Annotated in this window: 38 protein-coding genes and 1 tRNA gene (1 of these 39 running past the window's edge); 19 read left to right on the top strand and 20 right to left on the bottom strand. The window is 45.9% G+C overall.

Features of this window, described 5'->3' with window-relative positions; translation table 11 throughout:
* The 7 genes from ACU52_RS07085 to ACU52_RS07055 form a co-directional block, all read left to right on the top strand.
* Window positions 1–1,576, top strand: the 3' portion of a protein-coding gene (locus tag ACU52_RS07085) for a tetratricopeptide repeat protein (RefSeq protein WP_147630807.1). It extends 41 nt beyond the left edge of the window; 1,576 of the gene's 1,617 nt are visible here — the last part of the coding sequence; its start codon lies beyond the left edge, outside the window; it ends in the stop codon at window positions 1,574–1,576.
* Window positions 1,577–1,708: 132 nt separating this feature from the next.
* On the top strand, window positions 1,709–2,650 hold the full coding sequence (locus ACU52_RS07080; RefSeq protein WP_053398279.1) for a GLPGLI family protein: 942 nt from the start codon (window positions 1,709–1,711) through the stop codon (window positions 2,648–2,650).
* Window positions 2,651–2,685: 35 nt separating this feature from the next.
* On the top strand, window positions 2,686–5,322 hold the full coding sequence (locus ACU52_RS07075; RefSeq protein ID WP_147630806.1) for a carboxypeptidase-like regulatory domain-containing protein: 2,637 nt from the start codon (window positions 2,686–2,688) through the stop codon (window positions 5,320–5,322).
* Between the two features lie 498 nt (window positions 5,323–5,820).
* Window positions 5,821–9,096 carry a TonB-dependent receptor gene (locus tag ACU52_RS07070; RefSeq protein WP_053398277.1) on the top strand — a complete coding sequence of 1,092 codons (3,276 nt, stop codon included), beginning with the start codon at window positions 5,821–5,823 and terminating at the stop codon, window positions 9,094–9,096.
* Window positions 9,097–9,118: 22 nt separating this feature from the next.
* Window positions 9,119–10,615, top strand: coding sequence for a BACON domain-containing protein (locus ACU52_RS07065; protein WP_053398276.1), 1,497 nt, complete (start codon window positions 9,119–9,121; stop codon window positions 10,613–10,615).
* Between the two features lie 273 nt (window positions 10,616–10,888).
* Window positions 10,889–11,797 carry a LysR substrate-binding domain-containing protein gene (locus tag ACU52_RS07060; RefSeq protein ID WP_021854682.1) on the top strand — a complete coding sequence of 303 codons (909 nt, stop codon included), beginning with the start codon at window positions 10,889–10,891 and terminating at the stop codon, window positions 11,795–11,797.
* 143 nt (window positions 11,798–11,940) lie between these two features.
* On the top strand, window positions 11,941–13,017 hold the full coding sequence (locus ACU52_RS07055; RefSeq protein ID WP_053398275.1) for a YeiH family protein: 1,077 nt from the start codon (window positions 11,941–11,943) through the stop codon (window positions 13,015–13,017).
* A 186-nt stretch (window positions 13,018–13,203) separates the two neighbouring features.
* On the opposite strand, the gene ACU52_RS07050 is transcribed toward ACU52_RS07055, so the two are convergent.
* On the bottom strand, window positions 13,204–14,652 hold the full coding sequence (locus ACU52_RS07050) for a carbon starvation CstA family protein (RefSeq protein WP_021854680.1): 1,449 nt from the start codon (window positions 14,650–14,652) through the stop codon (window positions 13,204–13,206).
* Window positions 14,653–15,302: 650 nt separating this feature from the next.
* Window positions 15,303–16,697, bottom strand: a complete 1,395-nt coding sequence (locus tag ACU52_RS07045) for an AraC family transcriptional regulator (protein ID WP_162207754.1) — start codon at window positions 16,695–16,697, stop codon at window positions 15,303–15,305.
* A gap of 334 nt (window positions 16,698–17,031) precedes the next feature.
* On the opposite strand from ACU52_RS07045, the gene ACU52_RS07040 reads away from it, so the two are divergent.
* From ACU52_RS07040 to ACU52_RS07030, 3 genes are all read left to right on the top strand, one after another.
* Window positions 17,032–18,837, top strand: coding sequence for a M6 family metalloprotease domain-containing protein (locus ACU52_RS07040; protein ID WP_053398273.1), 1,806 nt, complete (start codon window positions 17,032–17,034; stop codon window positions 18,835–18,837).
* A gap of 25 nt (window positions 18,838–18,862) precedes the next feature.
* Window positions 18,863–20,983, top strand: a complete 2,121-nt coding sequence (locus ACU52_RS07035) for a choice-of-anchor J domain-containing protein (RefSeq protein WP_147630805.1) — start codon at window positions 18,863–18,865, stop codon at window positions 20,981–20,983.
* A 128-nt stretch (window positions 20,984–21,111) separates the two neighbouring features.
* Entirely contained in the window at window positions 21,112–23,679 is a 2,568-nt protein-coding gene (locus ACU52_RS07030) for a T9SS type A sorting domain-containing protein (protein ID WP_147630804.1), read from the top strand.
* 529 nt (window positions 23,680–24,208) lie between these two features.
* Here the strand turns inward: ACU52_RS07030 and ACU52_RS07025 are convergent.
* Window positions 24,209–26,323 (bottom strand): VapE domain-containing protein, encoded by a 2,115-nt coding sequence (locus tag ACU52_RS07025; RefSeq protein WP_082335197.1) that lies wholly within the window; start codon window positions 26,321–26,323, stop codon window positions 24,209–24,211.
* A gap of 373 nt (window positions 26,324–26,696) precedes the next feature.
* Between ACU52_RS07025 and ACU52_RS07020 the strand changes: the two genes are divergently transcribed.
* Both ACU52_RS07020 and ACU52_RS07015 read left to right on the top strand, forming a co-directional pair.
* Window positions 26,697–27,056 carry a CidA/LrgA family protein gene (locus ACU52_RS07020; protein ID WP_021854674.1) on the top strand — a complete coding sequence of 120 codons (360 nt, stop codon included), beginning with the start codon at window positions 26,697–26,699 and terminating at the stop codon, window positions 27,054–27,056.
* On the top strand, window positions 27,053–27,745 hold the full coding sequence (locus ACU52_RS07015) for an LrgB family protein (protein ID WP_021854673.1): 693 nt from the start codon (window positions 27,053–27,055) through the stop codon (window positions 27,743–27,745). The genes ACU52_RS07020 and ACU52_RS07015 overlap by 4 nt, the downstream gene beginning before the upstream one ends.
* Window positions 27,746–27,928: 183 nt before the next feature.
* Here the strand turns inward: ACU52_RS07015 and glmM are convergent, their stop codons facing one another.
* From glmM to ACU52_RS06970, 10 genes are all read right to left on the bottom strand, one after another.
* Window positions 27,929–29,314 (bottom strand): phosphoglucosamine mutase, encoded by a 1,386-nt coding sequence (glmM, locus tag ACU52_RS07010; RefSeq protein ID WP_053398269.1) that lies wholly within the window; start codon window positions 29,312–29,314, stop codon window positions 27,929–27,931.
* 3 nt (window positions 29,315–29,317) lie between these two features.
* A complete protein-coding gene (locus ACU52_RS07005; RefSeq protein ID WP_021854671.1) occupies window positions 29,318–29,956 on the bottom strand; it encodes a BamK family beta-barrel-assembly machinery protein in 639 nt (212 codons plus the stop codon).
* Window positions 29,957–30,104: 148 nt separating this feature from the next.
* Window positions 30,105–31,130: a DHH family phosphoesterase gene (locus tag ACU52_RS07000; RefSeq protein WP_021854670.1), complete on the bottom strand. Its 1,026-nt coding sequence runs from the start codon at window positions 31,128–31,130 to the stop codon at window positions 30,105–30,107.
* 109 nt (window positions 31,131–31,239) lie between these two features.
* On the bottom strand, window positions 31,240–32,151 hold the full coding sequence (locus tag ACU52_RS06995) for a sugar phosphate nucleotidyltransferase (protein ID WP_021854669.1): 912 nt from the start codon (window positions 32,149–32,151) through the stop codon (window positions 31,240–31,242).
* Window positions 32,152–32,977: 826 nt separating this feature from the next.
* On the bottom strand, window positions 32,978–35,338 hold the full coding sequence (gene tamL / locus ACU52_RS06990) for a translocation and assembly module lipoprotein TamL (protein WP_082335196.1): 2,361 nt from the start codon (window positions 35,336–35,338) through the stop codon (window positions 32,978–32,980).
* The gene (locus tag ACU52_RS06985; protein WP_316936650.1) at window positions 35,335–38,487 is read right to left on the bottom strand and encodes a translocation/assembly module TamB domain-containing protein; all 3,153 of its coding nucleotides are present in this window, start codon (window positions 38,485–38,487) and stop codon (window positions 35,335–35,337) included. Before ACU52_RS06985 ends, tamL begins: the two co-directional genes overlap by 4 nt.
* Complete coding sequence (locus tag ACU52_RS15825) at window positions 38,397–39,938, bottom strand: AsmA family protein (protein WP_316936649.1); 1,542 nt, start codon at window positions 39,936–39,938, stop codon at window positions 38,397–38,399. The genes ACU52_RS06985 and ACU52_RS15825 overlap by 91 nt, the downstream gene beginning before the upstream one ends.
* A gap of 110 nt (window positions 39,939–40,048) precedes the next feature.
* Window positions 40,049–40,720 (bottom strand): RluA family pseudouridine synthase, encoded by a 672-nt coding sequence (locus ACU52_RS06980; RefSeq protein ID WP_021854665.1) that lies wholly within the window; start codon window positions 40,718–40,720, stop codon window positions 40,049–40,051.
* A 111-nt stretch (window positions 40,721–40,831) separates the two neighbouring features.
* Window positions 40,832–41,578, bottom strand: coding sequence for a 3-oxoacyl-[acyl-carrier-protein] reductase (fabG, locus tag ACU52_RS06975; protein WP_021854664.1), 747 nt, complete (start codon window positions 41,576–41,578; stop codon window positions 40,832–40,834).
* Between the two features lie 67 nt (window positions 41,579–41,645).
* Window positions 41,646–42,239, bottom strand: a complete 594-nt coding sequence (locus tag ACU52_RS06970) for a TetR/AcrR family transcriptional regulator (RefSeq protein WP_021854663.1) — start codon at window positions 42,237–42,239, stop codon at window positions 41,646–41,648.
* Between the two features lie 960 nt (window positions 42,240–43,199).
* On the opposite strand from ACU52_RS06970, the gene ACU52_RS06965 reads away from it, so the two are divergent.
* A tRNA-Met gene (locus ACU52_RS06965) sits at window positions 43,200–43,272 on the top strand.
* A gap of 477 nt (window positions 43,273–43,749) precedes the next feature.
* Here the strand turns inward: ACU52_RS06965 and ACU52_RS06955 are convergent.
* Genes ACU52_RS06955 through ACU52_RS06935 form a run of 5 tightly spaced genes read right to left on the bottom strand, consistent with a single transcriptional unit; the run spans window position 43,750 to window position 49,461 of the window.
* Window positions 43,750–44,871: a porin gene (locus ACU52_RS06955; protein ID WP_053398267.1), complete on the bottom strand. Its 1,122-nt coding sequence runs from the start codon at window positions 44,869–44,871 to the stop codon at window positions 43,750–43,752.
* Window positions 44,868–46,061 (bottom strand): electron transfer flavoprotein subunit alpha, encoded by a 1,194-nt coding sequence (locus tag ACU52_RS06950; RefSeq protein WP_053398266.1) that lies wholly within the window; start codon window positions 46,059–46,061, stop codon window positions 44,868–44,870. The genes ACU52_RS06955 and ACU52_RS06950 overlap by 4 nt, the downstream gene beginning before the upstream one ends.
* Window positions 46,062–46,076: 15 nt before the next feature.
* The gene (locus tag ACU52_RS06945; protein ID WP_053398265.1) at window positions 46,077–46,859 is read right to left on the bottom strand and encodes an electron transfer flavoprotein subunit beta/FixA family protein; all 783 of its coding nucleotides are present in this window, start codon (window positions 46,857–46,859) and stop codon (window positions 46,077–46,079) included.
* Window positions 46,860–46,916: 57 nt separating this feature from the next.
* A complete protein-coding gene (locus ACU52_RS06940) occupies window positions 46,917–48,137 on the bottom strand; it encodes an NAD(P)/FAD-dependent oxidoreductase (RefSeq protein WP_053398264.1) in 1,221 nt (406 codons plus the stop codon).
* A gap of 1 nt (window position 48,138) precedes the next feature.
* Entirely contained in the window at window positions 48,139–49,461 is a 1,323-nt protein-coding gene (locus tag ACU52_RS06935) for a DUF5690 family protein (RefSeq protein ID WP_053398263.1), read from the bottom strand.
* 206 nt (window positions 49,462–49,667) lie between these two features.
* On the opposite strand from ACU52_RS06935, the gene ACU52_RS06930 reads away from it, so the two are divergent.
* Window positions 49,668–50,579, top strand: coding sequence for a hypothetical protein (locus tag ACU52_RS06930; RefSeq protein WP_021854655.1), 912 nt, complete (start codon window positions 49,668–49,670; stop codon window positions 50,577–50,579).
* 112 nt (window positions 50,580–50,691) lie between these two features.
* On the opposite strand, the gene ACU52_RS06925 is transcribed toward ACU52_RS06930, so the two are convergent.
* Together ACU52_RS06925 and ACU52_RS06920 are read right to left on the bottom strand one after the other, a co-directional pair.
* A complete protein-coding gene (locus ACU52_RS06925) occupies window positions 50,692–51,264 on the bottom strand; it encodes a 7-carboxy-7-deazaguanine synthase QueE (protein ID WP_053398262.1) in 573 nt (190 codons plus the stop codon).
* A 5-nt stretch (window positions 51,265–51,269) separates the two neighbouring features.
* On the bottom strand, window positions 51,270–51,608 hold the full coding sequence (locus ACU52_RS06920; RefSeq protein WP_021854653.1) for a 6-pyruvoyl trahydropterin synthase family protein: 339 nt from the start codon (window positions 51,606–51,608) through the stop codon (window positions 51,270–51,272).
* A 1,200-nt stretch (window positions 51,609–52,808) separates the two neighbouring features.
* On the opposite strand from ACU52_RS06920, the gene ACU52_RS06915 reads away from it, so the two are divergent.
* From ACU52_RS06915 to ACU52_RS06895, 5 genes are all read left to right on the top strand, one after another.
* Window positions 52,809–53,240, top strand: coding sequence for a transglycosylase SLT domain-containing protein (locus ACU52_RS06915; RefSeq protein ID WP_021854652.1), 432 nt, complete (start codon window positions 52,809–52,811; stop codon window positions 53,238–53,240).
* Between the two features lie 222 nt (window positions 53,241–53,462).
* Window positions 53,463–54,026, top strand: coding sequence for a LemA family protein (locus tag ACU52_RS06910; protein ID WP_053398261.1), 564 nt, complete (start codon window positions 53,463–53,465; stop codon window positions 54,024–54,026).
* Window positions 54,027–54,044: 18 nt separating this feature from the next.
* Complete coding sequence (locus tag ACU52_RS06905; RefSeq protein ID WP_053398260.1) at window positions 54,045–55,058, top strand: M48 family metallopeptidase; 1,014 nt, start codon at window positions 54,045–54,047, stop codon at window positions 55,056–55,058.
* Window positions 55,059–55,553: 495 nt separating this feature from the next.
* Entirely contained in the window at window positions 55,554–56,183 is a 630-nt protein-coding gene (locus ACU52_RS06900) for a leucine-rich repeat protein (protein WP_053398259.1), read from the top strand.
* A 261-nt stretch (window positions 56,184–56,444) separates the two neighbouring features.
* Window positions 56,445–57,122, top strand: a complete 678-nt coding sequence (locus ACU52_RS06895; protein ID WP_204374658.1) for a transglutaminase domain-containing protein — start codon at window positions 56,445–56,447, stop codon at window positions 57,120–57,122.
* Window positions 57,123–57,671: the final 549 nt, after the last annotated feature.

The raw sequence follows: 57,671 nt of genomic DNA, 5'->3' as shown, positions 1-57,671 counted from the left end.
GTACTTCTGCTCATGCCAACAAAACGACATACAGATTAAGCAGCTGACAAACATTGACAGCGTTGCAGACAACGACGCCGAACGGGCACTGAACATGCTCGACAGCATCGGGCCATACATGAAAAACGCTACCAAGGCATCAAGAAACTATTATGAACTGCTGAAAATCAAGGCTCAGGACAAGGCATACATACCGCACACATCAGACTCTACGATAACAAGGCTCGTAGAATATTATGAAAATAAAGGCGACAAGAGACTTCTGCCCAAGGCATACTATTATGCAGGAAGAATATACAGGAAACTCCATGATGCCACACAAGCTGTAAAATATTTCAATATGGCTGAAGCAGCTGCTAAAAAATATTCAAAGGACACAAAGCTGTTGGCAAACATTTACGCACAAGCCGGATACACTCTGAGATATCAGGAATTTCATAAAAGGTCGCTTATAAAATTTATCAATGCATATAAAACCGACAAGATAAACAATGACACATGCAACATGGTGTTAAGCCTGCGTGACATAGCCGACACCTACCGGAATTTGGAAAATCCGTATAAGGCATTGGAATATTTCAATATTGCAAAAAGGCTGGCATCAACACTTGACGACAAAAGCTACGCTTCGTCTATAAAAGACCAAATGGCTTCCTTATATTTATATGAATTAAAAGACGCAGACAAGGCACTTAAACTTCTTAAAGAGTCAGATCCTTACAGAGATTCCATAGAGATAAGTCCGGCCCTTTCAATATATTCTGAATTATATAGAATAACCGGAAAGGAAGACTCTGCATTGATGTGCTATAAGAAACTGCTCAAATACGGAAATATTTACGGAAGACAAGGAGCATACGACGGACTGACAAGACACTGCATAAAGAGCGGCAAGAACAAAGAGGCATACAGATACTTTGAGCTGTACATGAACATATCCGACTCAATAAGAAAACTAAACGCATCTGACGCCGTGGCAAAATATCTCGCTCTTTATGACAACAGCATAAGGGATGAGCAAAACAAAGAACTTAAATTGAAAAACCAACAGGAAAAATCAAAGACAACCATCTTCGTTATTACAAGCATACTGCTGGCTACAATCCTGATATCGACAATTATGCTATACAGAAAAAGATTTGAAATAATAAATCTTAAAATCGAGAAACTGAAAATAATTAACAGCGGAATTAAGGAAAACAAGGCGAAACCGACCGATGATAAAATAAGAAAAATAAATTCGTCAGAAATATACAAAACCATACAAAAGAAAATTTCTGCATACCCGGAAAAGAACGAAAACCTGTCAGAAACGGAATGGGACGAACTTGACAATGTGGTAAACTCTGTTTACGAGAACTACACAGAGAAACTTCATAACATTTACAACAGAATGAGCAGTTTTGAATATAGAGTGTGTCTGCTTATTAAGATAAATATCTCCCCCGTAAACATATCACATCTTACCAACCACAGCAAGGAATCAATATCTTCTGTCAGAAGAAGACTCTACTACAAAGCATTTAACCGCAAGGGCAGTCCGGCTGACTGGGACGAGATAATCAGCTCACTGTAAGGCATTTACACCGCAGAATTATGCCGCATAATATAATTATGCACACAAAATGCACACTGTAATAATGATATACAAATATTGAAAAAGGCTAAATTTGCAACTGCATGTCATATCACATATAAACGCGAAATTATGAAAAACATCGTTATCATCATTAGCCTGTCACTTTTTATGTGTGCCGCATCCTGCGCACAAGACATAAAAGACAATCCGCAGTTTGCTAAAAGCGTTAAAAACAACATACGCAAAGCCAGACGTTCATCGGGCATAAGCCGTCCGTTCAGCATCAGCAAAAAAGACATTAAGAACATCGATTCATGCAGGATAAAGGTTTACTATGACGTGAAATTCGTAAAAGACACTGCCGACCGTGCATCCGTATGCAAAGACCTACAGAGGCTCGATATCGGCTACAACTACACTTACTGCTACAGCAGACTGCTGCATATTAACGACTCTCTGCGCACGATAGCATACGAAAAAGACGAGAACTATCCTTCGAAACTTGACGAAAACGACGTGCTGCCGGAAGAAATACTCACCAATACGAAAACAAAAAACCTTAACGTAAGGCGCAGGATGTATTATAACTATACAAACCTATGCTACAATGAGGCTGCTCCAAAAATTGAATGGAAACTGGAAAATGGGAGCAAAACAATAATTGGCTATCAGTGCAAAAAGGCATCGTGCACGTTCCGCGGACGTAAATACACGGCATGGTACACACCAGGCATTCCCATATATAGCGGTCCGTATAAGTTTGCCGGCCTGCCAGGACTCATCATGCAAATAAGTTCAGACGACAATGACTACATCTGGACATGCGTAGGACTGGAGAAAGGACGGCCCGGCGACATGATAACAACTTATAAAGCCCACAACATGAAAGAAAAGGTGATGACAAGAGAGAAGATTATGGCTCTGATAAAGAAGATTTATAAAGACCCGGGAGGCGCACTGGGCGTGGGCGGTCCAAAAGAACTGTTTGTCAGCGACGACAGAAAAACCGTACACATGGTTACATCAGGCGACTATCCTCCTGAGCCCTACAACCCGATTGAGCTTGAATAATGAGTCATAACAAAACGAAAAAGGGAAAATCGCTGATGAAACGTTACACCATACTGCTCTTGATATTAATGTCTGCCTATAGTGTAGCCTTCGCGCAGACCATATTCACAGGCAAGATTACCGACGGCAAAGGCACACCGCTGTCGGACATAACAGTAATGGCGCTGTCGGAAAAAGACACGACAAGCGTCATTGCATACACGTTTACGGAAAGCGACGGACGCTATAAACTGCAGTTTGACAGCAACGAGAATGAAATAAGGCTCATGGTGTACGGCTTCAACATAAAGAAAATAAGCGAAACCGTAAAGAACATATCGGCAACACATAACTATAAGACAGAAAAAGAGTCGATAGAGCTACAAGAAGTAGTGGTGAAATCGGGTAAAATCTGGCAGCTTGGCGACACGCTCAACTATTCGGTCGACGCCTTTATCGGCAAGAACGACATATCAATAGGCGATGTGCTAAGGCGTATGCCCGGCATTCAGGTTGACGACAACGGACATATTTATTATCAGGGCAAGAATATAAGCCACCTTTACATCAACGGCATAGACGCTCTTGCCGGACGTTACAGCATTGCCACCAACAATCTTGCGGCGCAAATGGTGGCAACGGTTCAGGTGATGGAGAACCATCAGGGAGTGAAAGCCCTGAAAAAACTCGTTATTCCAGACGAGGCAGCTATAAACCTGAAACTGAAACCTGAGGCAGCCGGCACGTTAAATATGGAAGCACTGCTCGGCGTCGGTGCCGACGACAATGGCATGATGTGGCACGAAGAAGCCGTAATGACTTATTTTTCAAAAAAGAGACAGCACATAGCAACATATAAGACGGCCAACGACGGCACTGACGTGTCGGCAGAACTTGCATCATGCAACAACAGTGGCGAAGCTGAACAGTTTACCGACATTGTGCGCCCTACTCCGCCTGGTATAGACAAGCACAACTATTATTTTAATCAGTCGCACGCAGCAAGCATTAATTCCGTATGGAAAAACGACGATGACCACGAAACTCGGCTTAACATTGTTTACTCCAACGACCATGAACACAGAAACAGTTATGACAAGACTACATATTTGCTTCCCGACGGGAGCAACACCGTGATATCGGAACAATTGGCCGATGCTGCTACAGAAAACAGGGCTGAAGGCGACTTTGAATATAAGATAAACAAAGAGAAACTATATCTCAGCGAAACGGCCGGTATGACAGCTCACTGGAACAGCGGCAAAGGCTATACCGACAACAGTGAAGCACCCATAAGTCAAAGTCTGTGGACACGCAACATAAGCATGCAAAACCGCCTGAGCATGATAATAAAGAAAGACGACTATAAAGGCGTGGCCGTAAACTCGCTCGTCACCTATGAAGAAAAGCCGCAGGCGCTGACGGTTATACCTTGCATGTATGACTCAATCTTCGGCAACGGAAATTATACGGGGATGAGACAAGACGTAAAGAGCCGCAGATTCATGACTGAAAACTCAGCTGAAATGTTGTCTGCAATTAAAATAGGAAACTTCAGAATATCGCCCAAAGCCACGCTCAACTATAACCACAGCGGCATGGAAAGCGTACTGAACACAACAGGAGCAGCCTCGACGAGAGTAACCGATTTTGCTAATGACACTTATCTGTCGCACCTTAAAACGGGAATAACTGCAATGCTAGACTATTACGACGGCAGTCTTAACGCAGGAATAAACGTTCCGCTGATGTACGAAATGCTGAGCCTCAACCAGAAAATACAGCAGAACAGCATCAGCCGCAACGACTTCAACGTTTCGTTCACAGCTTATGTCAGATGGAAAGCGCTGTCAAACCTGACAATAAGCGGCCACTATACAGCCGACCACAGATACCCTTCATTGTCAACTCTTTACGGAGGATATATCCTCACCAACTATCGTCAAATAGCATCTTACGAGGCTTATATGCCACGCATGACATGGCAGGCAGCAGACATTGACATCGACTTTAAAGATCCGTTCAACATGATATTCATAACGCTCAATGCCTCTTATTCGTGCAGAAGTCCAAAAGTGATATATGGTGAAACGTTCAACGGAATATTATCTCACATGTATGCCCGCACCACATCAAGCCGTGGTGAAGAATTTGCCGTAATGCTTTCGGCAGGCAAAAACATAAGTTGGAAAAACATAAGCATAAAACTGACTGCCCAATACAGCAAAGGACACATGCCCGTATTGCGCCAGGAGCAGATAACGAGATATGACTCTGAGGCGGCAGTATTCACAGCCGGAATAAAGGCAGAGCCGTTCAACTTCATGTCTGTCGATGCCGGCAGCAGTATGTTTCTGTCTAAAGGAAGCACGACAGACGGATATTCAATGCCGGCAATACGCACAATGAACAACAGCTTGCTGCTCAGCCTCAGCATGCCGATGAACATAAGCATTGACGCCGGACTTAACCACTATTACAACAACTTGGCAATGGGCAACAAATCATTTGCGTTGCTTAACTTAAAAATTAACCTGAATCATAAACGAGTGAAATATTCTCTTGAATGCAACAATCTGCTCAACACACACAAGTATGTCTATTCTTACAACATTGCCATGTCTGAATTTTATTCCGAATACAACTTGCGCGGCCGCTCCGTTATGCTGACGGCAAGGATGAATTTGTTTTAGTGGCAAGACAAAGCACGCATATTATTAATTAAAGCAGCGTTTGAATACAGCAAAACAGCCATTCCATATCTAGCAGATTGTCATCTGTTTTTTACAGACACAGGCGAACGTGCCAAAGAAAAAATTAGAGACAGTACGCCTCCCAAAAAAATAAAACATCTGCAGACACCAATATTTTTGTCGAATTAAACAACATGCTACCCTGTGAACAATTGAAATTTAACTTACCTTGCATATCACCACATGCACAGCCGACGCATTAAAGTAAACAAATTTTATTAAAATTAACGTCCAAAATAGCCAAAAAGGGCGTTTATATAAAAAAATTAAGGGTTTAAGGTCAACTTTAATCGCCTTGTAACATAATATATCTATTTTTTAATTAATTTTGCATGTGGAATAGTTGTAAGGCGCATTCTGACGTAACAGAGGCGCCTTAGAAAAGAAAAATTAAGTCAGATTATTAAAATTTTATTTTTAATCATAAACAATAACAGTATGAGAAAACGTCTAGAAATTCTATTCGTGTTGATGTTGTTCTCTGCGACCGCCATGCTGGCCCAGATGACAACGTCAGGAATCAACGGTATGGTTACGGCCGGAGGCGACAAGGCTATCGGCGCCACCGTAACAGCAGTGCACGAGCCGTCGGGAACCACCTATAACACCGTGGTGAACGAAAGCGGCCGCTACTCTATCAACGGTATGCGCGTGGGCGGCCCCTACACCGTCAAAGTGAGCTACATAGGCTACACAACGAGCGTTACAAAAGATGTGACGCTGCAGTTGGCAGAGTCATACAGCCTGAACGTAAAGCTCGCTGAAGACGCCAATGAACTGGGCGAAGTAGTGGTTTCGGCCAAGGCTACAAAATTTACTGCAGAAAGAACAGGTGCCTCTACCAACATCAACCTGAGACAGCTGGAGAACATGCCTACAGTAAGCCGCTCAATCACCGACTTCACACGTCTGTCTCCCTACGGCGGCAACGGAATGAGCTTTGCCGGTACTGACGGCCGTACAGCCAACTTCACCGTGGACGGTGCCAACTTCAACAACAACTTCGGTCTGAGCGACGGTCTGCCCGGCGGCGGCAACCCTATATCTATCGATGCCATCGAAGAAATGCAGGTTGTGATATCACCCTACGACGTACGTCAGACTAACTTCATAGGCGGTGGCGTGAACGCCATAACCAAGTCAGGTACGAACACCTTCAAGGGTACTGCCTACATATATCATCAGAACGAGAATATGCGCGGTGATGCCATTGAGCGCGAGCAGATAAGCGGTGCACGCGAGAAAGACCAGAAGACAACTTACGGTTTCACTCTCGGCGGTCCGATCATCAAGAACAAGCTGTTCTTCTTCGTCAGCGGAGAAATGAGCAAGACTCCTACAGTGGTTAACCGTTGGCGCGGTTCTGTGGACGGCGTGGCCGACGCAGACAACTACATCTCACGTACGACATTGGCCGACCTTGAGAAGGTGTCTAACTTTGTAAAAGACAAATACGGCTACGACACTGGCTCATGGACAAACTTCCCTGCCGACGAAAACAACTACAAGCTGTTGGCACGTCTCGACTGGAACATCACCAACATGCACCATCTGTCATTCCGTTACAACTATACGAAGAACCGCAACTGGAACCCCACCAACGCATCTTCAATGGACGGAGGTACGCGCTCGGCTTACGGCCGCTTCTCACAGATGTCAATGAGCTACGCCAACTCTATGTATGCTCTTGACAATCTTGTTCACTCTTTCTCTCTCGACCTTAACAGCCGCTTCACCGAGAACCTCTCTAACCAGTTCTTGGTTACTTACTCAAAGCTCGATGATGTGCGTTTCACCAATTCGGCTGACTTCCCCTTCATAGACATCATGGACGGCACAGGCACTAACACTGCCTACATTTCACTCGGTAAGGAGCTGTTCACACACAACAACGCTGTGCGTAATAACATCTGGAACATCAAGGACGATGTTACCTACTATGCCGGCAACCACAAGATTATGCTTGGAGCTAAGTTTGAACACCAAATGGCGCTCAACTCTTATATGCGTAACGGTACAGGATATTACCGCTACTACTCACTCGACGACTTCCTCAACGGAGCTGCTCCTGAGATTGTAAACCTGACCTACGGCTATGACGGCAAGAGCGATCCGGCTGCGAAAGTCAGCTTCAACACTCTCGGTATCTATCTGCAGGACGAGTGGTCTATCAATCCACGCTTCAAGCTTACTTACGGCTTGCGCTTTGACGACATGTTCTTCAGCAACGCTGACCTTATGACAAACAAGGCCATCTACGACCTCGACTACGACGGACGCCACATTGACACAGGCAAATGGCCGAGCTCTAACCTTACTGTAGCTCCGCGTGTAGGCTTCGTATGGGATATCCTCGGCGACAAGACCCTCAAGTTGCGTGGAGGTTCAGGTATATTCCAGGGCCGTCTGCCGCTGGTATTCTTCACCAACATGCCTACCAACTCAGGTATGGTGCAGTATCAGGCAATCATCAATGCCGCAAACGCTGCAAAGAAAGGATTCACAATGGAAGAATTTGCCGGAGGACTTGTTACAAACGAGAACGGCTATCCCACTATCGACGCCCTGCAGAACAAACTCTTCGAACTGGGCTATCCTAAGACAATCAGACCTGAGGACGGTACTCTGCCTTCACAGATATCAGCCGTAGACCCCGACTTCAAGATGCCTGAGGTATGGAAGACGTCTTTGGCTATTGACTATGTTGTACCAGTAGGCTTCCCTCTTACAATCACAGCCGAAGGTATCTTCAACAAGACAATATATGGCGTTACAATGCAAGACTGGTCAATTCCAGATGTAGGCGGATTTGCACGCTTCAACGGTGTTGACAACCGCCCGATATTCCCTACCGGATACAACAAAGATGTTGTGCCTGCTTATGTGCTGTCTAACACACACAAGGGCTACGGATGGAGCGCAAGCTTGTCAGCATACGCATCTCCTACAAAGAACATCGACATCATGGCTGCCTATACACACACCTGCTCTAAGGAGCTTACAGGTATGCCCGGATCTAACGCTTCTTCTACAATAGCATATCTGCCTTCAGTAGAAGGTCCTAACAACATCAAGCTGCACAACTCACAGTATGTTGAGCCAGACCGCGTGATAGCACAGATCACGGCTCACGACAACAGCCACAACCACTTCAGCCTCATCTATGAGGGATGGCGCGGCTCTTACAACTACACATACATGCTGCAGAACGATATGAACGGCGACGGACAGGCTTACGACCCGATATTCATCCCGACCGACGAGCAGGTTGAGAAGAACCAGTTCCGCTTCAAGACAGCTGACGACCGCGACCGCTTCATGGCTTATGTACACAACAACAGCTACCTGAAGAATCATCAGGGCGAATATGCAGAGGCTTACAGCGTTTACTCTCCATGGGTTCACCGCTTCGACTTCAGCTACAAGCACGACTTCGTGTTCAACACTGGCGCATGCAAACACATGCTGACCCTGAGCTTCGACATCAAGAACGTCTGCAACCTCTTCAACTCTTCATGGGGTGTGGCCAAGACTCTCAACCCGGCTATCGGCACAGAAGCAAAGATCCTGAAATATGAAGGAGCCGACGCTGACGGCTATGCTGTGTTCTCTACTCCGTCATCTATCAACGGATCAACAAAGACATGGACAGCAAACCATGCAATCGGTCAATGCTGGTATATGTCTATCGGCATCAAGTACACATTCAACTAATTTTTAAAACGGAAGTATAATTATGAAACTAAAAAATATATTTTCCCTGCTTCTGCTGAGTGTTGTGGCTTTGTTCACAAGCTGCTCAAACGACGATGACATCACTCTGCTTGACGACATTCAGGTGTCAAAATCATACATATCCATCCCCGAGGAAGGTGGTAACGACACCATCATTGTAAAAGCCAAAGGCGACTGGATACTTGAGAACAAGCCCAATTGGCTTAAATTTAACGAGCATTCTGACTCAGTAGGCAAGGCCGGTGAAACACAGCTCGTATTCTCTGCAGAACCTTACACAGGCGGCCGCAGCTCTGACGCCATGACAATAACATGCAACGGCAAGGTGCAGCATCTCAACGTCGTACAGGGTGAAGTAAGCATCACAAACGCCACTTGCGCCGAGGTTATTGCCGGACCTGACAACAAGACTTATCAGGTAACAGGTACGGTGACAGCTATCGCCAACACCACCTATGGAAACCTCTATCTGAACGACGGCACAGGTGAGATTTACATCTACGGAACTCTCGACGCGTCAGGCGCTGAGAAGAACTTCCTCAGCCTTGGCATCGAGGTAGGCGACGAAATCACAGTTCAGGGTCCGAAGCTTACTTACAACGGAACTGTAGAGCTGGTAAACGTTACTGTTGTTGACATCAACAAGAGCCTTATCAAGGTTGACTCTCTTTCTGCAGACGCCATTTCTAAAGATGGCGGCACCATTACAGCATATGTAACCACAAAAGGCTCAGGCGTGTCAGTAGACATTCCAGAGGATGCCAAGGAATGGCTGTCTATCGCTTCAATAAAGCAGAACGGCACATCTGCAGAACTGACCTTCAAGGCTGCACCCAACGAAGGAGGCATACGTTCAACAGAGCTGACACTTGCTACTGTGGCAGACGGTAAGACATACACCACACTGACTACAATCACACAGCAAGGCGGCATACAGGACGTATCTGTAGCTGACTTCAACGCTGCTGCCGACGGTGATGCACAATATCGCCTTAAGGGTGTGGCAACAGACGTTCAGGAAAACGGAAGTTTCACGCTGACCGACTGGAGCGGCTCTACCTTGGTTTACAAGAGCACCAATGCTGCAGCCAAAGGCGTTAAGAACGGCGACATCGTAACCGTTGTAGGCACACACGACACATATAAAGGCACAGTAGAACTGGTAGGCGGCGACGTTACAGAACTGAATCCTACAACCACCATCTCTATTGCCGACTTCATGGGTCTTCCTGACAGCGACACAAACTATATGATAACCGGTACAATCACAAAGATAGCCAACGACCATTACGGCAATGTCTATATCTCTGACGGTACAAACGAGGTTTATCTCTATGGTCTGTATCCCGGCTATGGTGCAACTGGCGACAACCGTTACGATTTTGTTGCCAACAGCGGCCTCAAGGTTGGAGACGAGATTACTGTTATCGGCGCTCACCTGACATACGGCGAAACAATTGAAATAAAGAACGCCATATTCGTCAGCAAGAACAACTGATAAGCAGAATAAAAAAGCTGATGCCGCTTGCGGCATATCAGATAAGAACAGAAATGGCTGTCCATAAATGAATCTTTGGACAGCCATTTCTGTTTCTATCAAAATCACCATTAGGCTGCAATAGCTTTATCTATTTTGTGCATTCATGCTTACGCCGCAAAATATAAATCTCAGAATATTTTCTTTTCCAGACAACCACTTTTATCACGCCTTGCTTTCCGTTCTCGTTTTTTAGTTGTATTTTTGTCAGGTTAAGAAACAAATAACGGTAATATGTCAGATTTCAGACTAAAAGCATTCTACAGCGTGGCCAAGAACCTCAGTTTCACACGTGCGGCTAAAGAGCTGTTCGTAAGCCAACCTGCAATAACCAAACACATCAACGAACTGGAACGGCAATACTCCGTAAGACTCTTCGACCGCACAGGCGGAAAGATAATGCTCACCGATGCCGGACGGCTCATGCTTGAACACTGCAGCCGCATACTCGACGAGTATAACCGCATGGAATACGACATGAACCTGCTCAACGAGCGCAGCAGCGGACACATAAGCATAGGCGCAAGCACCACTGTGGCGCAGTATGTGCTGCCGCAGATACTGGCAGAATTTACCGAAAGATTTCCGCAGATAGAGGTGTCGCTCACCAACGGCAACTCGCGCGACATAGAGAACGCACTGCTCAACCACGACATCGACCTTGGCATGGTGGAAGGCATCACACATTCAGCCGGCCTACAGTATGAGCCGTTTCTTGAAGACGAACTCGTGGCCATAATAAAGCAATCTGGCAACGAGTCGATGCCCGAAGAAATCACTCCGCAGGAGCTGTGCCGCCAACCGCTCGTCATACGCGAGCAAGGCTCAGGAACACTCGAGGTGATAGAGACCGAACTGGAAAAGCACGGAATAAGGCCCCAGGAACTTAACATACGCATACGCCTCGGCAGCACCGAAGCCATCAAGGCCTTTCTGCGCCACAGCCGCAGCATGGGCATAGTGTCGGTGTTCTCCGTGAGGGAAGAACTGGCCAGAGGCGTGTTCAGAGTCATCGACATTGCTGGTCTCAACTTCAGCCGCCACTTCTGCTTTGTGGCCTCTGCCGGCAAGGATTCGCCGCTTACCGAAAAGTTCAAAGACTTTACACGCCGCAGCATAATAACTTCAGGTTATAGAGTATAAAAAATTAAGATATACTACATAACAAAAAATTAATTACCTTTGCAGCAGTAAACTTAAAGGCAGCCCGACAACAAGACACGAAGGTCTGCCAGGCAAGGAGAAAAAGAGAATAAAATAAATATTATTAACAAAGGTAATCTATCATGTTTGAAAAAGGAAACAGGGCAAACACCCTTCACGGAATCTTGCTGATTGCATTATTTTCGTTTGCAGCATTCTATCTGGCAGACCTGCCCATCATGAAGCAGCTCTCGCTCAGTCCGCTCATCATCGGAATCATCCTTGGTATGCTCTATGCCAACAGCCTTCGCAACAAACTGCCCGAAACTTGGGTGCCGGGTATTAAGTTCTGCACGAAGCAACTTCTCCGCACGGGTATCGTGCTCTATGGTTTCCGCCTTACGCTGACACAGGTTGCGGCAGTAGGAGTGCCGGCAATAATCGTGGATGCCATAATCGTTACAGGAACAATATTTCTTGGTCTGTGGTTTGGCCGCATGCTCAAGCTCGACCGCGACACTACGCTAATGACCTCTACAGGAAGCGCCATATGCGGTGCAGCAGCCGTGCTCGGAGCCGAGCCCGTAGTGAAATGTGAAAGCCACAAGACAGCCATTGCCGTATCAACTGTGGTTATCTTCGGAACAATATCAATGTTCCTCTACCCCATCATGTATCGTTCCGGAATACTTTCAGGCCTGAGCGACACAGCCGTTGCAATCTACACTGGAAGCACGCTGCACGAAGTGGCACACGTAGCCGGAGCCGGCAACGCCATGGACCCGACAGACAGCCTGGGCATAGCCGGCACTGCAACTATCACAAAGATGATACGCGTAATGATGCTTGCCCCGGTGCTCGTCATAATGAGCTTCGCGCTTGCCGGACGCAAGAAGGCCACAGCCGACGGACATAAGGAAAAGAGCAAAATCACAATACCCTGGTTTGCCTTCGGCTTCATCGGCATAATCTGTGTAAACTCCCTCCTGCAGTATCTTTTCGATGCACCGACAGTTAAGGACATACCGCTGAACGGCGTCATTGAATACATCGACACCTTCCTGCTGACCATGGCAATGACTGCTCTCGGAACAGACACAAACATACAGAAGTTTAAACAGGCCGGAGCCAAGCCGTTCCTCCTTGCCGGCATGCTTTACGTATGGCTCGTAGGTGGCGGATACTTTATAACAAAATACGTTGTAGGCTTTTTCGGATAATACGTTTTATAACGACATACTCTCTTCAAAGCACAATTCAATAAACTTAAGCACAAACCGGCGGACAGATAATCGATATCAGTCCGTCGGTTTGTGCTTTTCATCATAAATAAAAAGCCATGACCTGCTCAATGAGGTCATGGCCTGTAGCCCGGACGCGGGCTTACGACATATTATCACAAAAAATTAATCGTTGTCTGTGCTTATCCGGCAATATTTCTTGTGCCAGAACGCAAACAGCACTCCCGACAGCAGCAGCACTATGACGGCAGCTATATAGCCGGCAACATTGCTGAGTGCAAACGAATTTTTAGAAACAAGAAGGAATGCCACACACACGGCCGTCATAAACATAGCCGGGATAAGCGTTATGATATACGGCTTTGACTTACGCGCAAGATACACCGTAAGCGCCCAAAGCGTAAACACGGCAAGCGTCTGATTGGCCCATCCGAACCATCCCCATATAACGTTGAAGCCGTCTTCATCGGCAATGTTAAACCACAAGAAGCCCAGCGTGACCAAGAACAGAGGTATGCATATATAAATGCGGTGGCGTATGGTGTGCTGCTCAAAGTTAAGAAACTCCGCAATAATCAGTCTGGCACTGCGCAATGCCGTGTCGCCGCTCGTTATAGGAGCAGCCACAACGCCAAGTATAGCCAATGCACCGCCAAACATGCCGAGCCATCCCGAAGACACGGTGGTTACCACCTCAGGTGCCTGAAGCGTAAGAGGAACGCCAAGCTCCTGTGCGGCTCCGCCATAAAAGAAATAAGAAGATATTGTTGCCCATATAAGCGCAACGATGCCCTCGGTTATCATCGCACCGTAAAACAGCGGACGTCCCTGTTTCTCATTCGCCATACAACGTGCCATAAGCGGACTCTGAGTGGCATGGAAGCCGCTGATGGCACCACAGGCAATGGTTATAAAAAGACATGGGAATATCGGGCCCGATTTAGGCGACAGATTGCCAAGTCCGTCGGTAAGCTCTGGCAGCTGCGGCCATTTGACAAACAGCACCACCATGAGCGCAACAGCCATAAACAGCATGGCAATGGCAAAAAGCGGATAAATCTTGCCGATAATCTTATCAACAGGAAGCATCGTGGCAAGAAAATAATATGCAAAAATTATCAGACACCATACATAAACCCATGTAACTGAGTCGCCGCATATTGTACCTAATATCAATGCCGGACTATATACAAACACGGCACCGACCATTATAAGCATAAAAACAGAGAACACCAGCATGACCTTCTTGGTTGACTTGCCGAGATAACAGCCTACAAGCTCCGGCAGACCAGCACCGCCATGACGCTGCGACAACATTCCGCTGAGATAATCGTGAACCGCACCAGCAAAGATACAGCCGAAAACTATCCACAGATAGGCCGAAGGGCCAAACTTGGCACCCATGATGGCACCGAAAATAGGTCCTGTGCCGGCAATGTTAAGAAACTGAATCATAAAGATTTTCCATCCCGGCAATACTACATAGTCTACGCCGTCGGCCATACTTACAGCCGGTGTAGGACGGTCGTCGGGAGCAAACACACGCTCTACGATGCGTCCATAAATGAAATAGCCCACCACAAGGGCAACCAAACTTAAAACAAATGTGATCATAGATTAGATTATTATTCTCTTTTGAACATACTAATTATTGGCAAAAGTAAAAATATAAATTTAAAAATGCAAAGAAAAACCTGATTTTATATATAAAATATATAAGCCGCACAACAGCTTATCCCACTGAGACATTTCATGTTGTTTTAAAGTTTTATCCTAAAAAATGCATCACTGACAAAAACAAGACTACGCTAAAATGCCATAAACGTGATATCCGGCACAACAACATCTTAATATTCAAGCTGAATATCAAATAAATTTATTTTACAACCCAGAAAAATCGAAAGCAAAACATACACTTATTATTAATAAACGTTCATATCTGACGATTACTCAACAAAAACAATAAGCAAAACAATGCGTATTAGTTTCAAATCATTAACCTATTGTTTTCATGTCGTAACTCGGCCACTTTTGAAGCGAAAACGGCCGAGTTTTTCATCAAAAACTAATTGTTTTTTTATGAGAAATAAATATGCTCCGCAACCGTAAGCCAGTCCGTAGACTATGACTTTACAAATCGCATCACCTGTTAAGCCTACATAAAATAAGCCTTGCCATACAGCCAACGCATCATTCACATGCAAGAATATCGTCAGGCCATGCACATGACATAAAAAATTTACCTTCTTGTAGCTTCCGTATATTTACTTCTCTTTAGCCGCCAGCTTTTTATACATGGCTGGAGTCATGCCGTTAATTTTCTTAAATGTGCGGTTAAAGCTTGTCGCATTGGTATATCCCACCTCCTCATAAATAGCCTGAATGGTCATATTGCCATAATGCTCATTATCCGAAAGCATTCTGCATGCCTCCATTATACGTTTCTCGTTAATGTATGTTCTGAAGTTTTTATTGTATGTCTTGTTGATGACAAACGAAACATACTTTGTGTTCGACTTTGCCATGTCGGCTATAATCTTCAGACTGAGGTCAGGATCAGAAATTATTTCGGGCGTATTTATAATCTCATTAATTTTCGCAAGAAGTGCGTCTGCCTGTTCCTGCGTCATGTCAACCCCACCGGCATTTCCGTCAAACTCGTCGTCGCCGGCCTCATCGCCTTCATTGTAAGACGGCACAATAGCCACCTTGCTTCTGTCTGATTTTATCAAGTCGTTGTTCTTGTTGATAAGCAGGCGCTGTGCATTTCTTAAATTACGGTTCTTGCGTATAACCACCACTGCCAGCACAATCGTGATTATCAACAAAATAGAAATCAAGATAACAGCCAAAGTGTAAATGTTGATTATCGAGGTCAGCGAACTTATCTCCTCCGTACTTTTACGCGACTCATACTCCTGCAGCTTTCCCCTTGCCTGGTTCATGCCCTTTGCACTAAACACCGAGTCATAAGTCTCAAGATACAACACTCTGTATTTTCTGGCAGAATCGCTATCGCCATTTCCGGCATACGCCTCGTAAAGAATCTTGTACGCATTGATTTCCATCTCGGCATTATCCATTTCAACAGACATATCCCGGCATTTAGCTCCATACTTTATGGCATTGCCGTAATCATGCTTTTTGACGAGAATATTTCCTATCTCAGACTCCTGATATAATATAAAGATGTCGTCCAGCTCATTTTTCTCTGCGTATGCGGCAGCCCTTAGATGATCCTTCACAGCTTCGTCATACTTACGTTCAGCCTGCTTTATTCGGGCAGAATTATATATTAGGAAATACTCCCATTGTGTTGCGTTCTTGCTTACCTGCATCTTCTTGGCTATATCATAATATTCCTTTGCCTTTTTAATATTCCCCAGATGACAATATGCAGGCACTATATTAGTAAGGTATTTGCCTATCAGCTCTTCGTCATTAAGCTTTTTCGACATTTTGTATCCTTTCAGCAGATAGAAGAGGTTTGCCTCATAATCGCCAAAAGCTTCATAAATATTGGCAATATTACCTATGCATGCCATGTATGTGCGCTTGTCGTCTTCCTTTTCAGCTATTTCCATACCTTTTATATAATATGTAATGGCCAAAGGATAATTGCCATCCTTATACAAGCCGTCGGCTATTATTTTTGTCATGCCTGATTTTGTGTTTGCAGGCATCGACGCATAAGAATGACATACAGGACATACAAATAGAAATATTATGAAAATAATGTGTTTAAACATATCGTATTAGGCTATTAATAAATTTTAATCGACAGGCTATTAACCGTCTTCCATTGCAAATTTAAACAAAATATAAGAGAAAAATATAGACAAAATCGTAAAATGCAAGTTTTTTTTTAATATTTCGTGAAATGTGAAGAATTTGGATGCTTTTATTTGTATAATCTGTAATAAAAAATATAATTTAGCAGACGTAAAAATTTAATAAATCTATTATTCTGATAAACTTAACACCTACAATATTATGAGAATCCTTAACGTTTTTATTACCATTGCAGCTTGCCTGATTTGTTTAAACGGCACATACGCTGCTCCTGCCTGGCCAAACAAGATATCATACACCCAGGCAGACGGAACTAAGGTAACAGTGTATTTGAATGGTGACGAATACATGCACCATTATGTAAGTGAAGACGGATTCATCCTTCTACCCGATGCAAACGGAAGTCTTAGATATGCAGAAATTGTTGACAACAAGGTGATGCCGACAGGAATGGTGGCACACAACGCAACAAGCCGCAACGCTAAAGAACTCCAGTTTATAAAAACATTAGACCAGCAGGCTATCAAGCAAAAGCTTGCCATAGCCTATAGGGACAAGCGCCAGGAGATAGCCTCTAAGGCACAAAGAGTAAAAAGTCAAAGCTCGCCAAGCGTCATAGAGCCTGTATTCCCTACAATAGGCAATATCCGCGGACTTATAATCTTAGCCCAGTTTAAGGACCAGAAGTTTTCTACTGACAACATCCATGACATATATAACAGCATGGCAAACGATGAAGACTATTCAGGCCCGTATGCTTCAGGAAGCATAAAGAGCTATTTCACCGCGCAGTCTGCCGGAAAATTTGTTCCTACATTTGACATTGTCGGCCCTGTTGACCTTCCTCACGAAATGGCATATTACGGCTATGACGAGAGAGCAGCAGAACTGATGATAGATGCATGCAGCATGGCAGACGCAAACACAGACGTCGACTTTTCTAAATACGACTACAACGGCGACGGATATGTTGATTTTATCTTCGTGGTGTATGCCGGCTACGGACAGTCGCAGGGCGGCAGCGAAGAGACCGTATGGCCACAGGCCGTAGACCTGACTTACGAAAGCTGGAACATGTACGACGGACTGTATTTAGGACAGGCAGCATGTTCATGTGAGCTGAGAGGCCATGAAGGAACAACTCTCGACGGTATCGGCACATTCTGCCATGAGTTCAGCCACATCCTCGGACTGCCTGACATATACGACGCTGCATATTCAGGAATGCAAGGCATGCTTACATGGGACGTGATGTGCAACGGACTCTATAATGACGACAGCAAGACTCCTGCCGGATACACAGCAATGGACAAATATACTGTAGGCTGGCTCGAACCTGTAGTGCTTAGCGAACCTGCCAAGGACCTGACACTAAACCCGTTGTCTGAATCAAACGAGGCATACTTCATTGTATGCGGAACAGACAACAATGAATACTTCACCTTGGAGAACCGCCAGCAGACAGGCTGGGACAAGGCTCTCGACGGTCACGGACTGATTATTTCGCAAATACATTATGTTCCTTCTCTTTGGAATACCAACCGTGTCAACACCTCATCGTCAGGCTATGAGCATGTTTCTCTTATCCCTGCAGACGGGCATGCCTCTGACGGCACCGAGGCCGGCGACCCGTTCCCCGGAACAAGCAACAACACACAGTTTACTGATACGTCAATGCCTTCTGCAAAATGGCATACTACATCTGACGCCGTAAACTGTCCGATAACAAACATAAGAGAAAACAACGGTGTGATCACTTTCGACTTCAAGAGCGATGCAACAGGCATTGAATCACACGAAGCAGGACAAGAACTGGCACGCATCAGCGCAACAGGCGGAACAATAAATATTGACAATCCGCAAAAGTCTGATGTACTCATACTCTCAGCTGACGGCCGCATTATACAGAAATCAGCCCAGAGGCATATAACATGCACTCCTGGATGTGGCATGTACATTGTAAAATGCGGTGAGTTAATTAAAAAAGTTATTTTAGCAAGACCCTAATTATTAACATTTAAAAAGTACCATTATGAAGAAAATTTTATTCTCCATGCTTGCAGTTTTGGCTATTATTTGCGCCAACACATCTGCGTATGCTGCAGACAGCGGCTCAGCATCAACCGTAAACAGGAAAATGTATGGATACTTTAACTACAACGGAGCTCTGGCAGGTGCTTACGGCTTTTGTTCATTAAACCTCAATGATCTTTCAAAAGCTGACGTAATATATCCTTATGGAAACATGAAGAGCATCTATTCGGGAGCTGCCGTAGACGACGTCTTCTATGCATACGAATATGTCTACGACTCATTTATGGGTCCTCAGAACGGCGACTTCATATCATACAATATAACGACGGGCCGTTACACCGTGCTGGGTTCGGAAGGACTTGCCGCACAAGGCACTAACTTCAAGACACAGGACATGACCTATGACTACAGTTCTAAGACAATGTACGCAATAGGTTTCTATCAGGGAGAATCGGCCCTGTATAGCGTCAACCTTAAAGACGGTATGCTTACAAAGGTTACAACGCTGCAAAAAACTCTTGGCGTAATTGCTGCCGACATGGACGGAACATTATATGGCGTAGGCGCCAATGACGGCGTGCTGTATAAGGTGAACAAAAATGACGGTTCGGTAACAAGAATATTGCAGACAGGTTTCGGAGGATTGTCACAGAATCAGACAATGGAATTCGACCATTCTACTGGTCTTCTGTATTGGGCAGCATGCTCATATGATTATGATCAGGGTATACAGACATATATGCTGTGCATCGACCTGACATCTGAAAATGTAACAATGAAGAATCTCGGACAGATTGGCATCAACTCATCATTCATGGCTCTCTACATCCCGTTTGCTGAAGGCGGAGACAACGCTCCTGCTGAACCTGCAGAATTCACAGTTACACCAGGAGAGAAAGGTGCAAGGACAGCACACATGACATGGAAAGCTCCTACAACTTCTTTCGGCGGCGAGACATTGGCTGATGCCGTTACAGGTTATGTGATAGAGCGTAACGGAGAAAAGATTGCAACTCTGGAAGCTAATGCAACGTCTTATGACGACACCAGTATTGATGCTGACGGCGACTACGCATACGTTATTTACGCTGTAAACAAGGCCGGCAACGGCGGCAAGGCCCGCGCAACGGTATTTGTAGGCAACGACATGCCTGGACAGGTATCTAACATGAAATTCGTCGTAGGCGAAGGATGTGCTTCAGCCAAGCTGTCATGGGACGCACCTACACAAGGCTTTAACGGAGGATATTTCTCTCCAGACGGACTGACATATAAGATTGTGCGCCAGCCGGACAACAAGACTGTTGTTGAAAACCTGAAAGAAACCACGTTCACAGACGACCAGATGACACGTATCGGACGCTACACATACGTCATCTATGCATGCAACGAATATGGTGAGACAGCTGCAAACATGCCCGAAGCCTATGTACTCGGCAAGGCAATGACTCTGCCGATGTCACAAGACTTTTCAAACATGACATATTTTGAAAATCAGTGGATGGCTTACGATGCCAATAAAGACGCATACAGCTGGACATATACATCTGAATGGGGTCCGCTGCAGTTTGACGATACTACACCATGCGCTGAATACATTGTTAACCCCGGTATCGAAAACTACGGAAATGACGCCGACGAATGGCTGATAAGTCCTCCGCTCGAGTTTAATGCCGCAAAGAGCTACAAGATCAGAGTGAAGATACGCTGCACAGCCGAAGAGAAACTGCAGTTCACTTTGGGCAGCAACAACGTTTACACAGAACATGCTATGTTTGATGAATTTACGTTCAAGCCGCAGTTGAATGAATCAGGCGACAACTGGATTTACTCTGAGTATGAGTTTAACGTTCCGGCAGGAACAGACGGAGCGCGCTGTATAGGTATACACCTCGTAAGCCCGTATCCTGTAAATGGTATGTCTTATTTACAGATAGCAAATGTAACTGTCGAAGAAGGTGTTGCATCAGGAATCAAGCAGACAATAAATTCTGATGAAGCAAAGAACGACAACGACATATATACCATTGACGGACGCTTAGTGCGCACCGACGGCAGCCTTAAAGGCCTCACAAAAGGCATATACATCAAGGGCGGCAAGAAATATGTAATAAGATAAAAACATTTCCAGACGCCATACATATAATATTTGCAGCATGGGATATTGCCCGGGGTGATTTATCCCATCGAAACGGCAGACAATAACCCATGCTGCAATTCTTGTTTAACACTTAAAACCTTCTGTTTATGAAAAAGCATTTATTCACAACAATATTGCTAGCTGCAATGTCAGGCTTTGCCATCGCACAAGACTCGCCCGAAACAGCGATAAACCTGCGTGTCGGTTATAACGAATATACGCCTGACACAAAAGATGAAGTGGATGTCTACTGGAAATACACAGCTGAAGAGAACAGTATACTTACGATTGAGGCAACCAGCATCCAGCAATTAACGGCATTTGAACTCGACGGCACCGAACGGGTTAACGTAAAGCCTGCTCAAGGCGAACAATTTACCATACAAAATTATCCGTTGGAGGCAGGCAGCACAATTTACTTTCAAATGCCTGTATATGGCGGCTACAAGGCAACATTCGACCTGAAAACTACTCCTTTACCGGATTTAGGCAAAGGTCATACCGAGGATGACCCTATGCCTATCTCACCCGAAAACAAGTATTACATGGGAAACCAGTATGTATTTTCTGATCAAGTTTTCTATGCCACTTACACGGCAGACAAGGAAGGTCTGCTTGTCATGACCTCGTCTACAGCCGTAATGGGAATTACTGTTGAAGGCTCTATTGGTCTCAAATTCGATCCGACATTCGCCATCGACCGCGGTACACAACATCAATGCAAGATGCCGGTAGAAGAAGGAAAGACATATCTGATAAGATTCGACAACTATTCTCCTTTCATACTTGACGTAACATTTGAAGACGCTGAGCGCGGCTCACTCTACATGCCGTTCCGGCTGAAAGAAGGCGACAACACTGTTCCTGCAGCAGCCGGTACTTATTACTACATATACTCAAACGAAAGAACCGGATATGGAGTTGTCAGCAGCACAAGCGAACTTCCTGGAGGACAAGTTAAGATTTTCCCGGAAGACAAAAGTCTTATTGAAGCCGGATATACTTTGGCCACATCAGAAGAAGGCAGCTTCAACACACGCTGGGAAATGCAGGAGCCAAACACTATATATTTCGTATGTGTAAACAAAACTGAGGCTACGGCTGAAGAGCAGATTATGACTTTTGCATGCGAAGACTATAAAGCAGGAGACAAAGAGTCGAACCCGATTGTAATCAGTGAAACTCCATCAGAAATCACAACAGAGGCGTCTAACAAGACAACATTCTATGCGGTAGATATTCCGGCACAGTCGAACAAAATTCTTGATGTGAAGGCTGTTTCTGAAATACAAAGCGGATACACTAAGGTTGAAATTTATCCTAGTGGGAACAGTTATAACAGCATTTCCGGCAATAATGCCGTATACACACAGGTCAGCGGAGGCGAGCAGGGCCAGCGCTATATCATCAAATGGACTTCAAGCGAAACAGAACCTATCACATTCAAAGTTTCAATGGAGGACATAATGCAGGGAGACATCATCACCGATCCTCTAACAGCCGTGAAAGGTGAAAACACTGTTGAAAACAAGAACGGATACATCAAGTATTATAAGTATACAGCCACAATAACCGGCAAACTGTATTTCAGCGGACCGTCTAATATGTTTGTTTCATTCCCGAAGGGCACCGGCCCATACGATGGTTCTTATTCTACTACTAGAGACGAAAATATGGCATACGTGCTTGAGATTCTTGAGGGAACAACATATCTCATTAAGATAGACGGAGCCTTGGACGGACAGAAGTTCACCATAGAAGAAAAAGATTATGATCTCGGAGAGGGACGCACTAACCCGATAATAGTAGACGGCGACACATACACATTCGGAGACGAAATACCAAGAAATCTATGGCTGCAATACACAATGAAGGAAGACGGCGTTCTGACTATCGAAAGCAACAAGCCTTACAATGATATGGGCTATGACGAAATTTATTACTGCAAGGGCAAGGACGGTGAGCCTGTAGCAATATCAGGACCAGATACCGACGGTTCTACTATTTACCATGTAGACCTTTCGGCTGCAGCAGGCGACATATTCCTTGTAAATGTCAAGATAACAACAGCGTCAAAAGGCAACAGTGTGTACTTTACCGAAAGAGAATTCAAGGAAGGCGAATCTGTCAATACGGCTATCGAGCTTAAAGACGGAGAGGCCGTAGAACTACCGGAAGTTGAGGCAACAAAACCGTTATGGTATGTCGTTCCGCTTGAAGAAGGAGAAGTTACTGTTACAACCAACGCTCCGTTTATGACCAACCCTGTATGGTTTGCCAACGAAGAAGATGCACTCAACGGAACTAATGGAGTTGTAATGGAATTCCAAAACTCATTCGACGAGGATTACAATATGCTATGCACTTGGAAAACCACTGTCACTACTCCTGGCAAGCACTATATAAGAGTAGACGAAGCATACACAGGCATCAGCATGACACTTACAGGACCGGTAAGCACTAACATATACCAGATGAACGATATGCAAGAAGGCATAACTGCAGGTAAAGGCTACATCAATGTCAGCGCTGCTAATATGCCGATTGCTATTTACAATGTTTCAGGCGTAAAAGTGGCTGAAAGCAATGTTGACGGCAACTGTACCTTCAACCTGAACAACGGTATATATATTGTAAAAGTAGGAAACTTGGTAAAAAAAGTTTTAGTTAAATAATAATGGGGATTTTCACATCATAGAATGTGGATATAGTAAAAGCAGCGCCTGTCTTTCCAAAACGGAAAAGACAGGCGTTTTTTTCATCATAAATTATTGACTTTCAAACGTTCTGATACGTATCATTCCGTATTGCAAAAGCATAGGTTTTAGAATGCGAAAGGTGGCCTTTTACATTACGAAAGGGCACTTATCATATTGCCAACGCATATAATAAAAATGTTTTTCTTAAAAAACTCATCACTCGTCACAATTGGGCATAACTTATTTATCTACAACGATTTACAGTGTGACGAGTTGACTTTTCAACTCATCACACATGCATATTTGGTCAACCAAAAACAGGATTAATTATGCTCAGAAACTGTTGTTTGTCTGAATTCTGCATTATAAAAACATCAATAAAAGCCTGAAAAAGCTGAAAAACAGATAGTGTGATGAGTTGACTTTTCAACTCATCACACTATAACCACCTGACAGCAAGCATCTTAGAGCAGGATGTGACGAGTGATGAGTTTCTAAAGAAAAATTATTTTTCTATTTGCTCCACGATATAACGCACTCCGGTGCGCGTGTGGCGCCTGCTGAAACCTAGCCGCTTCAACGTTATGCCTACACTTTTATCAGACAACCCTGACAATGGCAGACGCGGATAGGCACGGCAGACTACGGACACAATGTCGTCAACAGACATCTCATGCCCTGCCCCATCGGCTTCAGGAATGCGGAAGAGACGGGCTACGGCCGAACCAAAATCAGAAACACGCATGAAGCTTATGTTGTCGTCCATCAGGCGTTCAGTAGCTGCTGCATTGAGATAACACAAAGCGCCGCCACGTATTTCGCTTATAATCTGGGCATAAAGCTGCTGATAATCAACAGCCGAAGTGAAATCAATGTTGCCCGTAACTGCCACGCACACAAACCTTCGGCTACCGGTAAGGTCGGTCAAAGGATGTCTGCTGTTGGTTGTGGCTATGAAACTTGCATAACGGCGTTCAGTTGAAAAATTGCTGCGATATGCCTTCACGGCTGTTACTTCACTCTTTGAAATGATGTATTTAATCAGCGGCTGTCTACTGGCCGAATAGCGGTCGAACTCATCGATGTTGATAAGGGCAAAGGATGACAGGCCACGCATCAGCGTGTTGTCGTTGCGGAAGTCGATACGGTCGTTGTAATAGGCGCGGAGCTCTGGCGGCAATATAATCTTGGCAAACGACGACTTGCCACAGCCCTGACTGCCAATGAGCAGTGGAACAAGGTCGTTGCCGTGCATGACATCCAGCCCCATCCAGTGAGCAACCATTGAGCGCATCCATACGCTGAAGTATTCCGGCCAACGGGAATTGTCGGTAGGAACACGCAACGCAAAAGCCCTTAGGCGGTCGCATCCGTCCCATTCAGGCAATGAGTCAAGCCAATGGTTCAACGGATCAAAATCAGAAACGAGCGTAGAATTCACGCGTTCCTTGATGTCGCGGGCCCACACCCTGATGCCCTCGCGCTGAGCCTTCACAGCTATGGTGTTGATAACTTCCTGCGTAACCGGCCTGTAATCGGCATCGCAAGCCCCGATGTGCTTATACTGCACCACACCCGTAAGCACATTGCGGCGCATGACATAACGTGTACTGAAAAAATTATCAAGTTTCATGGCCTGAAGCCGGGGAACCTCGACATACCTCAACGGATTAGGATTATCTTCTGCCTGACGATATGCCTGCGCAAAAAACAACTCAACCAGGCCGCGCTCTACATTAATCGTGCCAAGGTTCATTGTGCGGTCAACACACATCTGCTGCGGCAAACCTGACTTACGGCACAGGTATGCCAGCTTCTGTATGGCACTTTCAGCATAATAAGGGTCGTCCTGATTAAGTCCAGAATCGAGCACATGGTTCCAACAGCAATAAAAGATATAGCGATAAGCCTCTGAAGACGATTTGCCCGGAAGAGGCGACTCATCGGCTTCAAAATCGTGCGAACAGCATACATTAAACGTGTCATATACATCATTCTCACACACAATCAATGTCAAAGCCTCACGATTGTAATAAATGCCGGCATCGGCACTCATAAGGCACATAGCCTCGGCAGTGCCTGTCTGCATAGATATTTCGGTCTTTAGCTGTGACGAATGTATATAATGCAGAAGTCTGTACCCCTTTGACATTAGCCTGCGCCAGGCCTCCGTATCGCATGGAACAGTGCCGTCGGTCTGCGAAATAGAACAAACCACAATGACAGACAATCCATTCGCACCGATAAAAGCCAACATTGTGTATGGCTGGCGCGATGCAACGCGCCGTATGCGCACAGCCTCATCAAAGCTCTTTAGCCCTGCTATCTCAATGAAAAGCAGTCCGTTGCGTCCGACTACAATTCTTTTGCCGTTGCGGCGCTTATATACGGAAGAGAAACAAAGGCGCGGAATGCGGTTGTCGGCTGTCATTACATCGCTCCGGGAACATGAGACTGGCTTGCCGGAAGACAGCAACGGACTATAACAGCGATAGTCTGACAAAGCACCGGCATAGCGTCCCTGCCTGATCATAACCACCAACTCGTCCAACTCACAATTAGCAATAGTCTCCCTGTTAAGGAAGTTCTTAAACAAACTTACTTTAAATGTATTATTCATGATATAAGAAATTATTTGTTATCCTTGCCGCAAAAATACAACATCAGAAAAGCGATTGCAAATTTTATCTATATCAAAAACACGCTAAAGTTCTAATAAGTCAGCAGTCGCAACAGTCTCCCCGCACACAGGAACTCATCCACTGCAGCATAAGCAAACAAACAAATCAACAAGAAATGACCATAACTGATACTGCAAATATGGAAACTGAGATTAAATCAAAAACATGCAATCAGATCAAGCAAATATACGACAAACTGTAAGCAGCATAAAAAATGAAGGAACAAAAGTGTTAACAAATTTGTATATCAGTTAAAAACGATATACCTTTGCACCCCGTTAGGTAAAAAGATTATTTGTTTTAAAGGTTATGATGATTAGACAATTGGCCATATTGTTTGGCTGTCTCGCATTGGGTGAGCTGATAATATGGCTCACGGGCATACCTTTGCCGTCGAGCATCCTGGGCATGCTAATTCTTACTCTTCTGCTGAAGCTGAAGATAATACGTCTGGAATGGGTAAAGACCATATCAGACTTTCTTGTAGCAAACATCGGTTTTTTCTTTGTTCCGCCCGGCGTTGCCATTATGCTCTATTTCGACATTATTAAGGCTGAATTCTGGCCGATAGTAATCTCAACGGCCATATCCACGGTAATTGTACTGGCCGTAACGGGATGGGTTCATCAGATTTATGGAAAAGCAGTAAACAGGAAAGGAGGCGACCAATGAGCTATCTGTCAAACGAATTTTTTCTTATCGCCCTCACGTTCGGCAGCTATTTCTTCGGAAAGCTGCTCCGCAAATGGACCCATTGGACAATAATGCACCCCATTCTGGTGAGCATCTGCGTGCTGATAGCCTTTCTGAAGATATCAGGCGTAAAATACGAAACATACAACACGAGCGGACACATGATAGAATTCTGGCTTCAGCCTGCCGTCGTGGCGCTTGGCGTACCGCTGTATCAGCAGCTTGAAACGATAAAGAAACAGTTTCTGCCGATACTTATGTCAGAGCTTGCAGGCTGTCTGGCAGGCATTATATCGGTAGTGCTTATAGCTAAAGCGCTCGGTGCGTCGAAGCCGGTGATTATGTCGCTCGCACCAAAATCTGTAACCACGCCTATCGCAATGGAAGTTACGAAGAGCATCGGCGGCATACCGTCGCTTACGGCAGCCGTAGTGGTGTGCGTAGGTCTGCTGTGTGCGGTGGCGGGCTATAAGACAATGGGATTTGCACGCGTAAACAGCCCTGTGGCACAAGGTCTGTCTATGGGAACGGCGGCACACGCCATGGGTACGGCAACATCAATGGACGTGAGCAAGGTGCACGGAGCCTACGCAAGTCTTGGACTTACGATCAACGGCATCCTGACCTCACTGCTTACGCCGTCAATTCTGCCGCTTATGGGCATCTGATTTTACACTTACTTTCTAACATTCATAAAATGCAGACGGACAACAGCCGGAAAGATACATCTAACGCTGTTGTCCGTTATTTTTTTGTATAGAAGTAAGATCGGCCTCAGATATTTTAGCTTATAAAAATACATCCGGAGCCACAGCCCCGGATGCATAACAAAGATTATAATCAATTCTATATTATTTCTGCATGTCGTAAACCACCTGCATTATCTTCTTGCCCAGTGCGTCAGCCTCCTCCATTGATGAAGCCTCGCTATAGACACGGATAATCGGTTCAGTGTTAGACTTGCGCAGATGCACCCACTTGTCGGGGAAATCAATCTTAACGCCGTCAACATCGTTTACCTGCTCGTTGCTGTACATCTGCTTAACCTTATCGAGTATCGCGTCAACATCGGTTGAAGGAGTAAGGTCTATGCGGTTTTTGGCTATATAATAATCAGGGAATGTTGCGCGAAGCTCGCTTACCTTGCAACCCTTATGAGCCAAAGACGACAGGAAAAGGGCAATGCCTACAAGTGCGTCACGGCCATAATGGCTCTCGGGATAAATAACTCCGCCGTTGCCTTCGCCGCCGATAACGGCACCAACCTCTTTCATCTTGGTTGTAACGTTTACCTCACCTACGGCTGATGCAGTGTAGCAACCGCCGTGTTTCTCGGTTACATCGCGCAGGGCACGCGTGCTGCTGAGGTTGCTTACGGTGTTGCCCGGTGTATGGCTGAGCACATAGTCGGCAACGCTGACAAGCGTATATTCCTCGCCGAACATACGTCCGTCCTCACAGATAAACGCAAGACGGTCTACATCAGGATCGACAACAATACCAAGACTGAACTCGCCGCTGCGCATACGCTCCATTATACCGCCGAGATTCTTCTCCAACGGTTCCGGATTATGGGCAAAATCGCCTGTAGGTTCGCCGTTAAGTATTTCGTAATCAACGCCCAATGCCTCAAGCAATTCGGGCAGGATGATGCCTCCCACGCTATTAATAGCATCAACACATACACGGAAATGTGCCTTCTTTACAGCCTCAACATCTACAAGGCTGAGAGCCAGCACTGAGTCGATGTGGCGACGGTTGAACGAGTCATCTTTTATATAATGGCCGAGAGTGTCTATATCGGCATACTCAAAGTCTTCCTTTTCTGCAATGTCAAGCACTTCGTTGCCGGCAGCCTTGTCGAGAAACTCGCCCTCGCAGTTGAGCAACTTAAGGGCATTCCACTGACGCGGGTTATGGCTTGCCGTGATGATTATACCGCCGTCGGCACCCGACATGCGCACAGCAAGTTCTGTGGTAGGCGTTGTGGCAAGACCGATGTCGATTACATCATAGCCAACGCCCATCAACGTGCCGCAAACAACGCTTCTGACCATTTCGCCTGATATACGGGCATCGCGTCCTACTACGATCTTGCCGCTTGACGACTTGCCGCTGCGGCGGATATATGTGGCATAAGCGGTTACGAACTTTACGATGTCAAGCGGATTGAGCGTGTCGCCCGTATGTCCGCCGATGGTGCCGCGAATGCCTGAAATTGATTTAATAAGTGTCATTATTTATCTTCCCCTTTCGTAAGTTATCGTGTAATAGCAAGGATAAACGCCCGAAGAAGCATAGGCATGTCCCTGTGTGTGCGGAACGATGAGATTAACCTTGGCTATCTCGTCTCCTGCATTTTCAGGACGTCCAACCTTTATATAAGTCAACGGAACAAGCCAACCTGACGGAACTGACGTTGTGCCATAGAACATGGCCATGACGCTCTGTCCGTCGATAAACGACGCTGTAAACGATCCGCTGCTGTTTGTTACGGTCATTTTGTCAACAATAGAAGAAAAACTGAGGATGTCGTTTGTCAGCTGCAAAGAGTCGGTAAGAATGTTATATTCGGTGAAGCGGCAAAGCACGGTTGTGGTCTCGCCTTCCTTTATCTTCTCACCGCATCCCTCTCTGACAATCTGCATGTAAACTCCTGAATTCTGCATCAGCACAAACTCATTCTTGCTCACATCGGTCTTGTATCCCTGCTCCTTAAACTGCGACTCAGTTATGACAGTTATGGCCGAATCGGCAATAAATCTACTAATTGCAGCACGCTCCTTATCTTTCTGCTCTGCATAAGTCTCTGTATCATCACAGCTTATAACCGTTACGGCTGCGATAAAGGCTATGAAAGCCAAAGCTAAATTTCTCATTCTATTTTTTATAATATGTAAGTACGACTGGCAAAATTACAAAAAATACACTAATTACGCCACATCGCAATTTATAATTATGCTACTTTAACTGATATTCGGCAAATTAACGCGGATATTGCCTTTTGACAGATAAAAAAGCCGTATGTCAGAACTTGAATTCGGTTACGGCCTTCCTTACCAGTGCCTCAGCCTCTTCAACCGAGCATTCAAGGCGTCCGCCTGCAGCGTTTAGATGGCCGCCGCCGTTGAAATACTGTTCTGCAAGCTTGTTGCACGGGAAGTTATCCACAGAGCGTGTGCTCACCCACACAAGATTGTCCTTCTCGGTGTCCTGCCTGAGCGATATGCTCAGCCTCAGGCCTTTTATCTGCAGGGGCATGTTAACCAGTCCTTCGGCGTCGCCCTTGATGTAATGAAAGCGCTTAAGATCGTCGCGCGTCAGAACGAAATAGGCAGCACGCTCCTCCTGCATAACCACCATTTTCTCGTTAAGCACATAGCCGATGAGCCTCATGCGCCACTCGCTGTAGTTGTTGTAAACGTTGCGGTAGATTTTGTCTTTATCGATGCCCTTGGTAAGCAGCTGGCTTATAATGAAGAAAATCTCAGGGCGTGTTGAGTTGTATGTGAATCCGCCCGTGTCGGTCATCATGCCGCAATACAGCGGAACGGCACACTTGCGCGTCATCATGTCGAAACTGCCGAGCTGCCATATCAGGCGGAAAACCAGTTCGCACGTGCTGCATGCCTCAGGATGCGACACACACAACTCTGTGTCGATGTCGGGATTAAGATGATGGTCAACGAGAACCTTCTTTGCTGGCGAGGCAGCCAGCGTGTCTGCCATGTCGTCTGTACGTGAGAAGGTGTTGAAGTCGAGACAGAACACAAGATCGGCCGAAGCCAAAAGTCCGTCGACAAAGCTTTTATGCTTGTCGTATCTTATGATGCGCTCCGTGCCCGGCAGCCACTGCAAGAAGTCGGGATAGGCATCGGGAACGACAGCCACGGGCACCTTGCCCTGCTGACGCAAAAACTCTGCCATGCCGAGCAGCGAGCCAAGAGCATCGCCGTCGGGACTGCGGTGGCAGCAAAGAATAATATTGTCTGAACTGAGGATAAGGCTGCGGAGGCTTTCGGTCTCCGCAGCTGTAAGCAAGTTAATGTCCATTATTTATCAAAATAGGAATGTGTTTCAAGCGCGGGCATAACAACATGAGCCCTGCACTGCAACATATTGAAAAGCGGCTCAACGCCGCTGTTTGTGGCAATATTCAGTTTTAAAAAAGTTTGTTGGGATAAACGCCTTCGTCAACAAGACTCTGAATCTTGTCTACAACAGCCTGACGGTCGGCAGAATAAGTTACGCCAAACCACTTGCTGGTTGTGTCAAGCACCTTCACTGTGGCTGTCTTGTCGTTAATCAGCTTATTCACCATAAGCGGAATAAAGAACTCGGCCTTGAGGTTCTCCATGTTTTTCGGATCAGAGAGGAACTCCTTGAAATAAGCCTCGCTGTGCTCGAAATAATCGGGAGTGAATCCCCACATATTCATTGACACCGGTGTGTTGTCCTCAACTGCCACCCATTCGCCCTGCTCGTCCTTGTAGCATACAGGACCGTTTACGCGCATAATCTCAGTGCGCTCAACCACAGTGGTCAGATTGCCGGCATCATCCTTTGAGCAGATGCCACGTGCCACGGTTCCGTTGTCAGACAGAGTGTTGCCAACGCGGAAACCTACCATGGCATAATTGCCGCGGCTACCCTCGGGAAGTTCAGACAGGAACTTGCCTATAACCATGAATGCATCGCGGTTGTAGAAGTCGTCGCAGTTGATCACGCAGAACGGCTCCTTGATAACGTCTTTTGCCATAAGAACGGCATGGTTTGTACCCCACGGCTTTACACGGCCTTCAGGACAGCTGAAGCCTTCAGGCAGACTGTCGAGACTCTGGAAGCACAGCTCTACAGGCACATGGCCTTCGTATTTGCTAAGAATCTTCTCGCGAAAATCGTCTTCAAAATCTTTTCGGATAATAAAAACAATCTTGCCAAATCCGGCCTTTATGGCATCATAAATAGAATAGTCCATGATTGTCTCGCCGTTAGGACCCAGGCCGTCGAGCTGTTTCAAACCACCGTAACGGCTTCCCATTCCGGCTGCCAGCAATAATAATGCAGGTTTCATATTGTACGTAATTTTATTTTAAGGTTTAACTTTATGTCCCGGCAATGCGTGTTAAACAGTTATGTCAGGATATTGTTCATAAATAACAGAATGCAAATATACTCATTTTTTATGAAAGGCGGCGTTTTTCGTGGCGTTTTCGACATAAAAAACATTGGCAAACAAACAAGGCGTAACTTATCATGCCGTGTTCCACAAAGTCTGTTTGTAAGCAGACTCAGGAAATAACAGCGCATTGTGTCACTTTGACTTTATCACAAATTCAGCCTGAAATAGAAAAAGCGGAGCATGATTTAAGCACCAACAGGTAAAGCATATTTACAAAAGAGAGTCAAACGGCAGGTTAATTAGTGGTAAACCTATGAGTTTTTACTCAAAAACGGCACATCTGGCAACGCAAAACAAGGCTGTTTTTAGGCAAAAATACAGGCTTTTCATATCGTTTCTGAACAAAAATTGATGCACATTATTTTGGATATAAGCATAACATCTTATATCACAAGACATTGCAACTGCACACGTATTTTGCCCATATTTTCGTCCGAATGATTTTAATTTCAAAATAACGCAGTATGAGAGCGCCAACAAAAATCACAAAGAAAGTAAAATAATGTCATACATAACATTATGACAAACCGGCGCAGCAAATCAATGCTGTTTCTCTTCAGCATGCAGAACGCCAAAATGCAGCGCAGGAACACAGGGCCGTACGCCTTACAGAATTGGCAGATTTGTGCTTTTCCTACGGGAGAAGCAAGCAGAGCCGGACACAACAGAATCAGCCATTAACACTGTGTCCGGCAAATAACGTTAGCAAAAAACTGCATCAGAAAGGATAGCCGACGGCGATATGAATGGCCTGGCCGTCGCTGAACTTGGGAATGTTATAGAATCCGCTCTTGCCCGTATCGAACGGCACGTGAAGACCTACACCCCAATCGAGACGCAACACGAGGAAGTCGAGGTCGTAGCGCAGACCTACTCCCGTGCCGAGAGCCATTTCCTTCAGGGCGTTCTTAAACTGGAACTTGGCGCCCTCGCGATAACCGTCGTCACGCAGGGCCCACACATTGCCGGCATCTATAAAGGCTGCTCCGTAAAGGTTGCCGAAAAGATTAAAGCGATACTCAAGGTTAAGCTGCAGCTTTATGTCGCCTGTCTGGTCGAGATACGACAGTTTTGACTCGTTGGTGGTGTAGCTTCCCGGACCTATGCTTCTCACCGCAAAGGCTCTTATGCTGTTGGCTCCTCCCACATAAAACTGCTCGCTGTAAGGCGCAGCCAGACTGTTGCCGTAGGTGTAAATCACTCCGGCACTGATATGCCACACAAGCTGCGACTTCTGCCCCAGCTGCCATATCTTGCTGAAGTCGGTTTCTATTTTGAGGAACTGCGCGTATGGATTCTTAAACAGCTGCTTGCCCACTTCGCCCCATTTGTTTCCGGCAGCCATATAAGCAAGCGACAAGATGTTGCCAGACTCCGTGATGGTGGTCTGCCATACAACAGGGTTGCGGTGTTTCACAGTGCTGCTATATGCGAGCATATAGCGCATCTTTGGGATAAACGTATTTTGCATAGATGTCTGCAAATACGGATTTTCCTGAAGTATGGAGTCAAATTTAGCCGTGGTGTAGTTAAGGCGCTGATACTGCAGCGTCAGTGGACTGAACTCATGGCGCCACGTAGCCGAACGCTGCCACTTATAGGTCCATTCGGCAGAGAAGGTGTGCATCTTGAAATAATCAGGACGCTTCATCACGTTCATACCGATCTTGGCGTATGTTGTAGGCGTTGTGAAATAGCGTCGATGCTTAAGGAACGGGACAATAAGGCGCGGAAACTCTATTGATGCGTCTGCACCATACTCGTATGAATTCATGTCTGTCGACGAGCCGCTGACGTTGCCGCCCTTCTGCCATTCGTAAGAGCCGTGAAGGTTTATGTCGAGCTTCTCGCCGCCACGGAAGGCGTTGCGCTTTGTGAAACCGATAACAAGCTCGGGACCGGTGCGGCCGTTTATCTTGTTGGTGTAGTTGGTTTCTATATAAAAGTCATAAGGCTTGCCGAACGTACACGACAGGTTAAGGTCGAGCGTGTCGCATGTTGCTGTGGTGTCGCGCGGCGTAAACGCAAACTCAACCGAGCTGAACTGCCCCGATCCGCTAAGTTTGTTTGAAGATTCCAAATAGTCGTCATATCTGAAAAGCTTACGCGGACGCAGTTTCAGGTCGCTCAAGATTATTCGCGGACGTATCGGCGGCTTGCGGCCGTTGAACCTGACCGTGAAATAGCGATGGCTGAACGAGTCTTTCAGCACCTCCATAAACTGTTTGCGGATGTCTATTCTGATTTTTCCTATATACCACTTGTGCTTGGCAAGTTCCGGCAGATTGTCGGCCATCTGCAGGCGCAGGCTGGCCTTGCCGGGCGTGATGGTTGTGTCGGCAAGATAAGAGGCGAAACTCGGCTGATAATAATAATAGCCGTTGTTGCGGAACAAAGTGGCTATACGGTTGCGCTCTGCGTCAAGAGCAGAGGCGTCAAAAGGCGAACCGCTCTTTATTTTGGCCTCATCCTTTGTCTTCTCTAACAGCGTGTCTGCCATCTCCGGAAAGCCCACATACTGAAGTGTGTCCACCGTGAGCAGCGGTCCGAACTTTACGGTGTATCCTATCTTGCGCTTCTTTGGATTTTTCTGTTCCACAATCTCATACTCTACCGTTCCGTTCATATAGCCATGATTGCGTAGCACCGACTGCGCCACTGAGGCACGGAGCTGAGGATTTACCTGACTCATGAGCACGGGCGACTTGCCAAACGTCTTGGTCATCCATTGTGCTATCTTGTTCTTTGAGCCTGAAAAGGCGTTCCATATCCACAAGCCGTAAGGAAACGGCGTGCGATAATACGAACTGCCGAACAAGGCGCCGTTGGGAGCTGTAGCCAACGAAGCCTCAACCTCCTCACGAGTTGTCTCATAATGGTCGCTTTTCTCATAGTCCTGATAATCGATCTTTGTCAGTCCGATGAACAACTGGTCACCCTTCGGTATGCCGCTGGTGGTTGAGCACGACCACAGCAACACCGAAACGGCAGCCAACAGGCACACACGAAGCGCAAGAACGCGCAACGACGGAAACGACCTTCTGGCCACATATATTATATTCTTTACCGATAGTCTCATTTCTTGTCAGGTATTGTATCAGAGCGCAACGGAATAATCGCGTCCTTCTTCTTGAAACTGAATATATCCTTAAAATGCTGCAGGCTTCTTCTCCAGATGAAACCTACGCCATACTCGCGGGTGGTGCCTTCAAGCCAGTCGTAAGCATTGTTGTCATAGAACAGCTTGACATAAGTGTCTGAAGAGTTGCTCAGGCGGTATTCGAGCGTCACGTTGTCAAAGAACGACTCGTTCTGATTAGCCACGTCGGCACCAGTTGACACTTTTCCGCCTACTACAATCTTCATTCTGTTGTTCCAGAAACGCTTAGCAAACTTGAACGAATAGTCTGTGTGGGTGTTTCCGCTGGCGTCAGTGGCATTGTCCATACCGAAACTGAGGTCGAGCGTGCGCAACGCACTTCCCGTAATATTGTTAATCTCGCTCTGCAGGAACGAACTTAGCGCGTTGTTCATGGAGAATCCGCTGGTGTTACCGTCGGCTATATACATGCCCGTGGTAAGCATCGTAACGGCAAGTCGGCCGCGCTGCTCTACGCTCATTGCCATCAGCTCGTTATGCAGCGACATATCCTCCGGCGCATCGAGCGTAAACTCAAGTCCCATGTCCGAAAGGGTCTTGGTTATAACCACGCCACAGTCGAACTCAACCGTACGCCCTTGCTCCCCGCCGTTAGACACACTTGCCTTTGTTCTCTCCGTGGCCGTTATGTTTAGCTTCGGGTTCATCGGGTCGCCGGTAAACTCAATATTGCTTCCGTCCTGAATGGTAAACGTCTTAAGAGGAATAATAGGCAACGAATATTTCATCTCGCCATTGTCGAGAGTATATTTTCCGGTCAACACGATGTCGCCTGTCAAGCCGTACTTCATGCGCAGGCTTCCGCCGCCCATAAGGTCGATATAGTTAGAATGGTCTGCGTTAAGATAGCACATGACGTGTGATCCTTGGGCAATATTCATCGTGAGATCCATGCTGAAGCCCGACAGCGGCTGATGTGTTACAACGGCCTCTGTAGTGTCACTGAAGCTTGTAAACTTAACAAGTTCGTCCATCTGGTTATCGGTAGACAAAGGCGAATCACGCAGGATGTAAGACATGTCGGTAGAACCGAGCACATCAAGTCGTCCTAATAGTTTAAGATTGCTAAGCGGCCCCTGCATAGTGCCGATAAAGTCGACAAAGGCCTTACCGAAAGCCACACTGCGCCTGTTTTCCTTGGCGTCAATTATCTGACAGTTCTTGGCAGCCATGCGCAGATCCATAGACATATTGGCAACGTCAGAGAAGTCGATGTTTCCGTCGAGAATCAACGGGTTGTCATTGTTTGCAAACATCTTGAAATTCTCGAACAGCAGATTGCTTCCTACGATACGGATAGGCTCCTCGCTAAGACGCATACGTATGCCATACTGCGCACTGCGCATATAACAAGAATCCAACGTAAGCTCGCCATTGGCACGTGGATGCGACAGCGTACCTTTAACATCAAGAGAGCCGTCGGCATAACCTTTCAGACGAATGATACGGTCAGGAATGAATCCGTTGAGCAGACGCATCGGCAGGCGGGACATATTCATCGTAACATCCAGTTGTCCGTCACCTTCCGACTTATACGATCCGCTAATGTCTGCCACCTGATTATCGTTACACATGAGCATTCCGTCAACGCTGTGGGTTCCGTCCGACTGAGGCATATAGACAAACTCAAATCCGATGTTGCCCATGCGTGTCCGCTCGTATGTCATCTTGTCTACAGTTACTGACGATGACACAGAAAGCTCGTCCTTTGTCTGTATCAAGTGGAAGTCGCCGTTCATTATTCCGGTTATGCGAGGCATATACGGAACAACCGTAAGCAGCTTCGACAGATCAAACTTGTTAAGTCCTATCGTCAGGTCCTGAAGCGCATCGGTGTTTTCGTCGTTAGTATATGCATATATACCCGTTCCGTCGTCGGCCTTCAGGCGCAAGTCTGCCATGATGCGCCGGTCGGTTCCCATGAAGATATAGTTGTTCTCGTTAACCTCAAACTTCTTATATCCGAGAATCGGATCGTCAGTAAGCATGTGCATCTTTATGCCGTTCTCCTCCATCGAGGCCTCAATGCCCATCTTGAGTCCGAGGCTGTCTTTTGCATCATACACCTTGAAGTTTACGCCCGAACCTTTTTCAAACACATATCCATCGAACAAGGCATTGAATACATACTGCTTGTTGTCGCTGTTGTTGCGCACCTGTCCGTTGTAAGAGCATTGCGTAGAGTCTGACACAATATTAAAGCGCACGGTATCGAGCACCAGGGTGTTCTTCTGAAGTTCAAGAAGCTGAACGCTGCCGTTTAGTCCCGTATGCGGCGACGACTTTATGTCTATGCTTGCATCCTGGAACACATAGCCGGCATTGGCTATAAACCTGCTAAGAGGATTATTCTTTCCTGTTGTGAGATAAAGATCGGCCAAAGGCAGCTTAGACCTCAGCACGGATATGTCTATTTTCTTATTTTTAAGTTCGGCAGACAGTTCATCCATAAAGAATCCGCTCTGCTTAAGCACTTTCTTATATCCGCCGCTGCCGTTGAACCTCAGACGGAAGTCACCACAATATGCGGCAAAGTGAGTTGTGTCGCTGCTCGTGATCATGTCAATCTCAAGGTTATCCGGACGGTAGGTCCTTGCCGAATCTGTCATGACCAGATTCCTCAGATTACCCTTCACGCCCAGCAATGTCTTAAGATCTGTATACGCATCTATCTCACAGTTGAAAGATGTCGTGAACGGCGACTTCACTATTCCAAGTCCATACCAGTCGGCATGATTCAAGTCAGCCTTAAGCGAGGACATTATTTTCTTGCGGCTCAGGAATGCGTCAAACCTCACATTACCGTTAATCAGCGGATTGGCACTGTTAACGCAAGCATGCGCCTTGCCGTTGTTAAGGTTAGCGTCGAAATCAATTCCGTCAAAATTATACTTGCCATAACTGAATTTCCTTATGCCTGCCTTTGCCTGCAAAGCTGTGCGATGCGACAGGAAATCGAGTCCGTTGCCCTTAACATTCATGCTGCCTGTGAAATCGCCCATTCCGCTGCCCGGCAAGAAATGGCCAAGATGGAGATTATCGGCTGCAACAGAAGCCTTATAAGCCAAGGTGGCTGCATTAAAGTCGGCCTTTGCCTTAACACTGCCTCGCCCTCACGGGCTATGAAATCTGCCGCATATTGCTTGCCGTTGGCCTTAAAGTCGCCCTTGAGAACAATTCCCGCAGGTATATTAAACGAACCTCCACTGCTCGCAGCCAGCGCCTTAACAAAACTCAGGTTATATGTTCTGGCATCAAGAGTGACATTTGCACGCAGACGCTTATCGTCGTTAATGTTTGCGGCAAAGCCACGTGCGTTGACATTGAACGCCGTAGGCAGCTTAAGGTTTAGTCCGGCAAACTTAAGATATTTCATGTTGCCGGATATGACAGCCTTGACCGAAAGCGGCTGATTAGGCCAACGCCGTATAAACGCTGTGGGCATACTGCCCATGAAGCGCATGATGTCCTGCTTGCCAAACTCACCGTCAGCCCTGAGCTGCAGCTTGCCCGGATTCTTGTCGCTGAACGCATTAAGGTCCATTATAAGATTGGCCTTCAGATAAGAGTCGGGAGTCTTCAGGCTGAAAGAAGGCAGGGATATCTTGACAGAATCCATGGCAAACGGACCTGAGATGTCATTGACAGTGATGCCGCTCTTTTCCTTAAACGAGCAGGCACGCAATATCATGTCGAGCTTAGGCGCACAATAATAGAATGAATCAATGCTGATGTTTAAGTCTGACAGACTTATATGATTATAGTCTAGTCCCTTTGTGCGCACCTTGAAATTGTTGTCATAGCTTACGCGACTGTCGTCAAGCTTAAGGCTATTCAGCCTGTAAAGGCTCGTACCAAGGTCGAAGAAGCCGCTGCGCGCCTCAGCCTTACCCAGATAGGCTCCTACCTGAAGCGTGTCGCCGGGCATGTGTACTACAACTCCCGTATTGGCTATATCAAGCTTCTCTACGGTTATTTTCCAATAGTTCTTGCTCTTCGACGTGTCGGGCGGAACCGTGTCGCTAAGTTCCACGTTTACAGAGGCATCTTTCAGTTCGGCCTCATTGACAAGTATTGTCTCCTTGCCCCAGTCTATTCCGTGGCTGCGCAGATAAAGTCTGTCGATGCTTCCCTTCACGCGGGCTTCATGAACAAAATCGGCCGTATTCACTTTAAGCCCGTTGAACTCGAAGGCGTCTATCTCCACCTTCTTCTTCAACAACGGCCAAAGCTGTATGTCAACAACAAGTTTCCTGACGTCAGCCACTGTGTCTTTCACCTGCGGCAGCGAGTCGTTCTGCTGAATCATGCGGAAGCCATGCACGCCGAGGTCAAGCGGAAACTCGAGCCGCACACGGTCTACCGTGATGTCCATGCCGGTTTTATCAGAGGCATACGCAACCACCTGCTTTACAGCCCAATTCTGTACAGCAGGGATGTAAAGCAGCACTGCAAGCGTAATAAACAGCAAAACCGGTGTCAGCACTATCACACCGGCCCACTTCAACGTCTTCCTCATCGGCACATGTAAAAAATTGTATCCAACCGTAATACATGCAAAGTAAGCAAATATTTCGGAAAAAAAGAAATTATTTGGCAACAAAAATGCCTAACGAGGCTAATATAACGTTACAGCATACGCATTTCGCGCCACAACCTGTCGTCAGGAAGCGGTGCCTCGGCGTATATCTTCTCCTTCGACACAGGATGCACAAACTCTATCTTGCGTGCCAGGAGCGATATGCTTCCGTCGGGATTGCTGCGCCTTGCGCCATACTTAAGGTCGCCTTTTATCGGACATCCGATGTTTGCCAACTGGCAACGTATCTGATGGTGGCGTCCGGTCATCAGATTAACCTCAACGAGCGTATAATTGTCCGAACGGCCTATCACCTTGTAGTGCAGCATGGCTTTCTTTGAGCCGGGCACCTCATGGTCGTAGGCATAACTCTTGTTCTGCTTTTCGTTGCGGCTAATCCAGTCGGTCAATACAGCTTCAGGCTCTGCAGGGCAGTTTTGGGTTATCGCCCAGTATGTCTTATGAACGTCGCCTGTTCTGAACATGTCGTTAAGACGCGAAAGGGCCTTCGACGTCTTGGCAAACACGACAAGTCCCCAAACGGGGCGGTCGAGCCTGTGGACAACACCGAGAAACACATTTCCCGGCTTTGCATATTTTTCTTTAATATACTGCTTCACATCATCGGCCAGTGTCCTATCGCCGGTCTTGTCGCCCTGCACAATCTCACCGCTGCGCTTGCTCACTATGATGATGTGATTGTCCTCGTATATAACCTGCATGTCTGTATTCCGTTTTATAATATGACTGATAATGTTTTAACAAAAGCAAAGAGGGAAGACTCTCGTAGCAATCTTCTCTCTTTGCACAAATCTGTATAAACTGATAATTTATTACATGTTCATACCGCCGTCAACCTGGATAACCTGGCCAGAGATGTAGCTTGACATATCTGAAGCCAAGAATGTAGCGCAGGCTGCGATGTCGTCAACTGTACCGCCGCGGCGCAGAGGTATCTTTGCAGCCCACTCCTTGCGAACCTCGTCAGACAGAGCCTGAGTCATGGCTGTGTCGATAAAGCCCGGAGCAATGGCGTTGGCGCGGATTCCCTTAGGACCCATCTCCTGTGCGATGCTCTTTGCCAAAGCAATAAGACCTGCCTTTGAAGCAGCATAGTTAGCCTGGCCGGCATTACCGTGAACACCTACTACAGATGCCATGTTGATGATAGAACCTTTACGCTGGCGCATCATTACAGGAACACAAGCGTGTATGAAGTTGAACGCACTCTTCAGGTTGACAGCGATAACTGCATCCCACTGTGCCTCAGTCATACGCAACATCAGTCCATCCTTTGTTATTCCGGCATTGTTAACGAGGATGTCTATTGAGCCGAAATCCTCTTTCACCAACTTAACAACCTCTTCTGTCTGAGCGAAGTCAGCAGCATTGCTGGCATATCCCTTAGCCTTAACGCCCTTAGCAGCTATCTCGGCCTCTGTGGCTTTTCCGTTCTCGTCAATAACAAGGTCTGTGAAGGCTACGTTAGCGCCCTCTTCAGCAAACTTCAGCGCGATAGCCTTACCGATACCGCGCGCTGCACCTGTAATAAGCGCAGTCTTACCTGTTAATAATCCCATTTTCTTTTTATTTTATAAAGTTGTAGATAATTTTAAGTACATATTTTTTATATCAGGCACAAGCCTTCTACTTAGACATCGGCTTGCCCAGCGCACCATACACGACCTTTGCCACAAGCGGCTTGCTGGCCTCGGGCGTCATGCCATGACCAAGACGGCCGCAGATAAAAGGCACCTCAAGACCCTTGATACAATAGTGCGTGATGTCGGCCACCAGCTCAACATTGTCTATGTCGAACTCTCCGTCGAGCTTGCCGTCGGCATACACCTTTCTGAAAAGTTCTATTTCGTCTTCGTCAAAGTTCTTTCTCACCTTCTCCACCATCCATATATTTCTGAAGAAGGCAGCTCGGAGGTTGCCGTTGCGCATCACGGTTTCTTTAATCATGTTAAGGTGCGTGTAAATCAGCTCAATAATCTTGTCCTGAGGCCGTATTTTCTTGGCGGCCACCTCGTCCATCTTGTCCGAAAGCCGTTCGAGCTCCGACTCTATCACGGCATAGTAGACCTCCTCTTTACTTTTAAAATAGGTATAAAGAGTACGCCTGCCCTTGCCCGAAGCCTTGGCTATATCGTTCATCGTCGTATTTTCCAAGCCATTTTTGGCAAACAGTTGCCTGGCAACGTCTACCAGTTTTTGCCTTGTTTTAGATATGGACATCTGGTTGTTTCTCCTAATTTACTTTTGCACATACTGATTATCGTGTGCAAAATTATTATTTTTATTTGACTCCACAAACATTTTAACGCGTAAAAGATTAAAGAAACATTAAACTAAACTATAAATAAAGGCACTTTATGCGTTTTTACGCATGCTTAAAGCCTGCCGAACATCACGCCAGCAACGGATGGCAACACGCCTGTTCACAGAAAGACATCAACAACGGCAAGCAGAGAGTTCACATTAATTATATTATATAGAAATGCTTTTATGATAAAACAAATGCTGAAAGCAGGCACGCCAGCACCGGCAGCAGCGGCTTACGGACGAACAATCAACAGACTTGCCACTTTGACTTAATATTAGGCATTTACATGTCAATTTGAATTTCGCTGACGCCCTGAAACTTGAATATTTGAAAATTAAAATCATTTGGACGAAAATATGGGCAAAATACGTGTGCAATTGCAACAGTCTGTCGTATAAGGCATTATGCCGCCTGACCAGATAATGTGCATCATTTTTTGTCCTAAAGTGGCATAAAATGACATGATTTGCGCTCAAAACCAGCATTGTTTTGCATTGCCAAACGTGCCGTTTTTGAGTAAAAACCCATAGGTTTACCACTAAAAAACCTGCCGTTTGGCTCTCTTTTGTAAATATGCTTTACCAAGCGACGGGCTTAATGGCAACATTTTTTCTATTTCACCATAAAATCCATACATAAATAAAATGTCATAATGCTCGGCATTAAGGCAAAATGCTTACGCACGGCTAACCTCACAAATGCAGGCTAAAGCCATGTAAAGTATGGGGCCGGACAACAAAAACAGCCGTTTTTATAGCCATTTTTTAATTTTCCATTAAAATTTTTCCCTAAAATTTTGCAGATTCAAAAAAAAGCAGTACCTTTGCAAACGCAAATCAGAAATGAGGCGCAAGCGAATTAAAAATTAACATCGCGGAGTGGAGCAGTTGGTAGCTCGCCAGGCTCATAACCTGGAGGTCGCATGTTCGAGTCCTGCCTCCGCAACTACAACGGATAATATACTTAACAAAGTATTTATCCGTTTTTTGTTTTTCTAAACTTTCCTCTGCCTTGTTTCAGGGCGTGCACCACAATATTTGTCGCTATATCCGCGTCTGTCAGCCTGTTCGGAAAAAGACTTTTTGCCGGAAAATCCATAGAAGACCGGTACATTATCGGGACAGTTCGCTGAGACATACTGACAGCCATGCGTCATTACAGATGGCCTTCAGCATACCGCATCCGGCTTTATTATACAAGCAGACTGATGCTTTCTTTCGCCATTCTGCTTTCCACTGCCGGCCTGTCATTTGCCTTATTTCGACATTTCTGCTATATATACGGAAGGCAGGCGACGGCAAGCTCTATATTATAACGGATGTTATGCCGAATGACAATGACGATTGAAGACAAATAAAAATCTATGCTTCCCGACAGGAAAGCATAGAGACTGAAACATTTTTCGGCTAAAGAAAGGGATCGTCAGAATACGTATTGTATTCGTATCTGGCCCAGCAGCAGGTCTTTCTGATAAAACTCGTTGCAGTTGTCGCCCACAAAGACATAGCTGCAGTTGGCCTTCACAGCCAGATACTTGTTAAGATAGAAGTTGGCCCCTACAGACAGGTCGGTCTCCTTGCCTCCAGATATGCCGGCCTTCGAGTCGTTCATGTCAGTGCAGTTCAACCTCGCGGTAAGCTCAATAGCCTTTTCTGTCTTAGGGCGTCCCGGTATGCTGTACACCGGATCATACTCAAATCCGCGCCCCTTTATAAAATATCCGGCCTGAATATATCCGCCGTGAGGCATATAGGCTTCGCCCTGAGTGCGGTTATAGCGGTCGACAAAGTATTCGCTCTGAATCATAAACTTGGGCGACATGTATAAAGCTTCGAGCAGCCCCTTCACCTCCGTGCCAAGATGGTCTACCTTTGCGTTTAGCAGAGCATTGGGAAGCATCGACGTCACGCCTGCACTGCTAACTTCAGTTTCAGGGTCCCCCTCGGTGTTCACCGGCCGTGTGCGGAACGAGAAGGCGCCTCCTGCATGTATGAGATAGTCGCCCTTCTGCCTGCGCCACACGGCACGGCTGGTAGACACGAAGGCGTTTACCTGGCTGCTGCCAATCTTGTTGATGTCGTTGTGCGTATAAACGCCAGTAGCCAGATAGAGTGACGGCAGATAATAGTGTATCGTTGCGCCGAGCTTACGGCTGTTGGTGAACGCCAGCACCGAAGTTGCCGACTGGTTGAAGCGCATGTCTACGGTGCTTATGAGCATATCCATCGAGAAAGGTTCATAGGCGTTGCCCACAGCCACCACGCAGTTTTTCATGTGATAGTTGAACAGCAGGTCTTTTATCGCCACCTTTCCGCCGCCGAAACCGATGTCGGCCTTCAGCTCGAATTGACCATAGTTTGCCTTAAAGCCTACACGAAAGTCCTCAAGACGGTAATAGCCCTGCACGTCTTCCTTGCCATAATCGGTAACCGTGGCATCCAACAATGCACGCGAACGGAACTTTATCTTGAGCGAATCGCCGGCAAGTGCCACACTGAAGGATGCCGCCAGCATGACGATACATGCTAATATCTTCTTGCTCATGCCTTTACAGATGTTATGTCTACAAGCCTTGCCAGCGCTTCCTCGGCAGAGATGTTCCATCCGTAATCGGCCACGCTGAATATCGGAGCCTGCCTGTCGGTGTTTATCGCCATTATCTTTTTAGCCCCGACAATACCTGCCGTATGCTGTATCTGTCCGCTGATGCCTATTGCCACATAAAGGTCGGGGGCAACAGTATGACCGGTCTGCCCTACCTGCACCGATGCATCCACAAGCCCCATCTCAACGGCAGCCCTCGATCCGGCAACAGACGCACCTATGCTCTTTGCCCATGCGCTGATTTCGTCGGCACATTTACGCGTCTTCACTCCGCGCCCTATCGCCACGATAATCTTGCTGTTGCTCAGCGACGAATGCTTCACTTCGCTGCTCAATGTCTCAATAAGCCTTACTCGCGCATCATTCATGCTCTCGTCGCAGTCGTATCTCACGACGCGGCCTCTGCGGCTGTCGTCTTTCACGGCCGGACGCATGATGCCGGGACGCACCGAAGCCATCTGCGGGCGATGCGCAGGATTTATTATCGTTGCCATAAGGTTGCCGCCGAAAGCAGGACGTATCTGTCGCAGCAATTTGGTCTCTTTGTCAATCTCAAGTTCAGTGCAGTCGGCCGTAAGTCCTGTGTGAAGCACCGAGGCAAGGCGTGCCGAAAGGCCGCGTCCGAGCAGGGTTGCCCCCATAAGGAGTATAGCCGGGCGGTTCTGCCGTATCAGGCGTTCAAAGACTTTGGTGTAGTTTTCGTCGATAAAGTCGGCCATCAACGGCGAGTCAACCACATGCACACAGTCGGCGCCATACGCAATAAGGTCGTCTGCCAGCCCGCTCACGCCGTCGCCTATGAGCACTGCCTCAACCGGCTGCGCCAAGTTTTCAGACAGTTCTACAGCCTTGCCCAGCAGCTCAATGCTCACAGGAGCCAGCTGTCCGTTTTCAACTTCAGCCCACACCCATATACCTTTACTGTTGTCGGCAGCGCTGTCTTTAGGCTGCTCCTTGTTTATCTTTAAGGCTCCGGCGGCACATGCCTGTACACAACTTCCGCACAGACGGCAGCTGTCTTCGTTTATCTCGGGAAAATCACTCATGGTTATAGCCCCGAAAGCACAGCTCTCAGAACAGATGCCACAACCTATGCAAAGATCTTTATCTAAATTTAATGCGAAACTCATAATTCTTATTATCTGTTATTTTGTTTGACAAAGCACGTTGTTCTCTATAATGTCCATCACGGCATGTCCGTCCTCAATCCATTCTACCACCTTGTCGTGCTGAGGAACCTCTGTTGCCACTACCTGTGTTGGCGACGCACACAGTCCGATCTCGTCAGAAGAAAGGCCCAGGTCGTGCTCGTTCCATCTTGTAATAGGCTGCTGGCGTGCCTTCTGCCATGCACGCAGCGTTACGTTCTCAAGTTCGCAGTTTTCACGGCTCACCATGATGGCGCACGGCATCTTCACCTCAAGATGCTGAAGCTTGCAGCCGGCGTTTCTTGTAACACTTACCGAAGTGTCAGATATGGCCGTTATGGCTGTCAGCTGTGTTATCTGCGGAATGTCAAGCTGGCCGGCCACTTCAGGGCCAACCTGTGCTGTGTCGCCGTCTACAGCCATCTTGCCGAAGAACAGCAGGTCGTAGTCGCCTATCTTACGTGCGGCAGCTGCGAGCGACTTGCTCGTGCACAACGTGTCGCTTCCGGCAAAAGCACGCGACGAAAGCAGCACAGCCTTGTCGGCTCCGTATTGCAGTGCCTCGCGCAACACCTCTACAGCCATCTCCGGTCCCATGCTTACAGCTACAATCTCAGCCCCGGTCTTTTTCTTAAGGTTAACGGCAGTCTGCAACGCATGCAGGTCGTCAGGGTTGGTGCGCGTAAGAGCCGACGAGCGCTTCAAAGTCTTTGTCACCGAATCTATTTCAACCTTTGTGGATAAGGGTACTTGTTTCAGAAAAACTATATATCGTTTCATTTTCTACATTTTTATATTTATGTTCGTGTTTTCTATATCTTCATTTGCAGCACAGGCCTATCCGCCCTTTTTGTTTGAACGGGCATCGGCACATCTCTTCTGAAATTCGGCTGAGAACGGATCAACTTCACCAAAACGCTCCGGTGCGAAAAGACCGGGTGAGACAAATGGTTTCTCGCCTGTAATAAGTTCGGCAGCCAACCGTCCCATACCTCCACCGGCAGCCACGCCACCGCCACAGCAGCCCGTAACTGTAAACAGACCTTCGTATTTGCTCACCGGACCGATGATAAACATTGCGTCGGGCACATAGCAAGACGGACCGGCCATGTAGTGGGCTATGCCGAGGTCTTCTATATCCGGCAAGAAACGCTTCAGGAGCGGTGCACATTCGTCAAGCACCTCCCACTTGGCAGCCTTGTTGAAGTCGAAGTCCTGAAGCTGGTCTGTCATCGTAGAAGGGTCGAACGACTGGCACTGGCTTTCGCGCAAACCTATTATCAAGGCTCCTACATCCGATCGCGTGAAGGCTCTTGCGTCAGGAATGACAGAGAACGGATGGTTTACCGGGAAGCGCTGCTTGTCGATGCCGGTAATCCAGAAATGGCTCCTTACGGGCGTAAACGGCAGTCCTACACCGAGAGGACGCATAAGCAGATTGGCCCATGAACCGGCAGCATTGACAACAACGGGAGCACTTATCATCTCACCGTCAGGCAGTTCAACGCCGCTTATTCTTCCGCCTTCGGTCTGTATCGACCTCACCTTGCAGTTAGTTCTCAGTTCCACACCCAGCGCCTTGGCTGCCCTGGCATATCCAGAGCACAGCAGTGCAGAGTCGATAAAGGCGTCTGTGGGCATATATACGGCTACGTCAGCGGCAGTTTCGTTGATCCATGGCAACAGTTCTTTCACACGTTTCTGTGATATCCGTTCATTCGGAATGCCAAAGTCGTTGGCTGCACTCTCCAAGGCTTCCACACCCTTCAGCGAGGCTTCTGACGAAGCAATCGTAACGCTTCCGCACTGCTGCAGCTCGAGCGACTCTCCAAGAAGCTGTTCTATCTCGTCTATGCAGTCGTAGGTTTCCTGCACCAGTTCCATCAGCGCCGGTTTTGTCCGCGCACGTGTCAGCAGGCAGGCCGCGCGCGAAGAGGCCTGAGATGCAATCTCGTTACCGTCTAAAAGCAATATCTTACCGGCTTTGCGTTTTGCCAACTGATAGGCAGTGGCTGTTCCGAGCAGACCGCCTCCTATGATTATGATGTCGTAGTTCATTTTAAATTGTATTATATTGAGGGTTTATAAACAAATCCATCTTAGAGTTTTTTGTCTTGTTTCTGTTGTTAAGCGAATAGCGCTTGTAGATAAGTGTGGCTACTATTGTGAACAAGACTGTGCATACTGCACCGACGAAGAATGCCATGTGATTGAACATGTCGAACCATTCCATGTCGAAATTGAGGAACTCCTTGGTTGAAAGCAGTGTTACCGTTCCCATGTATCCGATAAAGTCGATTATCGCGATGAAGAATCCAACGTTGCCTTTTATCCTGAAACAGGCTATAAAACGGTCGAAGAATATTGTCTGGAACGTAAGATAGGCTATATAAAGGCACAGGCTCTCTATGAACAGCCACACAACAGGCTGCAGGTCGAGGGCTTTGTAGTTGAACGACACGTATGCCATGGTGATACAGCTCAGTATGACAATGCCCATGAGGCACATAAGCGTCTTGATGTTGCTGCGGAAGAACACAAAGGCCGAGAACAAGGCAAGTATGGCCAATGTAACTATAGTGTCGACCTGTGCGAACAGCCATGACGACTGATTGCTCATGTCGAGAATAAGCACAAGGAAATCTTCCTTGATGTCGCGCAGGACAAGGAGCATGAAGTTGCCGATAAACAGCAGCGTGAGTATTGGCGCGAAGCTCAGGAACAGACGCCTGCGGCCTTCAGAGTCTAAGACAACGCGCTCGTTGCGCAACTCGATATCTTCCTGTGTAGGGCTGGGCAGACGCTTAAGCAGATAGCCCATAAGAACAAGCAGAGGCAGGGCCACGCCGCCAATGACTGCCGGCATCCAGAACTGGTCTATATTAAGTTCGTTCATGGCAAAGAGTCCGAAGCTCTTGGCTATTCCGGAACTGAACACCATGCTTACGCCCAAAAGGCTCGCCAGCATATCCGTAACCTTGCGGCCCTCAATGAAACTAAAGATAACGCCCCACATGCATCCGAGCGAAAGGCCGTTGAAAAACATTGCTGCGGCATTGTAAGGAGCGCTGAGCACGCCGAAGCCTATCAAAGCCACCTCGGCCATTATTGCCGATGTTACAAAAAAGCGGAAGCGGTTTTCGCGTTTCAGCTCAGAGATAAGTTTTATACCGAAGAATTTTGCTATTACATACCCAAGTATCTGAATGGTTGTAACAGCTACCTTATAATCTGTTCCAAACAGGGTCAATCCCTCGAAAGAGGCTGCCGTATACGGCTTGCGCAAGGCATATACAAGCGAGTAAGACAGCAAGGCTGCACCTCCGGCCCAAAGTATAAGCAGGAGTTCCGACATTCTTTTGTTCTTTGTTGCTTTTTCCATAATTATATTGATGATTTTGTTTGTTCATTTTTTTAATTACGGCAGCAAAAGTATATCGGTCTGCAATATGAAAAAATCAATTAATCATATATTATAACGCCAAAAAAACGTGTATTCATTATGTAATTTTCATATCATGATAATGAATCAGAATGGTAATGTTTTTGTAATATCGTTTTGGTACATTCGCGCCAAAAATAAAGGATATGGATAAACTGGTATCACTGTATGAGCAACTGAAGAAACTGCGTGACGCAGGAGTGAAGATGAAGGACATTTCGGAGGAGACGAACATAACATCGAGCGTTCTGTCTTCTTTATATTCGTCTGTACTGCCCGCCTACATCAACAGCATATCCGGCGGCAACGACAGCGACTACGCGCTTAACAACGCCTTGCAGCAGGTGAACAATGTGTCTAAGAGAAAGCTGCTGGGATGCCTTGACGAACTGTACGACAAGGTGTGCCATATAGAGCCACGGCTGATAAGCGGAAAGAGCAACAGCCGTCCGTTTCTTGACGATATTGAAAAAGAATCAATAAAGTATCTTCCCAACGCAGGCATATACACAGGCCTGTACCAGTCGTACAGCGCTTCGTCGTATGCCGACGGACTGAAAGTTGAGCCCTACATGATATCATCCATTGCCGACGGCGACACCCTGCCGAAGGTATACTGCCAGAATATGGCCGGCGACTATTATGTAGGAGTAGGACTGTTCTCGCCGTTCCAGATTGGCTATCTGATGTTCAACGAGCAAAAGAGACTGCAGCTCGCACTGAAGGTTATTTATCTGCAACTGCCTATCATTGAATATCCTGAAGTGATTAAGGGCATTTATCTCACGCACGACTACAACCGCAATCCTATCGCAAGGCGTATTATCTTTGTACGCCAGGGAGACGAAATACCACTGGAGGAGTTTGAAAAACTAAGAACAGAAGTTATCCTGAAAGAAAAGCTCACCGGAGAACTTATTGACTATTATAATTACACGTGCGGACAAAACGACGTGATAAGGAGCATGATGCTCATATCGCCCGACAAGGGCTTGAAGGAACTGCAGCACGAAAAGCAGCTGCTGAAAATACTTCACTTCAACGGTGGTGATCAATGAGGCTATGCCTAATTGCCTCATTGATTTCTTATGAATTGCCACAGACGGCATAACTGTCGTGCCACGTTATTCAGACACAGGCGAGCCATGTCGCCGTAAAGGCTGAAGGCCGTTATCTCACATTAATTATTTTATGGGTCTGAAGCGAAAGACGCCACTTGGGATGCGAAAGACAATATTCCACGGCATCTTTTAATATCACGGCATTCCGTCTGTCGTCATTCACGTCGCACGGCTGCAGGCTATACACCTGAGCCTCCATGCCGTCATATTGCGACATATCCTGCTCCGGCGTCTGAAACACCACTTTCAGTTCGTCGATATGCATCAGGACGACAGGACGATATTTGGGCGAACACGTAATCCAGTCGACACGGCAGCCTTCGGGCAGAGGATAAGTGCCGTTTGTCTCTATCTGCACATACTTTCCGACAGCGTGCAGCCTGTCAACAAGCGAAGCTGTAAGCTGCATTGTCGGCTCGCCGCCGGTGATAACCACATGCGCAGCCGGATAGGCACACACCTCACGGACGATGTCTTCCTCAGACATTTCCGTAAACGTCGTATGTTCTGTGTCACAAAAGCTGCAACTGAGATTGCAGCCTGAAAAACGTACGAAGACGGCTGGTGTTCCGGTAAAGTAGCCTTCGCCCTGAAGCGAATAAAAAATTTCGTTTACCCTCATAAATGTCAGTCTTCGTCTTTAACGTATGACACCTTGTTGTTCTCGCTTTCTTCTATATCCACCCGATAGCAGTGTTCAACCTGACTGCATATCCAGGCTGCAATGTTTTCGGCCGTAGGATTAAACGGCAGCAGTTCGTTGAAGTTGCCATGATCGAGATATCCGTGAATTTTATCCTTTATATGCTTAAAGTCAACAACCATACCCTCAGCGTTAAGCTCACGCGACTTGCAATAAACCGTAACAATCCAGTTGTGTCCGTGCAGATTACAGCATTTGCTGTCATAAGAAAGAGTAAGGCGATGACAGCCAGCAATCTCCATTCGCTTAGAAACGTAATACATATTTTATAAAGAAATTATCCGTTAATCATTCAAAAAAACAACATGCACGAAACAGGCCGTGCCTCTCACACTTGCCCGGCATGACGCATGCCGACATACAATTAAGCCTGCCAATATGGCATGTTTCAACAATCGTCAATGCAAAGGTAGTCAAAAATAGTGAAAGGAGAATGAAAAGACAAACGAAAAACGCAGTTTTTTAACCCGGGCAGGTCATTGGCAGCCGAATAATGAGCGGTTTGTCTTATTTAAATATTCTGAAAGCCAAACGCTTGCAGGCAAGAAAATCCATTGTCGGCCTTCAGAAAACACTGCTCAAGATACACTACGTCATCAGCCAACAGGAAGAATCACACAGCAAACTTATTAATACCGGCAGATTGGGATAAACAATGTTTTTCTAACAATGCCTGCACTGAAATGCACGGAACATCGGACTGGGCATAAAAAACCATTTGTTTGCGACAAAAAACTCGGCCACTTTTGCATTAAAAGTGGGCCACTTACGGACCGTAAACAATAGGTTAGTGATTTGAAACCAATAAGCACGATTTTGCTTACAGTCCGCATATTTCAAGCTATCGTTCCGGTTTTCCTATAAGGATAATAGTATATTTTCCTTTCAGTTTTTTGAGGTTTAATTCTGATGTCTGCAATCCTTACCTTATATCATGAAAAAATAGCGGAAACGGGCACAAGGCAAAACTATGACAATAATTTACCTGCAAGGCAAAGCGACATTGCCCTCTATTCGCTCCTGCAACAATCTTAGCATAGTTATAGTCTATAACACTTTAACACGCAACATGATTTAAGATATAAAAATGGGCCGTCTTTCTAACAACAAATGCCGTGAAACGTGCATTAACATTATGTTTCGCCTAAATTCGGGCGCAAGACGGCAGCCGAAAATATTTTACATATTTTTAAAGCAATTAGTTGATTTTCAACATGATATAAAATGCTTATTTCAATGCAAAATGTTTAAAAAACGGAACAAAGTTTGGATAATCGCATTTTTTTTCATACCTTTGCAGCGGTAAAAAGATTGAATGGCGTATCTTCTTTTGTTTTGAAAGCCGCCATTCGCGTTAGTATATAACTGGCATCCAGACTCGGTTCAATAATTTTTCTCATACGAACCGCTTGCCGCGGACATCCCTGTTTTTTTATATGTCCAGATGCCATAAACCGTAAAATATGGAGAGAATATTAAGAAAAGTATTAGTATTATTATTTGTATTTACAGCAAATTTATATGCTTTTGCAGAAAACAACGAAACTCAAAGCCCTCAATTCGACTGGAATCCGGTGATGGACGCCATTATTCAAGTCGAAAGCGAAGGAAACCCCAAAGCCGTAAGCGGCAACTCATGCGGAGCAATGCAGATAACTCCGATTCTGGTAAGAGAGTGCAACAACATCCTGAAAAGAAGAAAAAGCAAGAAAAGATTTAAGCTGTCTGACCGCTTTAACGTGGCAAAATCGAAAGAGATGTTCATTTTGTTTCAGTCGGTCCACAATCCGCAAAACAGCATAGAGCAGGCCATAAGGTCGTGGAACGGCGGACTCAGATACAGCATAAAAGGCACTCAGCGATACTTCAACAAAGTAATGAATCTGCTGAAATAAACATTAAAACTTAACATAACGCTCTGCATGTCATAGGATAGATCCTGTCATGCAGAGTTTTTTTATTTCATGACGAAACTAAACCGGCACGTGTCCTTATTGGCTACAACCTTCATATTAAATAAGAATAATAAACAAAAAGACTTAAAGAAACCTCAGATATTCATAAAATGGTATTATATTTGTAAACAAACTTATGAAACCATTTATCATTAAAAAATTATGACAACAGGAATTATTATTTTAGTTATCGTCGTACTGCTTGCAATTTGGTGTGTAAGCCTGTACAACAATCTTGTAAAACTTAGAAACAACCGCGAAAATGCCTTCGCAAATATCGACGTGCAGCTTAAACAGCGCCACGACCTCGTGCCGCAGCTTGTAGCCACGGTGAAAGGATATGCCACACACGAGCGCGAAGTGCTGCAGAGAGTTACCGAAGCACGCACGGCAGCAATGGGCGCCACAACAATAAACGACAAGATCAATGCAGAAAATGCCCTGACAAGTGCGCTTGCCGGCTTAAAGGTGTCACTCGAGGCTTACCCTGACCTGAAGGCTAACCAGAACTTCATGCAGCTGCAGAACGAGATTGCTGACCTTGAGAACAAACTTGCCGCAGTACGCAGATTCTTCAATTCGGCAACAAGAGAGCTCAACAACGCCGTTGAGACATTCCCGTCAAACATCTTTGCCAAAATGTTCGGATTTAAAAAAGAACCTATGTTCGAGGTTCCACAGGAAGAACGTGCTATATACGACAAGGCACCTGAAATTAAATTCTAACATAAATCGCAAGCATATATGAGATATGTCGGAATGCACACCCAGATTATGCGCAACAACAGATTGACAATAATGTTGCTGATCTTGTTTCCCGTAATAATCCTGGGCATGGTATGGGTATTCCTCGCACTGGTAAACTATTTCGGAAACGGATACTACGACCAATACGGCAACATTGTACACCAGCTTGACGCTGCAACAGTAAACTATTACTTCATGAACACCATACCATGGGTCATCGTGGGCGTAGGAATATGGTTTACAATAGCGTATTTTGCAAATACGGCAATGGTACGTGCTGCTACAGGAGCAAGACCGCTTACACGTAAGGAAAATCCCAAAATCTACAATATAGTTGAAAATCTTTGCATGACATGCAACATGGATATGCCAAAGATTAACATCGTAGACGACCCGCAGCTGAACGCTTTTGCAAGCGGTATAGATAAAAAGAGCTACACGGTTACGCTGACAACAGGAATAATCGACAGACTCAACGATGACGAACTTGCAGGTGTGATAGCTCATGAGCTGACGCACATCCGTAATCACGACACAAGACTGCTGATAACAAGCATCATCTTTGTCGGCATCGTATCAACCATAATGAGCCTCGTTATCCAGATGATGTATAACGCATTCTGGTTTGGCGGACTAAGCAGCCGCAGCAGTGATGACGAGGACAACCGCGGCAACGGACTGTCTATGATTGCGGTATTCATAATCGGAGCTTTATGCTGTGCAGTTGCTTACTTCTTCACATTGCTTACGCGTTTTGCAATATCGCGTAAACGTGAATATATGGCCGACGCCGGAGGTGCTGAGCTTTGCGGCAATCCTTTGGCGCTTGCTTCTGCTCTGAGAAAGATATCAGGCGATCCAGGATTGAATAACGTCAAGCGTGACGATATCGCGCAGCTGTTCATTATTCATCCGCAACACTTCGCACCGGGCATGATGAATTTCTTTAATTCATTATTCAGCACACACCCGGATACAAAGAAAAGAATAGAAATCTTGGAGCAATTCTAAGAAACATAATTAAAAGACAAAAGTGGGGTTAGTCATACTGCCAGACAATTTATGGCAATAGTCTAATCCCACTTTTGTTTTTATTATATCTTTGCCACCAACAAATAATTAAATTTGCGCTTTACGGTTGGTTTAAGCGTATATTTTGCCATCATAGCATCAAAAAATCAGCGAAGCTAAATCGTCTGCCATACAAAATAAATCTATAACTTTGCTCCCGGTGATCATGGCGATTATTGTTTATAATACTTTGTAATTCAGCACCATAAAGTTACAACGATTTTCGCTTATCATCAAACTTACACGCATTTACAATTCGTCGAACTCACGTTATATTATTAAAAAACAGAATCGTCTTGTATTGAAGGTTCTTGCGGCGAGAGTCTTGCAGGGAGAATGTTTTTGTTTAGCGTCCGTACGCTTTCCAATTTATTTGGTAATGTGACAGATGTGTTGGAATTTTTATTAATTTTATCATTCTGAATATATATATTTATGCATAGATTTTTTATTTGCTTAATTGCTGCAATTACAATAGTAATTCCGTCTTTTTCCCAGAATATCGTTCTTCATGCTCCTGACCATTTCGACGGTCCTGTGAGAGATGGAATACGAATGTTTCCGGATAGTCTAGTTTACGACTCTCATGCCGAAGAAATTCATATTCCCGACATAATGACAATCGGAAGATTAGGAAATATTGGATTTACCAATCTGAAAAAAGTAACATTCGGCAATATAGATTATATCCCGGGAGGTCTATTTATGGATAATAACACTATTGAGGAGATAGTGTTTGAGGGAGCTATCGGTCATTTCGACTGCGCATTAGTTACAAATTGCCCAAACTTGAGGAAAATCATATTCCGAGGTCCTGTGTCGAGTACAGGAGGCCAGGGATTTGCTCATAACTGTCCAAAATTGGACAGCGTGATATTTGAAAGCACTGTGGTCTATTTCGATTTGGATTTATTGAAAGACTCCAAATGTCCTAATTTAACGAAATACATCTGTCATGGGGCTTTTCTGAAAGTATATAACGACAAGATAGCATCAACAGCAGATATCGATTATCTGAAATCAAATCCTCGCCTGATAAAAGATTTGGAAAAGACTGCGCAGTGACAGGCACAGATTCTGACAGCAAAGAACTCTGACTGGATGAGAAGCAATGAGTATCAGTCAGCCAGAATACTCTATCCCGTACTAAAAGCTTTGAATAGCAAGGAAGCAGACACATTGAAAGCAGCTATGAATTACGCATGGAGTCTGGGGGATAAGGTCTAGACCAAACTTGACATTTTGAAAGAATCCCCAAAATACAACTCATAACCACCCTTTGATATGGCTTTCAGATACGCAGAGCCTTCAGACAGAATGTTGCAAATGACACGCAAGAAATTCAATCTTGACAAAATAGCCGGTAATGAGGATGACATCAGCAGAATGAAGAATCTCCTTTATTGGGTTCATGACAACATCGAACATGACGGAAGCAACGGTTTGGCTCCCGGAGCAAGAAATTTGGAAAATATATACGAATCTGCTCGTAGAAACAGTTGTGGTTACAACTGCAGTGCTCTTGCTATATGCTTGACAGAGGCATTGCTTGCTGTGGGGATTCCTGCAAGACATATAACATGTATCCCGAAAGGATGGGAGACGGACAGCGATTGCCATGTTATCTGCATTTCCTGGAGTAAATCACTGAATAAATGGGTTTGGTCTGCCCCTACATTTGCAACAGATGTCACCAATGAAAACGGAATCATGCTTCACCCAGGAGAAGTGCGTTATAGATTGCAGCATGACTTGCCATTGATACTTAATGAAGAAGCGAACTGGAACAATAGGGTAAAACAAAGAGCCGACTATTATCTTAAGGAGTACATGGCAAAGAATCTCTACTTTCTTGAAACAAATATATGGAATCAAGCTGAACCAGAAGGAGAAAGCAATCATCCTCAAGGTAAGACTGTAACATTAGTTCCGGTAGGTTTGACATACCCTCATGCTAATTACAACACATCGAATGAAAAGTGGTTTTGGCAAGCACCCTTATAAAATAATTCCGATATTTAAGAGCCTGTTTAACATTCTTCATTGAAGGTTCTGGACAGACAGAGAGTGCGAAACCATTGGAGAAAAATGAATTTTCGCTTGGTTTCCTTCTATCTTGAGGGTTGTCAAGCAGTAGTGTTTCATCAACTGCGTTTACCCCCAATTGGTCATTAAACCGCACATAGTTTTTTCTATTTTGTGCCTTCATGCTTTCAGCCTTTTTGTTTTCTATTGGTACCTTCTTACCAGCTTTTTCTTGACATAGCCTGCTATGCCTGCGAAAAATCAAACAAAAATCCGCTCAATATAAAGCAAGAATCCGACAGAATCCTAATACCCGATTCGGGGGTAAGTCAACTTGATTCAGACACACTCGGTGAAACACTACCCGAAAACGCTTAATGTTTCTTTGTTCAGCTTTTCAAACGTATGTGCATTTATGTGGTAGAATGTCTAAAGTGTACGGCAAATCATTGGGGATGTCACCATATGTCTCTTTAAAAATAAGTCACATTAGTCTTATTAGTCTCATTAATTCCACCCTCCGTGGAA

It is taken from the genome of Xylanibacter rarus (assembly GCF_001275135.1).
Lineage (GTDB): Bacteria > Bacteroidota > Bacteroidia > Bacteroidales > Bacteroidaceae > Prevotella > Prevotella rara.
The sequence above is the reverse complement of the archived record's forward strand: the minus strand, read 5'-3'. Positions and strand labels throughout refer to the sequence as shown.

What these genes read in the sequence shown, in the direction of transcription:
- ACU52_RS07080 (WP_053398279.1), top strand. Translation starts at nt 1,709, where the DNA reads ATGAAAAACATCGTTATCATCATTAGCCTGTCACTTTTTATGTGTGCC.
- ACU52_RS07075 (WP_147630806.1), top strand. Translation starts at nt 2,686, where the DNA reads ATGAAACGTTACACCATACTGCTCTTGATATTAATGTCTGCCTATAGT.
- ACU52_RS07070 (WP_053398277.1), top strand. Translation starts at nt 5,821, where the DNA reads ATGAGAAAACGTCTAGAAATTCTATTCGTGTTGATGTTGTTCTCTGCG.
- ACU52_RS07065 (WP_053398276.1), top strand. Translation starts at nt 9,119, where the DNA reads ATGAAACTAAAAAATATATTTTCCCTGCTTCTGCTGAGTGTTGTGGCT.
- ACU52_RS07060 (WP_021854682.1), top strand. Translation starts at nt 10,889, where the DNA reads ATGTCAGATTTCAGACTAAAAGCATTCTACAGCGTGGCCAAGAACCTC.
- ACU52_RS07055 (WP_053398275.1), top strand. Translation starts at nt 11,941, where the DNA reads ATGTTTGAAAAAGGAAACAGGGCAAACACCCTTCACGGAATCTTGCTG.
- ACU52_RS07050 (WP_021854680.1), bottom strand. Translation starts at nt 14,652, where the DNA reads ATGATCACATTTGTTTTAAGTTTGGTTGCCCTTGTGGTGGGCTATTTC.
- ACU52_RS07045 (WP_162207754.1), bottom strand. Translation starts at nt 16,697, where the DNA reads ATGACAAAAATAATAGCCGACGGCTTGTATAAGGATGGCAATTATCCT.
- ACU52_RS07040 (WP_053398273.1), top strand. Translation starts at nt 17,032, where the DNA reads ATGAGAATCCTTAACGTTTTTATTACCATTGCAGCTTGCCTGATTTGT.
- ACU52_RS07035 (WP_147630805.1), top strand. Translation starts at nt 18,863, where the DNA reads ATGAAGAAAATTTTATTCTCCATGCTTGCAGTTTTGGCTATTATTTGC.
- ACU52_RS07030 (WP_147630804.1), top strand. Translation starts at nt 21,112, where the DNA reads ATGAAAAAGCATTTATTCACAACAATATTGCTAGCTGCAATGTCAGGC.
- ACU52_RS07025 (WP_082335197.1), bottom strand. Translation starts at nt 26,323, where the DNA reads ATGAATAATACATTTAAAGTAAGTTTGTTTAAGAACTTCCTTAACAGG.
- ACU52_RS07020 (WP_021854674.1), top strand. Translation starts at nt 26,697, where the DNA reads ATGATTAGACAATTGGCCATATTGTTTGGCTGTCTCGCATTGGGTGAG.
- ACU52_RS07015 (WP_021854673.1), top strand. Translation starts at nt 27,053, where the DNA reads ATGAGCTATCTGTCAAACGAATTTTTTCTTATCGCCCTCACGTTCGGC.
- glmM (WP_053398269.1), bottom strand. Translation starts at nt 29,314, where the DNA reads ATGACACTTATTAAATCAATTTCAGGCATTCGCGGCACCATCGGCGGA.
- ACU52_RS07005 (WP_021854671.1), bottom strand. Translation starts at nt 29,956, where the DNA reads ATGAGAAATTTAGCTTTGGCTTTCATAGCCTTTATCGCAGCCGTAACG.
- ACU52_RS07000 (WP_021854670.1), bottom strand. Translation starts at nt 31,130, where the DNA reads ATGGACATTAACTTGCTTACAGCTGCGGAGACCGAAAGCCTCCGCAGC.
- ACU52_RS06995 (WP_021854669.1), bottom strand. Translation starts at nt 32,151, where the DNA reads ATGAAACCTGCATTATTATTGCTGGCAGCCGGAATGGGAAGCCGTTAC.
- tamL (WP_082335196.1), bottom strand. Translation starts at nt 35,338, where the DNA reads ATGAGACTATCGGTAAAGAATATAATATATGTGGCCAGAAGGTCGTTT.
- ACU52_RS15825 (WP_316936649.1), bottom strand. Translation starts at nt 39,938, where the DNA reads ATGAGGAAGACGTTGAAGTGGGCCGGTGTGATAGTGCTGACACCGGTT.
- ACU52_RS06980 (WP_021854665.1), bottom strand. Translation starts at nt 40,720, where the DNA reads ATGCAGGTTATATACGAGGACAATCACATCATCATAGTGAGCAAGCGC.
- fabG (WP_021854664.1), bottom strand. Translation starts at nt 41,578, where the DNA reads ATGGGATTATTAACAGGTAAGACTGCGCTTATTACAGGTGCAGCGCGC.
- ACU52_RS06970 (WP_021854663.1), bottom strand. Translation starts at nt 42,239, where the DNA reads ATGTCCATATCTAAAACAAGGCAAAAACTGGTAGACGTTGCCAGGCAA.
- ACU52_RS06955 (WP_053398267.1), bottom strand. Translation starts at nt 44,871, where the DNA reads ATGAGCAAGAAGATATTAGCATGTATCGTCATGCTGGCGGCATCCTTC.
- ACU52_RS06950 (WP_053398266.1), bottom strand. Translation starts at nt 46,061, where the DNA reads ATGAGTTTCGCATTAAATTTAGATAAAGATCTTTGCATAGGTTGTGGC.
- ACU52_RS06945 (WP_053398265.1), bottom strand. Translation starts at nt 46,859, where the DNA reads ATGAAACGATATATAGTTTTTCTGAAACAAGTACCCTTATCCACAAAG.
- ACU52_RS06940 (WP_053398264.1), bottom strand. Translation starts at nt 48,137, where the DNA reads ATGAACTACGACATCATAATCATAGGAGGCGGTCTGCTCGGAACAGCC.
- ACU52_RS06935 (WP_053398263.1), bottom strand. Translation starts at nt 49,461, where the DNA reads ATGGAAAAAGCAACAAAGAACAAAAGAATGTCGGAACTCCTGCTTATA.
- ACU52_RS06930 (WP_021854655.1), top strand. Translation starts at nt 49,668, where the DNA reads ATGGATAAACTGGTATCACTGTATGAGCAACTGAAGAAACTGCGTGAC.
- ACU52_RS06925 (WP_053398262.1), bottom strand. Translation starts at nt 51,264, where the DNA reads ATGAGGGTAAACGAAATTTTTTATTCGCTTCAGGGCGAAGGCTACTTT.
- ACU52_RS06920 (WP_021854653.1), bottom strand. Translation starts at nt 51,608, where the DNA reads ATGTATTACGTTTCTAAGCGAATGGAGATTGCTGGCTGTCATCGCCTT.
- ACU52_RS06915 (WP_021854652.1), top strand. Translation starts at nt 52,809, where the DNA reads ATGGAGAGAATATTAAGAAAAGTATTAGTATTATTATTTGTATTTACA.
- ACU52_RS06910 (WP_053398261.1), top strand. Translation starts at nt 53,463, where the DNA reads ATGACAACAGGAATTATTATTTTAGTTATCGTCGTACTGCTTGCAATT.
- ACU52_RS06905 (WP_053398260.1), top strand. Translation starts at nt 54,045, where the DNA reads ATGAGATATGTCGGAATGCACACCCAGATTATGCGCAACAACAGATTG.
- ACU52_RS06900 (WP_053398259.1), top strand. Translation starts at nt 55,554, where the DNA reads ATGCATAGATTTTTTATTTGCTTAATTGCTGCAATTACAATAGTAATT.
- ACU52_RS06895 (WP_204374658.1), top strand. Translation starts at nt 56,445, where the DNA reads ATGACACGCAAGAAATTCAATCTTGACAAAATAGCCGGTAATGAGGAT.